This window comes from Marinobacter sp. 1_MG-2023 (assembly GCF_030549045.1).
Classification (GTDB): Bacteria; Pseudomonadota; Gammaproteobacteria; order Pseudomonadales; family Oleiphilaceae; genus Marinobacter.
The window spans coordinates 57,415-115,085 of sequence record NZ_JAUOST010000006.1; the positions used below are offsets into that span (position 1 = coordinate 57,415).

Genomic DNA, 57,671 nt, shown 5'->3' on the forward strand with positions numbered 1-57,671 from the left:
TCCTGAATACTCTCGAACCGCTCCTCCTCCCGTTGTTCAAGAATAGACTCAGCCTGCGCTGTCGTCAGCTCTTCATGTAACGACATCAACACTTCCGCTGTAGCAGTGTTTACGTTGATACCCAAACCTCTTACCGGCAAGGTGGCTACATGAGGCCGCAACGCCACATATATTTCCTCAGTCATGCCTTCAATCAACCGTAATTCAGACACGCTGACAAAGGGCTGATTGGCCGCGCGAAAGCCGGGTTCCGCCATCAGGTACTGGCCGTCTTCGGCACCGTAAGCACTGATCGTTTGATCATCGGGATCAACCCAGTCAACTAATGTGTCCACAGACACACCTGTAATTCCGAGAGCGATCAACAAGCGCTCAAGGCGGTCTTTGGTTATCGGATCTACCTGACCGGTAACAGCAACCAGATCATTGAGATTTATTCGTCCGCCCAGATCATCGATCTGCACTTCCGCTACGCCATTGTCATCCAGAGGTAGAATGGCAGCGTTCATGGCCCAGAACTCGTCAAGACTGTCGACCATCAGGCTGTCTTCTTTATCCTCTTCGAAATCCCGTACCAGAATCTGGCGCGCAAAGGCTTCTGCACCGAGGGCTATGCTTTGTCCCTGCTGTTGCGCCAGATAATGCCCGGCCTTGAACACCCTTATACTTTGCTGCTGGGTCATTCCTGAAGCCAGCATAACCACCAATGCCATTGCGAGCAGCACCATAATCAGCGCTACGCCCTGCTGAGAATGCGGTAACGAACGGTGGGAAGAGCCAACCATAACCCTAGCCTCCCTGCCCTGTTGTACCTTGAACAGCACCCTGTTCAGCCTCTGCTTCCTCTTCACTTTCGTTGCTGCCGACTTCATTCTGTTGGTCAACGAGCCCCTGAGCACCTGCCGGATCATAGTCTGGCAATACAAACGTCCGAACAAGCTCACCAAAGAGTTCGTGCTCCAGAGTGATCTCTATCCCACGAGGTAAGGGAATATCGGGTCGGCTGCCGGGGCTCAATGCCATCATGGCTTCGTCGGAAGGCCACTCTGTCTCCCAGGAGTTCTGTTCATTGAGAAACCGCAGATCAAAGGCTGTTATCTCTTCAAGCAGCAACAAGTCCTGACTGTTTTCCTCCTGGCCTTGATCCAGAGTTGGCCAATATCGGCGCCGCAGTTCGCTACCGGTGAATTCCCAGCCAACCCGCTGCAGGCTGCTGCGTCGGATTCCCAGCGGATTACGCCAGCCCTGCCGCGTCAGCATCAGTGAAAAATCATCCTCACGACTGGTCAAGGCAGGCTTGAAATCGCCGTAGAGATCCCGGGCCGGCCGGTTGACTATCTGAGTGATGTCACGCTCAAGAAGAAGCATTGCCCGCTGAAGGCCATCAAACTCCTCGGCCAGTTCATCAACACGGTCACGCGAGAGGATAACGCCGTTCAACACCTGCCACACACCTATACCAATAACCGCAGTGATGGTTATTGCAACCAGCACCTCAAGAAGTGTGAACCCCCGCTCGCGCCGGCCTCTCATTTTTCACCCATAAAAGCAGAAAGTGTATGCACCGGGTAGGGTTGCGAACGGTCACCCCGATAGCGGGCTACGTTAACTTCCACGCGCCGCATTTTAGGCTCTGCAGTGGCCAGCACCCTGGTAGTCACCTGCCAGCGGAAAGGGCCATAGTCTTCGTCTTTCGAATTCTCGGAGACCCCTGGGAGGTTTTCTTCCAACCGGATTTCGTTGATACGATTATCGGCAACCCAGCTCGCGAGGGTTTTATCACGAATTCGTTCATAGCTTGAGATGTACTGGCTGCCAACCTCCGAAGCGGCAGTCGCAATCAACCCGAACACCAGCAATGCGATCATCACCTCAATTAGCGTGAAGCCTCTCGCTGATTTCCCTAATGTTAAGGGCTGCTCTGGCTTCACCTGTTTTCCCCCACATCTCCAGGCTGCCGCCACTCGATTGGAGAGATTCCGTCTGAAGCAAGGATTTGCGTGTAGTCCGTATCGCTGCCAATTGTGAACTCCAGCTCAAAAGGTGTGGTTTCTCCACTCGAGAAAAAAACCACATCTGGCCGTAGCTTGTCTTCAGCAGAGGCAAGGCGGGGAGCATCACTTTCAATAAAAGGCGTCGTCACCAACCATTCGGGAAAGCTTCTTGCCCGGAATAGTTGCTCACCGGACCCTTTCCAATCGCCTGTTTCTTCCTGAAATGCCACGAAGCGATACCCGTTTTCCTCGAGCAGTAACCCTAGCTCCAGGTTGTTTACTACTGCCTGGTCCGATGCTGTCTGCATAAGCAGATACAGCTCCCGCACCTCATTCTGCAGCTCACGCTGTTGGGAGTTACCTCCCATGGTAAACACCGCCAAAGCCGCGAGCAGCCCCATCAGAACCAGGACAACCAGTATCTCGATCAGCGTGAACCCGCTACTGTTGTTTCCTGATTTTTCACTAACCACCAATTAACCGCCGATGTCCCAGAGGCTGATGTCAGCAGCGTCGCCTTCACCACCATCCTGACCATCAGCTCCCTTGGAGTAGAGATCGTAAGGGCCTTCTCTGCCCGGGCTCACGTACTGGAACTCGCTGCCCCAGGGGTCTTTCGGAACACTTTTCATGTAGCCGTCAGGGTTCCAGTTCTTTGGCTCGGGGCTGCCGCTGGGGCGTGACGCCAGAGCGTCAAGACCCTGCTGAGTAGAGGGATAATGGCTGTTATCCAACCGGTATAGATCCAACGCCTTGGAAATGTTGGTCAACTGGGTTTCCGCCACGGTTATTTTCGCCTGATCACTCCGGCCCATAATATTCGGCGCCACAACAGCCACCAGCAGGCCGAGAATAACCATCACAACCATGATTTCGATAAGGGTAAAACCCCGGTTTGACTTAGGCGTATTCAGTTTTTTCATCGTCATTGTGTCACTCGTTGTTGGCTTCAAAAGCTATTTTCACAAAATACTATTTACGATTACCGGCCAAAGATTTTAGCCCACCAGGTTGCTCATGTTGAGTATGGGAAGCATGATGGCCATCACGATAATCAGCACCACCACGCCCATTACCAGCAGCATCATGGGCTCAAAGAGCCCGACAATGGCAGCTATTTTTGATTGCAGCGTGTTCTCCTGCATATTTGCTGTACGTTCCAGCATGCTGTCCAGTTCCCCACTGGCCTCTCCGCTCGCGATCATGGTCAGCATCATCGGCGGAAAGTAACCCGACTGGTCCAGTGCCCGATGCAAAGAGCCACCCTCACTTACCTTCCGCGCTGCGTCTCTCAGCTCTTGACGCAGATAGTCATTGGAAAGCACCTCACCTGCAATTCTCATGGCATCGACCAGAGGAACACCACTGGTTGTCAGAATGCTCAGGGTGCTGGCGTAGCGCGCCGTATTGACGCCACGCACCATCCCGGCGAACACAGGTAGATGTAGCAGCCGTTTGTGGAAACGCATACGGAAAGCGGGCTTGGTAAGCGAAAAACGGAAGGCCAGGAAGCATCCAACCAGAAGAATAAACAGATAGAGGCCGTAACTGGAAAGAAACTCCGACATCGTCAGCATGGCTACGGTAAGCCCGGGCAGTTCCTGCCCCTGTTTTACGAAAACTTCAATAATATCAGGAACAACATAGGTCAGCAGAAAAACCACAATGCCGATCGCGACAAAACTCAGAATAATGGGGTAGATTGCTGCAAGCTGAATTTTCTGGCGTGATTCCTGTCGACTCTCTGTGTAATCCGCCAACCTGTTCAAAACCAGATCCAGGTGCCCTGCATGTTCACCTGCCGCTACGGTCGATCGGTAGAGCCGAGGAAATGCTTTGGGAAATTCACCGAGGCTATCCGCCAGCGTATAGCCTTCCATGACCTTCGCCCGGATAGCAATCAACATACTGCGCGTGCGTGGCTTGGCCGATTGTCTGGCGGTTGCCGAAAGCGCCTGCTCAATGGGAATACCCGATTGAATCAGTGTTGCCAGTTGGCGCGTTACCAGAGCAAGGTCGGAGGCAGAGAGAGAGCCCCGCCCGCTAAGGGGGTTGCTGCGGCTCTGCTTTTGAGACGCTGGCTCAACTTCAAGTGGCGTGAGGCCTCTCTCCCGAAGCTGCTGCCGCACGGCGCGAGGCGCATCTGCCTCTAACACACCTTGTTTCTGTTTGCCCCGCGCATCCAGAGCCTTGTATTCATAGGCAGCCATAGCTTACTGACCCCGGTGCGTTACGCGGAGCACCTCTTCCAGCGTAGTGACACCGTCCAGTATCTTCCGGACACCGTCTGAATGAATGCTGGGGCCCTTGAGCCGGGCAACTTTTTCCAGATCCAGCTCACCTGCACGCTTGTGAATCAACGCACTGATCTCCTCAGTTACTTCAACCACCTCGTAGATACCAATGCGCCCGCGGTAGCCAAGCTGATTGCAATGCTCACATCCTTTTGCCCGATACACAGTTGGCGGGTTGGTAAAATCCTGCTGCAGGAATTCGCAGTGCTCTTCCGTGGGCGTGTATGGCTCACGGCAATCCTTGCACAGCACCCTCACAAGACGCTGAGCCACAATACCCACAAGGCTTGATGAGATCAGGAAAGGTTCAATGCCCATATCCATAAGGCGTGTGATCGCACCTACCGCAGTATTGGTATGCAGAGTAGATAACACGAGATGGCCGGTGAGACTGGCCTGAACAGCGATTTCGGCAGTCTCCAGGTCCCGGATTTCACCAATCATCACCACATCAGGATCCTGACGCAGAATGGCCCGCAACCCCCGCGCAAACGTCATCTCGACCTTGGGATTCACCTGAGTCTGGCCAATGCCAGGCAGGTTGTACTCGATAGGATCCTCAACCGTAAGAATGTTTCGGCTCCGGTCGTTTATCTCTTGCAAGGCGGCATAAAGGGTTGTGGACTTACCCGAGCCGGTAGGCCCGGTGACCAGCAATATGCCATAGGGCCGATGTATGAGGCGACGCAGGATTTTAAGATCGTCGCTTGCCATACCCAGAGACTCGAGGCGTATTGCACCCGCCTGTTTGTCCAGCAAGCGCAATACAACCCGCTCGCCACCAGATGACGGCATGGTCGAGACCCGGATATCCACCTCGCGGCCGGCGACCCTCAGTGCAATCCTGCCATCCTGGGGCACCCGCTTTTCGGCAATATCCAGCTTTGCCATAACCTTGATTCGTGAAACCAGTAGAGGTGCCAGCGCTCGTTTAGGCTGCACGACTTCTCGCAACACACCATCAACTCGGAAGCGCACAATCAGCTGCTTCTCGTAGGTTTCGATGTGCACATCCGACGCACTGCTTTTTACCGCTTCCGTCAAAATCGCATTGATCAGACGGATGATGGGCGCATCGTCTTCCTGCTCCAGCAGATCCTCGGTTTCCGGAACCGAATCGGCAAGAGAGGCAAGATCCATATCATCGCCAATGCCTTCAACCATCTGCATGGCTTCTGCAGAATCGTTTTGATAGGCAGCGTTCAACGCCTGATCAAAATAGCCAGGATCGATCGTCGTAAACCGGGCACGCCCGCCGCTTATTCTGTTGGCTTCGGCCAGTGCAGAATGGGGAGCGCCGGGCCTGACCAGAATAACCGGGTTGCCGTCATCAGCGCGGGTCAGGATAACTCCATTGCGCTTGGCAAAGGTGAAAGGAAGACGACCCAGCGGAGCATCCTGCGGCTGAAGTTCGGTTTCTGTGGTCAAGGTTGTCCTCGTTCGTGTCAGGCAATCATGGGAAGGCTATCACAGGACATAGGCCCGCTGAATAACTCTGTACACTATACTGCCAATAAAAGGTTTCAGTCTGATAACCTGTGTACCTTTCGACGGCGTCCGGGCAGTTGGCGAACTTAAAATCAGGACTATCAATGCTTTCTATCAATCGAAGGGTTCCCCTCATTCTGGCTTTGACAGCCGGGCTTGCCATGGTGGCTCTCACCTCCTGGCAAGGCTACAGCTTTTGGCAGACCGAGAGCCGGCAAGCCGCTTCGGGCACTCAAAACGATGCGAAACCCCTCGTACAGAAGCCCAGCGTTCCTTCCGTGCCCCTCGCCTCTCTGGATTTTTTTGGCAGAGCTCAGGCCGCGGGAGCTGAGGAGCCCGAAGATACAGAGAACCTGCCAGAAACCAACCTGCGAATTTTCCTCAGGGGTGTTCTCGCAGCCGACGGTGACTTCCCGGGTAGTGCCCTGATTGAGGACGACAAAAGCAAAACCGAAGTTTTCCTCGTGGGCGATGAACTACCCAGCAACGCCAAACTCCATTCCGTTCACCCTAATCGTGTGATTCTCGACCGGTCCGGGAAACTGGAGAACCTGTATTTTCCCGAGTCTGATAATCAAACAGGAATGACCTTTTCGTCAGACGCCGACAACATCCAGGAAGATGCTCAACAGCAAGCCCGGGTTCCCGATATCACCGATCGATCAGCTCGGTCTATAACGCCGCCAGCAAACGAGCAGGAGCGCCGGGAAGAAATACGCAAACGCCTGGAGCAACTCCGGGAGCGCCTGCGCACCAATAATGGCTGACCTGAAGCCGCCGCACACGTAACCCTGTCGGTAAATGACACCCATGATGTCGCTATGGGACAGTGTAAGCACCGGATAAGCCTATAGACTAGCGCCCATTCAATTAAATAACGGGAGTGAACTTCGATGCGACGGTGGAATGGCTGGGGAGATGAGCAGTTTGATCTGGAGCTACCGACTGAGGGGCGGAGCTTTCTCGCAAATCGTATCGGTTCCGGTGCACCCCTGAGTGACGCCTCGCTTGAATCAGTCCTCCCTGGGGTTCCTGAGTCTCGTCTGCCGTCAGATGCCAGCGTTGATGCGCTGATCGACACCGGCGCGGAAGCGCGCGTACGCCATGCCCGTGGCCAGAGCCTTCCGGATTGGCTGGCCATGCGTAGTGGCGAGTTCGGGGTTTTCCCGGACGGTGTAGCCACTCCCGAAACCAGTCTCGATATACAGAAATTATTGCAGTATGCGAGAGCCCACAAGATTGATCTGATTCCATACGGTGGCGGCACCAGCGTTGCCGGGCATATAAACCCGCTTCCAGGTGACACTCCAGTACTTACGGTGGACATGGGTGGCATGAACCGCCTCATGGACATTGACCACGAAAGCCAGATAGCCACCTTCGGCGCGGGCACACCGGGGCCACTCGTAGAATCCCAGTTGCGAGCGCACGGCTATACTCTCGGACACTTTCCCCAATCTTTTGAACTGTCAACCATTGGGGGTTGGGTGGCTTCCCGCTCAAGCGGGCAACAGTCCCTGCGTTATGGTCGCATCGAGCAGCTGTTTGCCGGCGGCCGGGTTGAAACACTTAAAGGTACCCTTGACCTGCCTACCATACCGGCTTCAAGCGCTGGCCCGGATATTCGCGAAATGATTCTGGGCTCTGAAGGCCGTATTGGCTTTATTACCGAAGTAAAAGTCCGGATCAGCCGTTTACCAGAACAGGAAAGCTTTCACGTTGTATTCTTCCCTGATTGGGACAGGGCTCGCACGGCTTGCAGGAAACTTGTGCAAAACCGCACTCCGCTTTCTATGCTGCGACTCAGTAACGCCATTGAGACTGAAACCCAGCTTGCACTGGCAGGACACCCCCACCTTATCGGCATGCTGGAAAAAGTACTCTCCCTGCGCGGAGCCAATGAAGGCAAGTGCATGATGACCTTCGGGCTGACGGGCAGTGCACGACAATGCGCCAGTGCCAAACAGGAAGCAAAACGCATTTGTTCAGAATACAAAGGTGTTTATACCGGCACCCGGCTTGGCAAGAAATGGGCTGAAAAACGTTTCACCATGCCCTATCTCCGTGAGGCACTCTGGCAGATGGGCTACGCGGTAGATACCCTGGAAACAGCAACCGACTGGGATAACGTTGATAACCTGCTTGGCTTGATAGAAGACAACCTGCGCCACGGGCTTCAGGCTCGTGAACCTGACACCAACGAACGCACCCACGTGTTTACCCATCTTTCCCATTTTTACGCTCAGGGCTGCAGCATATACACCACCTATGTTTTCCGTGTTGCAGACACCTATGGGGAGACGCTTGCGCGTTGGAAACACCTGAAAAACACAACCTCAGAACTGATCGTGCGCAACCGGGGCACCATCAGCCACCAGCACGGCGTCGGCAAAGACCACGCACCCTACCTGCCTGTTGAAAAAGGAGAGCTGGGAATCCTGGCCATCCGCTCTCTGTGCCAGACCTTCGATCCGGACGGTATTCTCAACCCGAAAACCCTGGTGGAGTGAGAGAAATGAAGGGTCGGGACACACTGCTTGATGAGCTACGAAACAGCACTCATACGTTCGACGTTGTTGTGGTTGGCGGCGGCATTACCGGCGCCGGTATAGCCCGAGAGGCCGCTGGTAGCGGACTGAGAACGCTGTTGATTGAGCAAAAAGACTTTGCCTGGGGAACCTCCAGCCGATCCTCGAAAATGGTACACGGCGGCCTGCGTTACCTCGGCAGTGGGCAATACAGGCTGACCCGCGATGCAGTAACCGAACGCCAGCGCCTCATGGCAGAAGCACCCGGGCTAATAGAGCCATTGCGCTTTATGATGCCGCACTTTCAGCGTCAGTTTCCCGGGCCAAGGCTGTTTCAGATATTACTCAGGATTTACGACAGAATATCCCGCACCCATTCGCGCCAGTTCCTGACACCCGGCCAGACCATGCAATGGATACCCGGGCTGAACACCGTGAAACTAACTGGTGCCAGCGGCTTCACGGATGCTGTAACCGATGACGCCAGACTCGTACAACGAGTCATCACCGAGGCCCGGCAGGACGGAGCCTGGTGTCTTAATTACGTTAAAGCACAGCAAGTTCTTCGGAAGGACGGTCAGGTCAGCGGGCTTGAGCTGAAGGCCGAAGATGACGCCGCGATTTTCACGGTTAATACGCCGCTGATTATCAATGCCACCGGCGTTTGGGCTGACCAGCTTCAGCAACGCGGCGGCGATGAAAAGCCGATGACGATCCGGCCATTACGCGGCAGTCACCTGGTTCTCCCCTGGCACAGGCTCCCGGTTTCCTGCTCTGTTTCATTGTTCCACCCGGATGATAAACGTCCGGTCTTCGCATTCCCCTGGGCTGGCACAACCGTACTTGGAACCACAGACCTGGATCACACAGACAGTCTCGAAAAGGAGCCGCGAATTGCCGAGGAGGAAGTTGACTATCTATTGAGAGTCTCTAACAGCCTGTTTCCCGGAGCAGCTGTATCCCGAGGCGACATTCTTTCCACCTGGGCGGGCGTTCGCCCAGTCGTCACTGGCGCCCAAACTACCACCGGCCCCAAGGCTCCATCGAAAGAAAGCCGTGAACATGAGTTTCGTGAAGATAAGGGGTTGATCAGCATCGCAGGCGGAAAACTGACCACCTTCCGTCTGATAGCAAGGGAAGCACTTGCCAGAGGGCTTGGAGGCGCAGAACGCTTGCGACCGGAGAAGGATCCGGTTTTCAAACCAGCGACCGCCTCACGACGGCCCCAACACATAAGCCATCAAAACTGGCAGCGGCTCACGGGTTTTTACGGTTCGGATCTATACGCGGTTCTGCAGGCCGGGCCCACGGCACCCGTTAGCGATGATGCGGTTTCTGGCACCGTTCCGGGTGAATTGCTGTGGGCCGAAGTTGTCTGGGCCTGCAAACATGAAGATGTAAAACACCTCGATGACCTGATGCTACGCCGCACCCGGCTTGGGCTGATAGCCCCCGAAGGCGGTAAAGCACTGCTGCCAATAATCCGGCAACACTGTCAGAACATACTCAACTGGAGTGATGAACACTGGCAAACCGAAGAGACCCGGTACCTGGCCCTATGGAGCCAAGCCTATTCGCTTCCGGGCCGCGGGGAGCAGACACATGCCGGCTGACCCTCTCATCCTCGCCATTGATAACGGCACCCAGAGCATACGCGCCCTGCTTTTTGATACCCAGGGCAATCTGGTCGCCAAAGGCAGACAGGAGATTCAGCCATACTTCTCGGAACAACCGGGATGGGCCGAACAGCACCCGGAATATTTCTGGGATAACCTGGGCAAGGCTTGCGAACAGCTTTGGGAATCCACGAACGTCAAGCCAGACAGGGTTGTGGGCGTTACCCTAACAACCCAGCGCGGCACGGTGATCAACCTCGATGAAAAAGGGAAACCTCTGCGCCCGGCGATTATCTGGCTGGATCAACGACACGCCCACGTTGATGGGCCGATTAAAGGCCCCTGGGGTTGGGCCCTCAAACTGGCACGGCTTGAAGAGACGATCAACCGCTTTCGGGAGAACACCCAGGCCAACTGGATTGCCCAGAACCAGCCAGAGATCTGGGAGAAAACCCGACATTTTGTTTTGCTGTCTGGCTACCTGAATTACCGCTTAACCGGCGAATTCCGGGACTCCACCGGCAGCCAGGTGGGCTATTTGCCGTTTGATTACAAAAAGCACCGCTGGGCCGGCCCCCGGGATTTCAAATGGCAAACCATGCCGGTAAAACCAGCCATGCTGCCGGAACTGGTCAGCCCTGGCTCCACTCTGGGTCACCTTACCTCTCAGGCCGCCAGCCACCTGGGCCTTCGAGAAGGACTGCCGGTAATTGCTGCCGCCTCTGATAAAGCCTGTGAAATACTAGGCTCCGGCGGTTTGACGCCGGATGTAGGCTGCATGAGCTATGGTACGACCGCGACGATAAATGCCACCAACAAGCGCTATGTGGAACCGGTGCGCTTTATGCCACCCTATCCTTCCGCCCTGCCCGGGCACTACTCCACTGAAGTGATGATTTACCGGGGCTTCTGGATGGTGAGCTGGTTCAAGCGAGAGTTCGGCTTGCGGGAACGAGAAATCGCCAAAAAGCGGGGCATCGAGCCCGAAGACCTGTTTGATGAACTGGTCAAAGCCGTACCAGCCGGCTCCATGGGCCTGATGCTGCAGCCCTACTGGTCACCCGGCATACGCCAGCCCGGGCCGGAAGCAAAAGGCTCCATTATAGGTTTTGGCGATGTGCACACCCGCTCACACATCTATCGGGCAATTCTCGAAGGCCTGGCTTACGGACTCAGGGAAGGCAAAGAAAAAATCGAAAAGCGCAGCGGCATAAAAATCCGCAAGCTCAGGGTTGCCGGCGGCGGCTCCCAGAGCGACGCCGCCATGCAGTTAACCGCGGATGTATTCGGCTTGCCGGCCGAGCGCCCCCACACCTATGAAACCTCCGGGCTGGGAGCGGCGATTGATGCCGCCGTTGGCCTTGGCCTGCACCCGGATTTTGATACCGCTGTGGCGGCCATGACAAGGGTTGGCGACGTATTCCAGCCTGATCCAGAAGCCCAAGGTCTTTATGAGAGGCTCTATTCCGAAGTTTACTTACGTATGTACCCTCAGCTACAACCGCTGTATCAGAAGATTCGGGACATCACCGGTTATCCCAAGTAGGCGTATTTGCTGTGCCTGCCACTTTGTATAGCCATCACCAAGTGAGTACAGACAAAGCAACACGTTCCGCAATTACAATCTCGGCAGCGCGGTTCCCTCCGGAACCCGAATCTCGAATCCTGATTTCACAAGGACCGTCTGACCGGCGGATACTTCGCGATTCCAGGCCAGGACGCCCTTCTTGTCATCAACGTCCCGCTCCACTGGCTCACTGATTTCCAGTGGCTTAACGGTCAGAGTATCCTTCTGCGATACAGGTAGCCGGTCAAAAATCCGAACCTGTACGGGCTCCGAGTGATGGTTGGTGATCTCGAACCGGTTTTGTCGGCGCTGGACATTCTCGCTTTTCCATACGCCCTCCTCTCCTGTGCGTTCAAGTTCATTAACCACGGCAACGCGGATACCCTCATCCACACCGAAACCGAGCGTCAGCTCTTCGCCACTGGTAAGCTCCGGAAGCCTGCTTTCGCCCACACTCTGGCCATCCCGATAAAGGGTTACCCGCCCAGCTGGTATGGGTGCCTCAGACTGAAAAGTGCCCGTCGCATGCACATATCCGGTGGTGTTCTGGACAGGCGCTGTCCAGATTGCAACTTCAACCGGAACCCGGTGCTCCGCAACCGAAAGCCGCTGGCCGGCAGCCCCACTGGGAACATCAACCGGTTGTTGCAGCCGATAGCTTTGAGTAAACGTGCTTTGGCGCTCCACAACAGCCGAGCTCTCCATAAGTGAATCGGCCTGCATTTCAGCCATAGGCGCCAACGCCTTTGAGCGATAAACCTGGGGCGGCTCAGGATTCACAACCCAGGAATACAGAGGCGGCATAGCAATTCCCCTGCGAGCGTTGGCGGTTGCAAGTTGCAGCTCAACACCCTGCCAATCGGTTCCGGTTGCCTGCTGCACAACGGCCAAATGCTCCAGCATCACCTCGCCACCAGATTCGCCTGCCAGCCGGCTTTTCAGGCGCGCAGTGTATTCACTCCGCCAACTGGCTTCGGTCGTCTGAAACCTCAGTTTTACCTGCAGTTCGCCGGCCGTGGGAGCCTGATAGCGAAGCGAAACTTTTTTGGTTGCCTTGGCGCTCTGTTTAACCTGTGCAAGCTCCCTCGATAAACGGTCTCTGATGGCGATATCGTCGGCCAGTTTCACACGGATTCGCCGTATCTCCGCCAGCGCATTCTGTGTTGTATCTTTCAACGCAGCAGCCATGTCGTTCAGCTCTGAAGCAGACAGTTCGTGGGGAGACTCCGCAGCTTTGCTCATGAGGGTAACCTGCTGGTTCCACGCCCGGATCGAGTCTTCCTGTTCCTGAATTCTCAGGCTAACAGCCGCTAACTCATCACGGATACGTCGGGACTCCCCGGCAACGAATTCAGCCTGTTCCACGCGGCTAACCTGTACCTGCCGGATCTGTGATCCCGGCACGCCCTCAAGCACAACCTGCAAACTCTGATCCTGGAGACTGACTGGCAAACCCTCAACCTCAAAGGTTCCTGCACCAGAACTCACCTGTTCGCTTTCCTCCCAGGTAAGCTCCGCATGAGAAGGATACAAGGTTGCAACTGTGATCTCCGCCTGAGCCATCAAGGGTGTAGCTGCAACGGCAATCGCCAGCAGGCAGTATTTTTTCATTGGGAGGGTCCTTCTGGTTACGGCGGTATTGGTGCCAGCTGTTTTGGCATGACGCGTGTTATTCACCCGGCTCGGGCACATCGTGTTTGCTCGCGCTCTGATCCCGAACGATGTCTTCTGCCCGGCTGTGGTCCTCACCGTCTGGTCGAAGTGGTTCCTGGTCTTGCCCGCGAACCGGAGCCAGTTTTACTCGGGTGAGAAACGGGAAGTGGTCCGAGCCTATCGACGGCAAACGGGTAATGGAGACAAGCGTAAAGTGATCACTGTGGAACAGGTGGTCAAGTGGCCATCGTAATGGCCAATAATCTGCGTGAAACGTGCTGTAAAACCCTCGGCCTACCCTTGGATCAAGCAATCCGCTCACTTTACGGAACAGGCGAGTCGTCGGCGACCAGGCCACGTCATTCAGGTCACCGGTTACGATGACAGGCTCGTCACTGTCGGCAACACTGCGACCTACGATCACGAGTTCCGCATCCCGCTCTGTTGATTCGTCGTTTTCTGTAGGGCTGGGCGGCGCAGGATGCACAAAATGCACTCTCACACAGTCGCCCGACCGAAGCTCAACCAGAGCGTGCATGGAGGGCACCTTGTCCTCTATAAGAAAGCACACCTCAGACTCGTGCAACGGTAACCGCGAGAACACATGCATGCCATACAGGTTATCCAGCGGGCACTTGATGGTATAAGGCATTTCCTTTTCGAGAGCCGCAAGCTGGTCCTCCCACCACTGATCTGATTCCAGCGTGACAAGAATATCGGGCTGATGCTGCTCAACGAGTTTTAAAAGTGCCGGGGCGTTGCGGTTAGGGGTCAGTACATTCGAGGTAAGTATGGTCAAAGTCCGTTCAGGGTCTTCGGCCCGCGCATCTTTTACTTCTTTTTGCCAGATCACAGTGTACGGAAGGATCCACCAGAGCTGTGCCGCCAGTGAAAGCCCTGTGATGATCACCAGCCCCCAGTTTGCAGGCCGAGACAGGTCAAGGAGCAGCAACTGGACGACCAACAAAAGAGCTGCCAGAAAAGCCAGCTGAAGGCGCGGAAAATCGAAGCTCCGAACACTCCAATGTGGGTTGTGCCAAAGAGGCAGAGCGGTCGCTATAGCTATGGCAAAAGTACAGACGAGCAACGTAATGAACATCAGTGGCCTGGCGTGTCCCGATAAAAGGTAAAGTAATAAAATCACCGACTGGTGATCATGGCGATCAAAAACTGCAAAGCGCACAAATGGCAAACCCGCGCTTCACGTTTAAAAACCATAAGCTGGCGCCGGGTATAAGTCCAGCCATCGTGCTTTAACTGTCTTGCAGGCTCCGAAATGCATCTTTCACATGGAGTGCCAAGGCATCGTTCAGCTCATTGGAGCCTTTACGCACAAGGGCCAGCTGGTAGGAGCCTATCTCGGGTAAACCCTGGTTGACTATTTCCTTCAATGGCGGGCGCACAAGGCTCTTCGGGAAGGGTGCAACGGCGAGATCAGCCACCATAGCAGCTTCCTGACCAGAGCAATGTTCACAGGTGTAGGCAATCCGGTAAGGCTTTGCGGCGCTATCGAGGGCCCGCAATGTCATTCGCCGCCAGGAGCAACCTTCGTGCGCCACCGCTACCGGCAAGGGCGTGCGCAGAAACGCGGAGCCCTCCTCCAATCCCGCCCAGGCCAAAGGTTCTTCATAAACAACCTCGCCGCGAATATCCCTGATTTCATCCGCTACGGTAACCAGTGCCAGATCCAGCTCTCCAGCATCCAGCCGGGCGAGATTTTGTTTACTCGATCCCACAACCACATCCACCAACACTGCTGGATATGAGCGTGCAAACTGGGCGAGTACCTCAGGCAGGATGCGGGTACCAACATCGTCTGATGTTCCGATACCGACCTTGCCTTCCAGTGATGGTGAGAGAAAATACTGAACCGCCTCTTCATTCAACCGCAACAATCGACGGCTATAGTCCAGAAGCGCTTCGCCTTCCGCTGTCAGGCGTACCTGCCGCGGTTCGCGAATAAACAGGCATTTGCCAAGATTCTGTTCCAACTGCTTGATTTGCATGCTGAGTGCCGAGGGGGTTCGGTGCACCAACTTCGCGGCACCGGTGAAGGTACCGCACTCGCAAATCGCTACGAAGGACCTGAGTACCTCATTGTCGAGCAACGGTATTGCCACGTGATCACCCTGACTCCTAACTGGACGCGAATATGACTTAAGCATATTTGAACGCAGAGTTAAATTCTTTTCGTTTGATTGAATCTAATTGAAGCTCCATCCTTTCGGTAACAGTGCACTTGAGGGGCAGTTTCGCCCACTCGAATGCCACCAACTCAGGAAGGTCAGAATACGGGTGAAGACAATGCTGAGCATCAAAAGCAACGACCAGATAAACGGGCTGAATATTCTGCCCTGGATGAGGAGCTATACCCGGCGCCAGCAGTTTCGGCGGATGGCTATGTCACTTCTGGCAGAGAAAGACGATGTTCTCTCCGACTTGGGGTATGAGCGCAGGCACCTTTACGGTGCGATGAACCTGCCACTGCGAAATGATGCCGCAAGGTATCTTGAGCAGCATCGCCGGGTTTGATGCCAGCATCAGGCGTACAAACTCATTAACCCGCTCTTGCTTGTTCTCGAAAGAGAGCACGCCCCAGGCTCGCGAAATACTGCGAAAAAGCGGCATTGATATCCTGCCGGTGTTTGCCTGTTGGGTAGAGCCCGGCCCTGGCTTCCTCTGAGTGGCGTGTTCCACGCACCAGAAAGCTGTTGCCGGGCTCACTGTCTTCTACAAACGCTTCGAAAGCCCTGGCACAGAGCTCTTCAGGTTGCGCGTAATACAATACATTACGTTGCTGATCAGCCTGCTTTGAGCGCAGAAACAACGTACTGGGCTGGGTGCCATCTTCATTCAACATAATCGTTCGAAAACACCTGCCCAGTAGCTCAATAAGCGGATGCTCTTTCTGGTCCGCGCTATCCAGCCAGGCCGCGGATGCAAAGCCATGCTTGCCAGAGCTGCGAAACGCTTTGCTTCCCATATAGTGGTCGAACGCATGAAACCATTCATGGGCAAGGCTCCCTGCCCCCGCATTCTTCGCCAGAGCCAGTTGCCGGGTAGCGGGAATATAGTGCGCGGCGACGCCGGGCCTGCCGCCAATTCCGTACTGAAGTCCCAGGGAGCCTCGCAGGGAAACAAGTGCTTCCGGGCCCCGAAGAATGAGTAACAGATCGCTTAGCGCCCGATAGAAGCGGCCAGCTGCTCTGTCGCGCTCTTCCGGCGTTACCCAGTTCCCGACTTCGATGCTCCTGAAGTCGAACCGGCGTCGCACTGTTATAAAAGACACCGAAGCTTGTGCCATCATCACTTCCTCCGGATTTCCACGACAAAGGCAACCAAGCTGCTGGCAAGAGGCAAGCTACACGCCAACAACTGGTTATATATACAGTATATTGGGCATAGACGACTGCTGAGTCAACATTATTGGAAAAGACCAGCACCGAGGTACCCCTGCAGGATACTGCGTCGCCGGTGCGTCGCTGAGCCTAGCCTCCTGAGCCGGGCATCTTCATGCTGATGATCGCCTGCAGGATTTTGCCTACCGGGCCCTGACTGTCGAAGAGGGTCGTTTCCACCAGACCGACACCGGTATTCTGCATACGGCTGCGGGCATCCAGCCCCAGCCATTCGCCAACCGGGCTTCGGTGAAGGTAGAGGGTGACGTCGGCGTTGATGCAGCCAGTTTCACTATCCAGATTGAGTTGACCAACGCCGTTACCAAAATCGCAGAGCGTGGCCGCCATAACAGAAGGGCTCATCTGCACGCCCTGCACCAGCGGCATCGGTAGTTTCATCCAGGCTATCCCATGGCCCTTGCCATTTACACCGTCGATAACTACCGCCTTCGCCGTGCTGTGCAAACCCTCAGGACTATACTGATTCTGCCAGCCGGCGGCCTCAGAAATATTTTCCTCAACGGGCCCGGAAGGAGGATCAAATTCTGGTTCAGGAAAGCGACCGTATTCCGGCACCGAGACCGGGTTGTTCTCAAGGAATAGAGCGCTTGCCCGGGCCACTTCAGTATCACCCGCCAACAACGACGCCTCCATAATTTGCAGTCGTTTACCGCCACGCACCAGCCGGGTGGAGATCGCCAAGGGTGAATTGGGAGCCGGACGAAGCAAATCCACCGTAAGCCTTGTCAGGTTCAGATGCCCGCTATCCGATGCCTGCTCCACCGCATGGGCCATCAAGCCTACCACCGGCCCACCGTGCAGATGTTGGGGACTCCAGGGGCTACAGCACTCAGGCGTAGGTACATACAGTTCTTTATCACGCAGAAACAGTGCTTCACTCATGGGGTGCCCTCACCTCTTCGCCATGGATTCCAACATCCGGTTTACCGCATCCAGGTGCTCCGGCTCGTTGTGAGACATTCCCTGGAACACAGCGCAGAGGTCCAGAAAGTCCTTCAGTTCCATACGTTGAGCCATCTTCATCAGGCGTTTGGTCAGGCGGGTCGCCTTCGGGGGCTGGCTGGCAATACGTTTTGCCATAGTCATCACGGTGGGCATCAGCTCATCAGCCGGTACCACCTCCAGGACCAAGCCCAATTCTTTGGCTTCACTCGCCTCCACAATGCGGCCGGTAAGCGTTAGTTCAAATGCCCTCTGATAACCAATCAGGCGCTGCATGAGCCAGGCTCCACCGTCGCCCGGGATGATGCCCAGGTTCAGGAAGGTTTCACCAAATTTCGCTTTCTCAGAGGCAATCCGTATGTCGGCCATGTTAGCCAGATCAAAGCCGGCACCGATGGCTGGACCGTTCACTGCAGCAATAACGGGAACTTCCACGCCCTGTAAGGCCAACGGAATCTGCTGAATGCCTTTGCGGTAGCGGTCCGCGCACTCGGCCACATCGCCGGCGAAATCACCGCCCCGCTCCGCCATATCGCGAACGTTACCGCCTGCACTGAAGGCAGAACCGGCTCCGGTGATAACCAGTACAGACACATCGTCGCAATGATTGACCCAGTCGGCCGTGGTGACGATGTCGTCGATAAGGTGAGAGCCGGTCAGTGCATTACGCAGGTCATGGCGATTGAGGGTCAGCACCGCTACCCGGCCTTCGAGGGTTAACAGAGCATCGGTGAGATTCGGAAGGTTGCTCATCGGGAAATTCCTTAGAGGTTGGCAAACACCCGGTCACAGCCAGGCAAAATTTTGTGCCTAGGATAAACCACCGGCCGAGGATTATCTCGCCAAAGTGGCAAGCAGCAACCCAAAGAATGAATTGCCTGAGGCTAAACGAAAGTGAAGTCGTTCACGTCGCTTCCGCAGCGCTGGAGGCCGCCCACAAACAGAAGAGTATGTCGATTATTTGCGCTGTACGTGGATGCACTTGAAGATTAAGGGGGGGAGTAATGTGGGAAGCGCCCCACCGGGCGCCCCCATGAGGAAGATTTTACTCAGTCGCCTGCCCGGCTTCGTTACCCATCTCTTCTACGCCTTGCTTGACGTTATACCAAGCTGAAGAAGTGGCCTCTTTGGTGTTTTCCCAAGCATTCTCACTGACATCCTTGGTGTTTTCCCAAGCCTGCTGCAAACTCTGGCTTGTCTGGTTCCACCAGTCCTGATCATACTCAGGCAGTTCTTTAAGTTCATTCTGGGTCATTTCCACATGAACTTCATACTCAACGCTGCCAAAGTCGGCGTTGCCAGGGGCTGTCGCAACAGTAAAAGTGCCACGCTCTGCAATGACTTCTCTGCCCCCCAAGTCAAGTACTTCACCGGTTTCTATAACGAGTGAGTGCAGTGACATATCGTCACTCAACAGAATATCCTCGACCTCACCAATCTCTTCGCCGGTGCTATCGAAAACATCGGCATCATTTAGCTCATCCATAGTGTAAAGCCCTTCTGCGGCAACCGCCGAAAGACTCAATGCCACTCCACCTGCCAGCAGCGAGACGCCCATTGCACGAGTAGTAAACTTACGCATTGTCGTACTCCTTTATGAAGCTTTTCGTGTGGTCGGCCAAAGCGAAGACGCTTTAAAGGCGCAACGCTCGGTAGACGTGATCAGCAACCGAGGGCATCGCCCCGGTGAACTTCGTCACACCCCAACCTAACAAAGGCCCTCACGCTGACCAAATTACCCTCCAGTAATGGTGAGGTCTCCGCGTCATGGCAAGACATAAAGTGATAGGTTTCGAGGACTTCGAGACTAGTTCTTTGCGGAGATCTCGCGGCAATGTTCGTCAATGTCTGGTACAAGGACAGGCAGCCCCTGTGCCAAGTTCAACGCGATACGTTTCATTAAAGCTGTTTCAATCATCTCGTAATTGGCCGAGGCCCCTTCTTCGGTGTGAAGCCGCTCGCGAACCAGCATGATTTGAGCAAGAGCGCCCTGAACCTCTTCGTCCTCAGGATATTTCGCTTTCATAGCTTCTGGCGAAAGTCGCAGGAAATCTTTAGCCAACGCCTCGTGATCAGGTCCGTCAACTTCCATAGCGTTATCTCCTATCAGAGCGACTGTAGCTGCATCATCCAATACGGCTCCCCTTCTGCAATTCGGGCAGACGCGAAGGTCGGGTCCCAATATGTTAAATATAGTTAAATTCCTGTAAAGAACAAACGTCGGCCTATTGCTCTACTCGGGTATCAACATATAGCCGCTTGACAACAACCATCCCCAACACCGTTAAAGGTGCCGCGAGAACCAGGCCAAGAATCCCTGCAGTCAAACCCATAATAATCTGAGCTGACAGCAGCAACGCGGGAGGAAGCTTCACTGATCTGCGGTCTACAAGCGGCGTTATCATGTTGCTTTCCACCGCCTGTACAGCCAAGTAAAGCACCAATACAGGCAAGAACTGGCCATCCGGAAGCGCCACCAGTAACGCAGGGATCGCCGCCAGTATTGGCCCTAAGTTAGGGATCGACACCAGCAATGCTGCCAGCAGCGCAAGTGAGAGCACCATGGGCACCCCCAACAACCATAGCCCCATGCCTGTGGCCACACCGACCACAGTCATTGATAGAAGGCGTCCTAATAGCCACCAATATAGGCGCTGGCTAATTTCTGCAGTAAGCGTTGTAACTGTAGCGCGTTGGCGCGGCGGGATAAGAGAAAGCAATCCCGATCGATAGGTGCCTGGTTCGAAGGCAAAGAACAGAGCTATGAAAACAACAAAAAAAAGATCCAGGAAAATACTCAATGTGGACGAGAGGAATAACGAAACCTTGGAAAACCACTGGCCGAAGAGACTATCTGCTGCACCCTCCTGACTGAACCGCTCAATAATCTGAGTACCCATAGGCCACTTACGAAACTGCTCTTTTAATTCCGAAACGGAATCCGGCAAAATCTTAGCGAGCTGTTCAAACTGCTCGTTCACCCCGCTTGCAAACTGCATTCCCAACAAGGCCAACAAACCTGCTATCGAGAGAATCACAGCTGACAGAGACCACCCGCGCGACAGAAAGCTATGGCTGCATAACCAACCAGCCGGAACCAATAAAAAAGTGCCCAACAGAAGTCCGGCGAAAATCAGCAACAGAACCTGAAAACCATGCCAGAGCAGAATCAAAGCGCCCGCCATAACCGCACTAATGCTTACGGCGATCCAGACTTTTCGGGTGTAGCTGCTTATTGGTGTAGGGGCATTGCTGCCGGGCATGTCGAAACCTCTCGATTAGCCGTTTGAATTTACGTTTAAGAACCAGGCTACCGGACCAAGCGTCCCGAAAAACAAGAATGCCAACTTCCGGCTCAGTTCTGACTTATGGCCCTGAATATTGCCCGAAACCTTAAATTTTACAATTACATAACCTGTAACAGATTAGTCACTTCAGAGACATACTCGCACGCTACAGTTTTCAGTCTGTCACAACGTCTCAAAACCGTAGGAAAACAATCGAATGTCTCCCTTATGCCCGAAATTAGCGTTAGCTTTGGCTATTACCTCTTTAACTGGTTGTTTTAACGGATCAGGTTCGTCCTCAGACTCAAACGAATCACCTACTCCTGACTCATCTGAAAATGATGAGCCATCAGTGGTAGCAGAAAGCCGCTACTACGCTCTACCGTATTTGCAAAATCCCGCTCCAACAGAAATGACCGTGACCTGGTTTAGTGATTCCGACAAGCCAGGAACCCTGGCCGTTAATGGAATTGGTGAGTTTGCTTCAAATCCCGAGTTGGCAGACAGCCTTACCTATGGTGCCTCTGAGATCGAATACATACACGGTGATCAAAACTTTAGCAGTATTCATTCCTATGCTACTGAGGGGGCTGCTCCCGCCCCGAATTACAAGCATTCTGTCAGGGTTACCCAACTCACACCGGAAACCAGCTATCAATACTCTGTAGATCAACCGGGCGCTGACACATTTGCGTCGGAATTCAAAACAGCGCCTATGACTGGCAGTCGAGAGGCGGTTCGCTTCATTGCCATGTCAGACATGGAAACCGAACCTGAGTCGACACAGAAAACCGTACGCTGGACAGCGAATGCATTGGCAGTTGGCGGGGAGAAGCTAGGAACCGACCCTGATACCTATACCCGGCAATACCCTGTTGATCAAACAGAGGGATACAAAGCAAACCTTGGGTACGCTGCAACACGTAGCCCGGACTTTTGGGTCATTGCTGGTGATCTGGTCGAAAAGGGCGGGCGGCAGCTGGACTGGGACGAGTTCTGGCGCCACAGTGCTGGCGAATGGGGCACTCTGGCATCTACAACACCCATCTTCCCTACCCTCGGCAACCATGAAAACTACTGGCACCCGGAGGCTCCGGGATATAACGCCCAGGCATCCATGTTGTCCTATGACAAATGGAACACTTACTGGGATCTGCCGACTAATTACGCTACGGATGAGCGTTATGAGAAACGCTACTATCGCGCTGACTATGGCCCTGTGACCTTGATCTCACTCGATTCCTCCAACGGCAATGATGATGACCCAAGCCAAGACACTAACCTGATGATTAATGGAGTAGAGTCTCGCGTTCCCGACTTCAATCCAGGTAGCGAACAATGGAACTGGGCTATACGTGAACTTGCAGATGCACAAGCGCAAGGCCAGATAATCTTTGTTCAATTCCACCACACAGCATTTGGTACAGGTGTACACAGCTTGCCATCAGGAAGCGCAGGCATCGCCAACGGTGAAGACAGTCAATCGGGCGTTCCGATGCGGGCTTATAAAGAACTCTTCGAACGTTACGGCGTGACAGCCGTGCTATCCGGACATGATGAGTTACTGGAGTATGTTCGCATAAACGGAGTCCATTACTGGGATGTCGGCTTCGCAGGTGATGGCCTAAGAGGGCCTGGATACCCGCCGACCACTACATACGTCCCTTTTGATCAATTGCCGGCCGAGGCCCAGGAAACACACTGGAGCGTTCACGGCGACGTACCGGAGATGTGGAACGGAAACCAACTTATTGATGGCGGCAAGCACTATGGTTTTCTAGAGGTGGACGTTCGCCCCAGTGGCGACTATGGCTATGAAGTCGTCATGACGCCGCGGTATGTTTTCCCCATAACGGATGGGAATGGTGAGCCCACGGGTGAATTTGACCATCGCCAATATAACAAGGTGGTTCGGGTGCTAGTAGAGCGCTGAGGTTATCTTAGCGGGCGAACCTAGGTTCGCTCGCTAAATAATAGAACTCAGATCGAACGAAAGGGAGTTTCAGGGATTGGGCAAGGGGCGATTGCGGCATGGCATCATCCTGGTGGTTTGAGTTCGTTTATTTTTGAATCATTATCCAAGGTCTCATTGCACCTGTTCTACGGGTATCAACACCTCGTTCCGTCTCAGAAACCATGGAATGAACGGCGCGTTATAACGGGCCCATACCGGCGCTCCAGTTGCGATGTACCCCTTTTCACCAATCCACCTTTCCAGCCTGGACTTGTTCTTTTGGTAACCTGATTCACTCCAAAGACCGGAGTAGCGAATGGCTGCCATCGTCTGTTCCGGCACAGAACGTAAAGCGATCCGTTCATCGTTGGGTTTCGGTATGCTGTCCATCGTAAACGAACCGGGCATCATGAAACTCACTACCCATTGACCATCAACCTGGGTCTGCCCGACCGGCGCCGTCATGTCGATTTTCTGGCTCTCAGCCACCTGGCCAACAGGCGCAGTCATGGCGATTTCCGCTTGGGATTGGTTATTGCCGGAAATGTATTTAAACAAACGACCAAAAGCTTCACTGCCCGCGTCTTCAAATTCTGTGTCGACGACCGTCTCTGCAACAATCTGCGGCTCATACTGACGAACTTCCAGATTATCTTCCTTCAGGAGTACTGTGTATTCCGCCTCTTCTGTCGCCATGGTGGTTGCCGATAAGAACATTGAGCACAGTGCGATAACTAGCGCTGCCTGTCGTTTAAGCATGATGTTTCCTTTCATATTTGCCTTCAAGCCCGAAAAGCTCGGTATCGCCAATCTAATTTATACGCCCAACCATTCTGCCAGCTGAAGATTGGTTTTCAGCCTCAGCCGCTGTTGGAGGATCCCCTCAAAAACGCCTTCCACGGATCGTTTCTGCCCTAGCATTGGTAGCGAGGCCTCAGCCTCTGAGAAGAACTGCTCCTCACGCGACGTACCCACTATCGCTTGCTCCCACCAGTTCACTACTCGAGGGTGCGCCTTTTTGAGCAGCAAGTCCCCGGGAAGCTTTTCGGACTTCGAAGCATTTGCCGTATGAGTCGCTGGCATCAGATTCCAGAGATCGTTGTTGTTCCATCGTGACCATGGAAAACAGTGGTCGACGTCAAACCGCTTCGCTTTGAGACTTTTTGCTGTCCATACGCACTCGACTTTGCCGGTCTGCAGCTGCTGTTGAACCATTTGACGTACGGCAGACGTGTCGCGTCGGCCTTCAACCCACTGTAAGCCGCAATGATATACGTCCATGGAATAGCGCAGATCCCAGCTACCCATCAAATCAATCCATTCATTAACAATCGCAGGCTCAATCCAGCACGCATAACGACTGAATGTATCCCAGAGAAACGAAGGAACACGGAAGGTACCGAACCGGGAAAGCGTAGCTTTATCCAGACGCACGGATGCTTTCTTGATGGTTATTCTGGCCGAACCGCCTTCAAAGATCGGACGGTTACTGCCAGGCCAGGTCGTGAAATGTGCAGGATTCTTGAGAATGGTCGAGCAAGCATCCCGGATAGCGCGAAGGACTACCGGCGCAACATCCGCCGACAGCGACATACCCACTCTGAAATCCAGAGGCGTGAAACCCTGCAGCTTGAAGAAATCCTCTGTGGCGAAGCCATAGCCACGGCTGCCTGGCGCCTGCCTCAGTTGGTGTCGGAGAACCAGAGGGTGATAAAGCATAATCCAGAACAGCCCAACCGCCCCAAGCGGAATATCCACCCAGTCATCGGTACGCTTAAGCGCCAGGCCAGGCGCGCCGTCAGCAATCCGTACAAGGGTCCGCAGCAAACCCAATTTGTAGGTCGAGGATTTATTATCATTAACGATGATGTGGCGGACTGTCGGCAATGCGCCTGTGCCATCGTCTGCCAAACGAAAAGCCAGAGTCTCCCAGGAAACTTCGTTCCTCTGAAGTTCATCCTTCTTGCGCCCGACCGGCAACGGAAGCGGGACCAGTGCTCGGCGTTTGGCAAAACCCTCCAGCTCTTCCCTACTGACATCGTAAAAGAGTCGTTCGCCATCACCTGGCCCATGCCGAAGCGTAATCACCAGCATTCCACCGGGTGCCAGAAGCTCAGTCAGGATTCGAAATGCACGTTCACGATCGGTTGGTGGGATATGCATCCAGACCGCGGAAACCAGGATTAGATCGAAGCGATAGCTCAGCTTCCGGATCTTACCTAGATCGGGTAATTGATCGTCTACCCAATGAATGCTCTGATTGCGAGTAGCGCCCTGCCCCAACTCTCGCAAGCCAGCTGCGGGCTCTACCGCGACCACATCCCACCCCCGCGCTGCAAGGGCACTGGAATCGCGACCGCTGCCTGCGCCAACATCCAGAGCCAAGCCCGCCTTTTGGTCTAACTGAGGCAACCAGTCGCTGTGTACCTCGTCGAAGGTCAGGGACTGGTATTGAGCGAAGAAGGTTTGGGCGTTGCGGTTGTATGGGGCGATCGTCATTTGCGGCCCTTCACTCCCTGTATCATCAGATATTTGTTAGCTAGTCACTAATCGCTTGAGTTCTGTTATCAGGAATGAAGAGAGAACTTTCTTTACCTTTCAACCATTTCGATATGCTTTCGATTACTCTATTCAAGTTTTCTTCTTTTGCACCTTTGATTTCGCACTCCCAAACCAGGCATACGCGCCACCCCAGACTCTTCAGGTCAGACAATTTTCGCTGATCCCGGCGAATATTGCCCTCGATTTTGTTTCTCCAGAACTCAGGCCTTGTTTTGGGCCACTTGAATAATCGACATTGATGCCCATGCCAGAAACACCCGTTGACCAAGATCACTGCCCGAAATTTTGGAAGAACAATGTCGGGAGATCCCGGCAGATTCTTACGGTGTAACCGAAACCTGAAGCCGCCCGCATGGAGCGCCTTGCGGATCAAAACTTCCGGCTTAGTATTCTTGCCACGAATGCCAGACATCATTCTGGAACGCGTTTTTGGATCTACAACATCAACCATTTGAGAAATGCTTTCTGGAATTTAGGGCGCTACCTGGTATCCTACCCGCTTACATGACTTTGGCGAACTCTGCATGACTGACACTATCAAAGTAATTGATCTTTTTGCTGGTCCGGGAGGGCTTGGTGAGGGCTTTTCCGCTTTTGAAACTCCCGCAGGAGAGCACCCTTTCAAAATCGTAGCTTCGGTTGAGAAAGAAGCCAGTGCACATAAGACACTAACTCTACGGGCATTCTACCGCCAATTCCTTGGCCGTGAAGTCCCCGATAAATACTATGAATACCTTCGGGGCAAGTCTGAATGCAGCGCAGAGCATTTTTTCGCCAAAAAATATCCCAAAGAATGGGGGGCCGCTAGACAAGAAACACTTGGCGGCCCCAAAGCTTTAGGTAGCGAAGACCATGAAGAAATCTTTGATTCGATTGCAGAGCAGCTCAATGGGCATAAAGGGAAGAAGATCGTTATTGGCGGGCCTCCCTGCCAAGCCTACTCGCTAGTTGGCAGAGCTCGCAACAAAGGTATCAAGGGTTATGTTGCCGAAGAGGATCACCGACACTTCCTCTACAAAGAATATTTGAAAGTTCTCGATCTTGTGCAGCCAGATATTTTCGTCATGGAAAATGTTAAAGGAATTCTGACTGCCAAGGTCAATGGCGAGTCAATTTTCGAGAAAATACGGGAAGATCTGGTCTGCCCCGCTCGCGCACTTGAGAGCAGTCGCGAAGAAGTTGAATATGAATTACTGCCCCTTGCTCACCCACTTGAAGATCACAATCCATACGGCAACTACCAGAATAAAGATTTTGTGATCCGTGCTGAAGAGTTCGGTATTCCACAAGCTCGCCATAGAGTCATTCTTCTCGGCGTACGCAAAAATTTGTGTTCAAAAGATTTAAATGGCGAGCTGCTGGCTAATTGGAGGAAGAGCAGCAAAGTTACCGTCGGGCAAGTACTAGAAGATTTACCCCGACTTAGAAGCGGGCTTTCCCGCACTAAACCCAATACCTATGAGGCTTGGCAAAACAACTTTCAGCATGGTTTTTTGAAGAAGGTCTACCCAGCACTCAAACGCTTTCCACGCGCTCAAAAGAGGGCCAAGAAGGCATGCGAGTCAATTAACTCCAAACTTGACCAGGGTGGAAAGTTCGTCACTGTAGAAGGGAAGCGCAAGAACTACCTGCCGCGTGAACTCAGTGCTTGGTATGAAGATAGACAACTGCAAGGCTTCCTTAACCACGAAGCGAGGAATCACATGCCCGAAGATCTACACCGATACCTGTATGCAAGTTGTTATGCTGAAACCAATGAGGGCATCTCACCTCGCTCACGAGATTACCCTGAAGGCTTGGCTCCCAAACACAAAAACTGGAAGAGTGGTAACTTCACTGATCGCTTCAAAGTGCAGGCGAAAGATCGCGTCGCTAGCACTGTTACAAGTCATATTTCGAAGGATGGGCATTACTTCATTCACTACGACCCAGTTCAGTGCAGAAGTCTTACCGTTAGGGAGGCTGCAAGAATTCAGACCTTCCCAGATAACTATTTCTTTGAAGGGAACAGAACTGAGCAGTATGTTCAGGTTGGCAACGCTGTGCCGCCCCTACTTGCAAATCACATTGCCAAAGCTGTACACGGGATCATCTCGCAGCAGGACGATTAGTTCATACATCTGAACCACCGCTCATCATCATTATTGAAGGAGCGGTGGTTACTTGGAGACTATTTTTGTTAACTATTTTTGCGTGTCAGATCTTTGCACACTGAACTCGGGTTAAAACCCCACTCTCTTTGAAGAACGCATCCCCCTTGCCGGTCAGCGATTCTGCTCCGGAATCATCCATAATAACCCGACTTTCAGTAGAGCTTTTAACTCGCAATGCCAATTGGGCAGGCAAATTGGATCTAAGATTGGTGCTTATGACAGTCGCGTCAGGCTTCTGCGTAGCTATAATCACATGGATTCCTGCAGCACGCGCCTTTTGCGCAAGACGCTTTAGATGGCCCTCTATAATTTTTTTTGCGTCTGGCTCCGAGGTCAGGTCAGCATACTCATCCAAGACGATGATCCACCAAGGTGTCTTCTCTTTCTCGGGAGCTTGGGCATTGTAGTCCTCTAAGGAGCGAACTTTGACACCCCTGAACTTAGCATATCGTTCTTGCATTTCTTCTACAGCACGAGCGAGAATTTCTTTCGCATCTTCTTCATCCCAACCAACTTCACCATCCAAGTGTTCAGATTCGGAAAGGTGTTCCAACTCTGTTCCCTTAGGGTCAATGAGCTGTAACCGCACCTCTTCAGGCCCATAATGTTCTGTAATACCTAAAAGAATAGTGTTAAGGGCTTCGGACTTGCCGCTACCAGTGGTTCCGCCAATGAGTAGATGAGGTGAGTTAGACGACGTAAAGTTAATCTCAACAACATTTCCGAATCGATCTTCTCCGATAGGCACAGCCAACCCAGTCTTCGGTCGACTCCAGCGGGACCACAAACCTGAGGCTGAAACGAAATATCTATCCTCATCCAGTTTCGGGACATCGATCGTTACATACCCTTTGTCAATATCGAACCTTATGTCTTGCGCTGCATCAAGCTCCAGCGCTAGTTTAAGCGCATCATGCTGCCCATAAAGCTTACTTGGCGACACTCCTTTACCCGGTTTAACCCGGAATAGAATTGAGGCAGGCCCTTCAACAGCATGCTCAACACCCGACGCTGCTTTACTGACATTGATACCGTACTGGCCAAAAGTATCCAGGATCACTTGGTAGCGCCGGTGAAGCTCATCTTGACCAAGGTGAGAATGTGAACTTGTAGATGAATTTGACTCACTAATTTCGGTCTCAAGAACGTTATCAGCATGACCTTTTATATCTTTTTTATGCGAGTCAGTCTCAGGTATATTCTGCCGTTCAACTTTCCATGCTTCTTTAACATCTAGATCGTCACCAGTATCTTCAGCCGCACCTTGAACAATCTCGTTTGTTGGCTTAGCACCATCCGGCACCACATCCATGACTATAGATGAACTATCCAGCAAGGCGCTCCCTCCTGTCTGGGCTATTTGTACTCTAGGGTCAGCATCATAGCTTTCAACACTAAGCTCCCGATGGTGTGAGTACTCACAAATAGAGTACAAACCAGTAATTTTTAATGATACGAAATCTCCTTCACGAAAACGTCGTCTTATTTCACCTGACACCCTAGATCGGCGTGTTGTCGAGCCAGACTTTTCAGCAGATTGGATATGCACCGCATCTTCACTAATCGTGTCTATTGCAGACAGAATAGTCTCCCGCCAGAGCTCACCATCCATCGAATCCAATTCCCCAGTCGATGGAAATACTGAATCGAACATATTGAGCGTTTTTCGAACCTGCTCCGCTCCATGCGCATCATAACCTGACCGCCTTAATTTACTTTCCAGCACCAATAGATCAACAGAAAGGCCATCATCTCCCAAGTTTAGAGACAGTCTTACCATGTCTGCTCGCATAGAATTTGCTGAGCCAAACCATTCCGGATGTTCGTCAAGAGAGATCCACGCTACGAGCCCATCACTAACACTAATCGGCGCCAAAGAATCTGCTACTTTTCTGGCAATACTTAAACCAAGTATCTCTTCAGTGACCCTTGATATCCCTAGTGCATCCAGAGTAAGCCTTGGCGAAATTTGTCGTGCTTCACTATAAATCTGCTGAGCTAGCTGTTGCGCATGCTGATCAGCCAGTTCAGAACGCCCAATCAGAGAAGCAATGCGGCTAAGCTTTCGCGTAAGCCGATCAATTACAAACTTCTTACCAGCATTCGACGAAACAATCATGGTGAACAGGCCTCCCGGCCCAACACCATCTCTCAGAGAGAGCACCTCAGGCCTAGTTTCTAAGCGTTCGATCTGCTTCCGAGTAATGTGCCTTTCAACCGTTATCACCCAATGAGAGCGCTCGTGGAGAACTCCGAAGAAACGCGCGGTATTATGAAAGTTTATACGGATATCGATAAAGTCTGTTGCTTCAGGACGATCAGATGCCACTGGATTCCTTCTTTCATGTCTCACTGCCAGCGTTGACCAATTGGATAAAGCAATATCGCTCGTCTTAGGACGAAGAGACACCCAAAGAGCAGAGGAATCTGCGCCAGATGCAATATATGTTGGATCATCCAATAAAGGGTTAAACTTTCCAAAAGCCGTAGACTCATCTTCTGTCTTCGCATCTGTGCTTACATTGTCATCCAAAAACTGAGGAACAATTGCGATATCACAAACAAGATCACCGAGAGCTGCGTCCGCATTGTCTCTAACTCTTTCTAAGTCATGCAGGTTCAATTGCACTGGAGGGAAAAGCACACCATCGCCAGCAAGTCGATTATCTGTATCAACCATTTCAAACTGGCGTGCAGCCTCATCCCAGCATTTCCTCGGCGCAACGAACTCAATCGTCATAGCGAGATTCTTGAATTCAGCTTTGCGAACGCCCTGTACGATATCTGCAGGGAGCGCGCTAGCTCCGCCAGTCACCACAAGTACGGCTAGTCCGTCCGACTTATAAGGATGAGCGTGAAGATACAGCGTTATCTGTCGGACAATTTCTGCAACTAGACTGGAATGAATTCTATCTCCCGATGTTGTTCCACCAGATGTTACCGTCCGATGAAAGCTTTCCGTCCAACCTTGCTCGCCCGCTGCAAACAATATATGTCCATCGACGGCAGTGTGTATTGAAGGTTGCTGATGGGGAGACAGGCCTTGAATCCAATCGAGATACAGGTTCTCATTTTGAGAATTAAGCTTAAGTGAGCCTTCGATTGCATCTGCTGCAAGCTGTGAGCACTTTAAAAGGTAGGCAGCAATCCACCTTAGTTTCAGGGGATGTGACTGGAGCATCAGCACTTGATCACCATCAAAGTTCAATACGCAGTCAGCATTCATGAACTCGATCATGCCATCGGGGACATCCCCATCTGGCACAAATGTCGTTCGAGCGTCGGAAAGAAGCGGAGCCCACTCATCAAAAAAATTATTCATTAGCTCAGGCAACAATCCTTCTTTTGCCACTTCATTTCTAAATCTTGATCGTAGATCAATCAACTGGGCAATAATCGGATGCCCTAAAGCCTCTTCTCGGATTGGCTTTGCCGCGCCGCCGTCAAAGGGCCGGCGGCGACTGACCACCTCTGAGATCCACTCTGCGCCAGTTTTATTCGGTTGTGCAAAATGCTCCAGATTCAAATCGCATCGATCTTCACCACAGACAGAAATCCAGAACAAAGCAAGATAAGGGAGATCCTCGGGGAACCATTCAATTGCAGTTTCACTATCAATCTCAATACCGTCTTTCGAATTCACAAGCACGAACTCGAGCGGTAAAGGCAGCCACACGACTCCATCATCGTCGTCTGCCGCACTTCCTTCAGTGTCATCTGCACTAGGGCCAAAGTCTTGTTTCAGTGGCGGCACGTCATACTGTGCGACCATACGCGGATCCAGCTCCAATGATACGGATCCTAATCCATCCTTGAGTGTGCGACCCACTTCTTCCAACGCCCCGCCATAAAGAAAAGCAAATAGTCCTGCTGTGGGCAGAGGGCGTGAAAATTCCGGCAAGCCGAACCGCATCGTAATTTTGAACTCACTACCATTCAGGTCATGCCTCGCCCAAAAATTCGATGCAACCTGCGAAAGCTTGATTAATGGATTCCGAATTCGTTCAAGTGAAGGGGATGCAAGTTTATCAACCATCCGGAGCGTTTGCTTAGACAGAAGATCTCTTAAAGGAAGTTTTCCTGAATCTTCAGGATCGCATTCAAGGAGTTTTCTCGCATCATCAGCCGAGCGGTTGTTCAAGCCGTTCTCTAGACTCAACTCATCAAATTCGGCTCGACGATCAGGTGCGTTTGCGTCAATTTCTTCCGCGATCCGTTGCCCCAACGGTAATCCTTTAACATCCCTGGTGAATACCTGCTCAAAAATTCTGTATGGTATGCGCGCTCGCTTATCTCGCGATGGAGCCTGGCAGTAACCATAACAAGCCAATCTCCAGAACTCTTGTAGTTCAGGGTCGTACTTCTCACCATTTACGTCTGTAAACTTTGTGCGAAGACAATCTTGGGCAGTTTTCTCTCTGTCGAGATCAGCAGAAGCTGAAGCTGCTAGTTCAGCCCTCAAAAGATTCAATGACAGACGTCTCGAGATTCGTCCTGCCATTTCACGCCAATGTTCATCGGGAAACATGTCTAGCAGCTTGAGAGACCGCCCAACAAGCTCGTCCGTTTCGTTGGGAGAATATGTAGAGCCACTTTCATAAATTTCCTTTGCTGCGGCTAGGACAAAACCTGCAAACTTTCTTACAGGGACTGTCATACCGGCCCTAGCCAGCTCCTTCAGAACTTCGACCAAACGATCTCTAATGAGTACATTTCCGTCAGGATCATGCATATCAACATATTGAAATGCCTGTCTGACCATTTCGTCTGGGACAATGAAGCCATCGTCATCGAATGTGCCATCAAGAAAATTAACATCTCTCAAAGTAAAGATGTTCTTAAGTCCCTGCTCATCGCTTTCAACTTTTGTTTCAATATAAACGAGGCCATGTTCATTATTGTTTCGGTAGTACGTTATCGAAAGCTCAGGGTTGGCTCTAAACTCTTCGGGGAAAGCTTCATGTGAATCACTCGCTACCAGCAGCCTGACCTTTCCAAGCTTCCGTTCAGCGCTGCGCAGCTGCCACACCTTCAGAAATTCCAAGGCCTCACTTCTAGTAAGATTTTTTAATCTAAAGGAGTTACGGTCAGCACCACTTTCTGAAGTGAAACTTCGAGCGACAATCTCGAAGGCTGTACCTGCAATAACGTTATCGATTCCTGTCATTTAAAATTCCATTCAAACGTCGTTTCTTGGGCTAACCATTCTTGTGGCATCAGAATACTGAGTAACTAATCCCGCTGCGATCATTTGATCCGCCAGCTGAGCTTCATTTTCCTCAAAAATACTTGCATCGATGGAGCTTACCAGACCCGCTGCTTCTGCAGCTCCACGACCGATCGCTATACCCAGCCGCTCAAAAAGCACTTCGGTCACAAAACGCTCGTATGGTAGTTCTTTTCCCGAGGGGATCGTCGCCAATACAATCATTTCCAGGGCATCTACTGACAATGTGAAATGTTTGCGGCCGCGCCATGCATTCAAGAATCCATTGGCTGCAGCTGTAGCCCAGAAAAAACTCCTAATGTTATTTCGCCGCGCATTAGGTAGTTTGGACTCTACGTCACCGACCGACTGAACTATATTGTCCAAAACTTCCTGTAAGCAGCGCTGAGACGCCCTCCGTAATTGAGGGCTATTAGCACCACAGTCACAAATTAACGGGGTGTCACCCAACCCAAGCCGACTTCTGGACCGCCTGTTCTGCATCAGCACTAACCAAAGTCCAGTCCACCCCATTATCGCTCTAACCTTCGCTACGGAGGTGGCTTCGCGCTGTTCTAGGATATTAAGTACGCCATCCCGATAGATATCCTCAAATCTGTCCAGATTCGAACGTGTGAGCTTTTCAATCTCATCTTCACTTGGACGAACATCCTGTTTACTTTGCTCGTTGATAAATCCCGCTAGAATCTCTAACGGGCTTTCAGCCGTTGCCGAGTATAGCTTTTGGAACCCCTCTTTCATTCGCTGGTTTCGTTCGTAGTTCTCATCAGTCCTTAGAATTTTGAATGCCAAGGCACCACCTCCCCGAAGGTAGAGGCGCTCGAGCCTAATAGTCTTATTCCGCTCGCGAGCATCCCAATGAATCAACGAGGGCGTATAAGGAAAGAAATGCGCTCTAGACCATTTCGGGTCTTTCGATCCACTCGGTATATCCAGTTGTAGACAACGAAGGAGCTCTCTAAGAGTGCCTTCAGCAGCCTCATCGTCCAAAAGAACAGTGTGTCTTCTTGGGTCATTTATGAAGCTTTCATCCCACACAAGCCGACGACCAAAATCATGAGACCGCCTTACTATATTTACTGCATTTCCCCGGGGCAAAATGTCATCCACGCCGCCACAGTAAACAAAATTCAAAAGCTCAAGACCGGGATAATGACCTGCTGTATCAAAATCAAGAACGCCCCCGTACAACTCCCGTGAAACCTCAGGCCCCTTCAAAACTCTCCCTTTAGATCCATCGTCTAGCATAATTCATCCTGCTCCTTACTTATGCACCAGCACCCACAAGGATCGTGCTGCCATCGATAGAGATGGTTTGTGAGCGGCCATCACGAATCAGATTGATTTGATCCGAACTAACTCGCCCAGACTGAGCAATGCGTCCAAGAAAGCTCGCTACACGTCTGATGTCATGCTCATAAAATTTTGTAGGCACATGGCCTGCGGCAGCTCGCAAAATACAATCGAAAGTCATCAAGTCCAGTAGCAAATCATGAGGCCTAGCTTGCAGATCAATAATGCGCAAAACGACATGGCGATCTATCCAATCCACACTTTGCTTTACATGATATTTCTGGTCATCATTTGCGGCCCATTTATCAGAAAGTCTCAGAAGTTCAACATTTGCAGGCTTGATCCTTGCAGCGAGGATCGCAGTACCAGACATTGACCGGCCAAAAGCCGGATCAACAAGGTGAAGTGTTGGTGTCTGTTCTGAGAATTGGAGACCTTGGATATGATGCAATCCTGAGATGACTCTTTTCTTTAGCAATGACTGTTGAGCGTTGTCTAGACTTCCGTGGACAATTGACAGGTAATCCATGCCATATGGAAAGCCAAGGTTAGCCATGTCCAGCATCTGGCAAACGATACCGTCAACATATGCCCTACGCCTAAGTGCCCTAACCACCCTCATAACATTCTGAGCTTCAGATGATCGTTGCCGCTTGTTTCGAGGGTCGCCGATAATTTCATCAATGCCATCTGCCGCATCGATCAACCGGTCATCAAAAGTGGAGGGGTCTGGGAACTGAAGATCCAACTGATGGTGAGCAAATATTCCCTGTTGATTTACAATGCGCTCGTCAATCTCCCGGATTGCACGGCGCCCAGGATCAAGCTTTGGCATTTGCTGCATAAGGGGTAACCGCTTTAGCTGCTCCTTAGACAGGGTGTCTGGAGCCTCAAAAGCCAAGTTATAAAAAGCATACGCTTGCTGCCAACCTTTGTCCCGGCGCTTCAACCTTCTATGGACGTCACTGCATTTAAGCCCCCCGGTTAACAGATAAGCGAATGCCATCAGCATATCCCTGATTGTTATCACGTAGCCTATCCGCTCAAGCGTTGCAAAAAGAAGGCGCAACTTTGCCTTTCTGGTTGCCGCCGCTTCAGAGTCTGCGCGCTCCGACAACATCTCTCTATTACGATAAATTGGACAGTCGTCACGAGCATCACAGTCCGCACAACTCCGCCACCTGGTTCCAGAAGTCCAGTCCCGAAGGGCCATGTCTCCCAGAGACTTACCTGCCTCACCTGCAGCAGTCGACTGGTGATTAAGGTTAACAATATGTATCCGCCCATCTCGACTTGCTCTTCCGTCCTCGAAGCATGACAGGAAAGTTTCGAGCAACTCTTGGCAGTACGCACCAGCACTATCCGACGCCAGAACCGCACGTAGACGCCCCTCGTTAGCACAAATAATGGTTACTGCATTAGTTGTATTCGACTGTTCAACTAGATTTGCTGCAATTTCAGGCGAAAATTCTGAAAAGTCCTTGAATATCCGCAATGCGCTAACCGCTCTTACTTCGCCTTTTGACACTATAACTTGGCGACCATCGCACGACTCATTAATCAGTTTACGAGCTTCGCTCTCATCATAGCCAAGCAGGTCTTGAATAGCCCTCCGGCAAAGATGCGTTTTCCCATGCCCAGCATCGCCAGTCAGAACAATGAGTCGGGCTCCGGATTGCGCAGCACCCATGACGTATTTAAAGGCTACCGTATCGAGATTCAGTGAATCTCGTGCAACTTGGTATTCTTCGTAGATCTGATCATGAGACGGATCGAACGGTAAATACCGTGCCATCCGGTCTACGTGAGGGTTCTTGTTTTCTGACACGAAACTACTCCGACAAAAAAGTTTCAATATCGGGAGTCAGCTCCTATGCTGACTTTCGCCCCCGTCTTTTTTGCGCGTTCCTTCGCACTTATCAACTTGGCTTTTCAAGAAATCAATAATCAATGTTGCCATCTGACTAGAAATCGATTTGACCCTTCTGATACGTAATCCAGACTTTCTTTTCGCATATGTAAGCCAGCAGGCCAAACATACGCACTCTGGCTTTGCTGAGCACTGGCCCCTCGCACTTACCAATCACCTCACCATTGCGAGCTAACAGATAGGCTGCGTCTTTTTTTATGATAAAACCAATACTGCTTGATCCCACCCCAGATTCCAAGGTCTCCTCGGGTTTTGTAGACATGTTCACGGAACATGCACGGGGCCCAACCCGATTTCGGTCGAGGCTCATGCGCCAAAACCCTTCGGGAAGTTCAGGTACTGCTGGTGTTCACAGACAGCGAGCCCAAGCAGGGGCTGGCTTTGGCGTTTGAACCCGGTAACAACCCAGAGGTTTGGCTGAAAGGCCGCTTTCACTTCTGCTAGCCGCTTGTTAACGCGGATCATGCGTTGATCGGCCTGTCAAGTGCGCGTTCACAAGACCCTCCTCATTGATATACTAATTATGCGACGAGCCTGCGACGTTCAATGTCGCCTTGATCTTATAGGATCGCAGTTACCGTACCGTCGCTGGGAAACTCCATGAAAGAGTCCGTTTTGAAAACAACACCCTCTGCAGAAAGCCAAGTCGTTTTCGATCTCAGCGTAATTCTCAACTACCAGATTCAGTTAGTGGTCCAGACCTGGTACTCCACCAAACCGCTGCTCTGGTTCAGCCAGAATGACGACGGCATCGTGGCCGAGGGTCGCTTTCTGGAAGCTCCAGGCCTGCCGCTGTTCACGCTAGAAGATGAAATGGGAAGGCGGGTTTCGGACGGCATACCCGAAGACATACTGGCTGTAACCCGCTTAATGCCGGCGATGGACTTTGAACTTGCACAAGCCTGTGCGGCGTCGGAAGCTGCTCGTGAGCTGGCAGAAAGCTCTCCCCTTCTGTTCATTCTTCTGGTGAACCACGCATGCAGCCAGCCGCTCTCTATTGACGAGTTTGGGCAATTGTTAGCGTTAAAGCGCACGGCCATTCTTGAGCGGGCCGGCCTGCCTGCCAGCAAATCCCTGGTTCGTCTGGTAAACAGGATGGAACTCTCTCCGCTACTCCCCTGGGAGCTTGAGGATGTCACCCGATCATTGGCTCAGCCTGAATTTCTGCAACTACTCAGGCACCACCAGAACCTTCACCTGAATCATCTGCGCTTTCTGCTCCGCCAAGGACAGCCTCTTTGGCCAGGCATGCTGAATCTCGTCGATAAACACTCGTCAGCTTTGGACATTACCTGGCTGTGCCGAATGATTCGCGACACGCTGAACATGGCAGCGGGCAATATGCACAGGTTGAACCGGGTGAGTTCGAGGCAGGAATTGCAAGAGGCTCATGATCAATTAGTTGAACGCTTTAACAGCATGGGCTCCGAAGCCAAGCGCAAAGCCCATGCTGCTGCTCTTGCGCAGGAACATGGGGTTTATCCCGAACCACCTCTACCCGCCATTGACGGCATCGAGCCCCTGGAATCCTGGCTGGAGTTATTGGATGAGGGCTCATTCATGCACCACTGCGTGGGCAGCTACGATAGGTTCGTTGCGCTTGGTGAGGTGTTTATTTACCGCATGATGGAGCCAGAACGGCTGACTATTTCAGTGGAACGTCGGAATAACACCTGGGTGATTGGCGAAGTGCGGGGAATCCGAAACGCCAACCCTTCGCACGCGGCATTGGATTTTGTTCGGCGCTGGGTTGAGCGCTAATGGCCGTTAACAATTTCAACACATAACCGCTCATACCATGGTCAGAGCTCCACAGTAAAGCTGAAATGATTTATGTTAGGGGTTAACTATTTTATGATGGTGGATCAACACGGCTGTCCACCTGCCAAGAGACAACTTATTAATGATTCGTTCAAGAACGTTTACGCCAACCCATGTGGTTTTATCAGCTGCTGCGTTATCACTGATTCTGGTGGCCGGTTTCTGGTCGACACAGAGTGAGTCATCCACAAGTATCCAGTTACCGAGTAACGAAGCGCTAATCCATTTCGCAGATCTCGCGCAGCAGCCAGGCTCCCAGACCACAGGTCAGCCATTACCATCAGGCGCCGCAGGTCCCGCCGGGGCAACCAACATCATCGAGCACAGGGTCCAGCCCGGCGATAGCCTCAGCAGCATTTTCAGCCAAGCCGAAGCCTCGCAAGCCGACCTGAACCGTATTTTGAAGGCTGATGTGGAATATCTGGCGCTGGAAACCCTCAGGCCGGGGACAGAACTCAAATTGAAATTCAATGAACAGGGCGAATTCCAGCAGTTGGCACTGGATCTTGATCCGGCCCGTTCTATTACTTACACCAGAGTGGATAGCGATACGTTCGAATACCAGGAATCCGTGCAAAACACACACTGGGTATCGGAGGTCTTGAAGGGTTCCATTCACGGCAGTTTTTACCAGTCAGCCAGGAATGCCGGGCTCTCCGCCACACAGATTGCATCAGTCCAGCAACTGCTTGAGCACCAGATCAATTTCAGGCGGGAACTGAGGGCTGGGGATACCTTTGCGGTCATCGTCGGCCATGAAACGACGGCCACAGAAACCACTGGTAAAACCCGCATTGAAGCTGTGTCGCTTGAAAGGCGCAACCGTACTCACACGGCGTTCCTGTTCGACGACGGCAACTATTACGATCAGAACGGAAAAAGTGTCTTGCCCGCATTCAGGCGTCTGCCTACGGCCAAATCCTTTCGGGTGAGCTCGCACTTCAACCCGAACCGGCTTCATCCCATTACCGGCCGCATCTCGCCCCACAACGGGGTTGATCTGGCCACACCTGTCGGTACTCCAATCATGAGCACCGGCGACGGTGTTGTCGAGCGAGTGGGCAATCACCCCTATGCCGGCAAATATGTCGACATCAATCATGGCAATGCCTACAAAACCCGTTACCTGCACCTGGATAAAGTCTTTGTGCGAAAGGGACAGCAGGTCCGGCGTGGCGAGAAAGTCGCACATTCCGGTAATACGGGCCGCAGCACCGGCGCTCATCTTCACTTCGAACTGCACATCAACCACAAACCGGTAAACCCGTTGAAAGCCGACATCCCTACCGCTTCAGATGTCCCGAAAACGGCGTTCAAACAGTTCGAAAAACTCGCCGAATACAGACTCGCGGTGATGACTGACGCCGCCAGCCGGTCGAACCTGATTCTGGCAGGCATAGACACCCAATTCGATTAACTTCCGGTTTTTGGGTGCATTTCTGTAGCCGTTTGGCTTTGTGCAATGTCAGCAACTAATGCCCCTGGAGCCATTTGAATATCCGGGAACGAACCTCCGGGAAGTAGGCCCCTCCTACCGTCCAATGGCAGCAATTCTCTATTTCCACTAACGAAGCTTGCTTGCCGAAACGTTGCGCGATGCTGCGCTGGATTTTGATGGGGGTAATTCGGTCTGCAGTTCCACCTACGATCAGCACCGGGCACTCAATGCTCTGGGTGTTCACGTGTGTGGCAGACCGACTCCCGAGCAACGACCCTATGCTGATCTGGAACGTGGCCATGCCAGATTCGTATGTACAGCTTTCGTAGATGTCTTTCTGTACAGAAGAGGTTTGGGCATTGGCTATGCCGTATTCCACATTAGCCAGAGCGACTTCAGTGACACTGTGCCACAAAGGGAAACGCAACAGGTTGCGGCCCAGCGTACGGATAGCCGACCAACTCAGGCCGTTTATGCCGGCCGGGGGCGCGGATGATAGAAGAATCAGCCGGTCACAGGGTACCTGGGCGGCCACCAACTGCGCCAGGAGAGCACCCATTGAATGCCCTACCAGAATTGGCGGAGAGTCCAGGCGTTTCACCTGCTCTACAATAAATGCTACATAGTCCTGCACGCGCGTTCTGGCCAGTTTCGCCCGGCTTGCCTCTGTATGCTCCGCTTTTGGAAAATGGTATGGGAGGCATAAGGACTCCGCCGTATAGCCCTGATCCACAAAGGCCTCTTTCACATCCCTCAGAGTGTCCTGATTGCTCCACATTCCGTGAATCAGTATCACCGCCGGCTTACCATTGCTCTCCTTGTCCATAACCCTTCTCTTTTGTTGTTATAGTTTGGCTTCAGGCCGTAGTGGCTTGCTGAAGCAGACCTGACTCCTCGGGTGAAGCTGAGGGCGCAGTTTCAAACTGCAAAATTCCATCATCCACAGGGTCTTGAACCAGCATTTTTTTATCCTTGCCATAATGCATGGTTATTCTCCAGGGATCGGCCTTACCCTGCCGGGGCATTTTATCTATTGCCCGTACGATATAACCAGGTGCAAACCCATCCAGCACACTGGCATCGGTCGCATTATTCCTTGTGTCTACAGCTGTTGTGACTGACACTCCCGTTTGGTTCATGTGGGCGAACAATCGACACAGATAGCGCCCGCCAATATCGCACTTGAGTGTCCAGGGCGCGTTGGTGTACCCGAAAATCCAACCGTAGTTAGGCACGTCCTGAATAAGAATGCCTTTGTAGGCCATTTTCTTTGGCAGGTTCACTTCCTCACTGTCGATACTGAGCGTCGATCCGCCCATCAACTGAACCTCCAACCCGGTCGCAGCAATAACAATATCGGCTTCGATATGCTGGCCGGATTTCAGCACAATGCCCGTTTCATCAAAGCGATCGACATGGTCGGTTACTATCTCCGCTTTTCCTGAACGCAAACTTGCAAAAAAGTCGCCATCCGGCGCAGCACACAAGCGCTGATCCCAAGGCATGTACTCAGGTGTAAGGTGTCGTTTATCAACGTTTGGGGCATGTTTGTACATATGCGACAAAAACATCTTGCGCATTGCATTGGGCCAACGCTGGCAGGCCAGATAAAGTGCACGCTGGAATAGAATGTTGCGCCGACGGGCCAACTTGAAGACCCAGGCTTTTGGCAACAGGTTGTTCAACACCATCGATATCTTGTCGGTGTTCGGCAATGACATGATGTAGCTGGGTGAGCGCTGCAACATAGTGACTTTTGCCGCTTTATCCGCCATGGCCGGCACCAGTGTTATGGCCGTCGCGCCACTGCCGATAACCACCACTTTTTTACCGCTGTAATCGAAATCTTCAGGCAATCTCTGCGGGTGAACGATATCCCCGGTATAGATTTCTTCATCAGGAAAAGCTGGGCGGTAACCCTGATCGAAGTTGTAGTACCCGGCACAGTTCACCAGAAAGTTGCAGGTGCACACCTCTTCCTCGCCAGACGCCTCCCGCATAGAGGAGAGAGTCCACTTTTGTTCTTTGGTCGACCAGTCAGAGTTCATGAGCTTCAAGCCAAACCTGATCTTCTCGTACAAACCGAACTCTTCGGCAGTTTCCCGCACATACTCACGAATATCGCCGCCCTGGGCTAAAACGTTATCGGAATACCAGGGTTTGAAGTTAAACCCGAAGCTGGCCATATCGGAGTCCGACCGTATACCGGGATAACGGAAAAGGTCCCAGGTGCCACCCACATTTTCCCGACGCTCCAGAATCGCCAGAGACTTTCCGGGGTGTTCCCGGGCAATGTGACAGGCCGTGCCTATGCCGGAGAGCCCCGCACCGATAATGATGATGTCGTAGTGTTGGATCGTCATCTGAGTGTCCTTTTTGTTATTAGTCAACTGACGTTAGTTCTGATTCTCGCAAACGCTGCCTTGACAATATTGACAAAACGAGACATTTTTTTGATAAATCACGACACATATCTCTTAAAGCACCACCGCGGTGGTACTGCATTAGCGAGCTGAATCACTGCAAAAAAACAGGCGGAGACCTGGATGGCCAATTTGATTAGAGCGACAAACCTGAGGGGCTTCGAGCGGCTTATAGAGCAAAGAGGCGGAGACCCCCTCCCCTTGCTGGAAAAATACGATATTCCCCCGGCGCAACATCGGGATGACAGCAGCTTTCTGCCTTTTCGAAACCTGGCAGATCTTCTCGACGACACGGCAAAAACCCTGAACTTTCCCGAGCTCGGCCTAAAGCTGGCTGAGTCCCAGGGTTTGGACATTCTGGGTCCAATCAGCGTTATTGCCCGCAACTCAGGCAACGTAGGTGCGGCCATTAATAATATTAGCCGCTACCTTCATCTACACAGTCCAGCCCTCAGCATCAGCGCTACTCACAACAGCTCATCAGATGAAGAAAGTATAGATTTCGAATTTAGAATTGATCACGAAAATACCGGGGGCTATCACCAGCAAAGCTATGAGCTAAGCCTGTCCAACTCGATGCAAGTGATGAAACTGCTGTGCGGCGATCGTTTCAAGCCTTTTAGCGTGCACTTTATTCACGCTCAGGTTGCTGAAACGTCTATTTATCAGGACGTATTCGGTTGCCAGGTTCTCTTTAATCAGAGCTGGTGTGGCATGCGGTGGCCTGCTCAAACCTTTCACCACCCTCTCTCAAAAGCAGACCACCAGACTTTTGGACTCGCAGAACAGTATCTTTCGTCCCAGCGACCGCCAAATGCATTGAGCTTCTCTGAAGACGTTACCCAACTTATCACCACCCTGCTGCCCACAGGCCAATGCAGGAGTGACGTTGTTGCAGGCCATTTTCACATGGACAAACGCACTTTGCAGCGTCACTTGGCCAAAGAAGATACCTCCTTTGGAAAGCTGCTTAATGCAGAAAAATTAAAACTGGCACATATGTATTTGAAAGAGCCCAACATGAAACTCAGCCAAATTGCCGGGTTGCTCGGCTATTCAGAGCAATCAGCTTTTAACCGGGCGTGCCGTGACTGGTTTGGGGTGTCGCCGCTTCGATATCGCAAACAGGCTGGGTAAAAAGGGAGAAATAATGGAGGCGCGGGTCGGAATCGAACCGGCGTACGCGGAGTTGCAGTCCGCTGCATGACCACTCTGCCACCGCGCCTAAAAAGATCGAAGGAATCGAATCTTTGTGCTCTCAGGTTGGCATTGAGAGACTTGGAAGAAATTGGAGCGGGAAACGAGATTCGAACTCGCGACCTCAACCTTGGCAAGGTTGCGCTCTACCAACTGAGCTATTCCCGCTTAAGCTACCGAAGCAATGCCCCGACAACGGATGCGTATTCTACGGATTACGGTTCTTTCGTCAATACCTTTTTTTAAGTTTCTGTTTTACCGCGATTTGTTGGTTAAAGTTTGTACGGTTTATGGCGTTTTTGATCAAACTTCCACCAGGCTTTGGAAAAGCTATAGTCAGTATATATCACTACGATATAACGATATTCTTTGATGGTATTCAGTGCAAAATATATATTCATATACACAGATGTAGAACGATCACACCACCGGGATATTTCACGATGAAAAATGTACACGATTTGGTTGAGGCCGCAAAAGCCCATGTCCGAGAGATACCTTTGGAGAAATCCGAACAGGCCATCGAACAGGCAGACGTTTTGATTGATGTACGTGAAGCGGATGAATTTCACGCCGGCCATATTCCAGGCGCCTTGAATATCCCCAGAGGCATACTGGAATTCAAGCTGACCAATGATCCCGCCTTCGAAAACAGAGGGCTGAATATGGTGATCTACTGCAAGAACAGCGGTCGTTCCGCCCTATCTGCCAAAGCCATGAAGGAGATGGGCTATATGCATGTGCAGTCCATTGCTGGAGGGATTGAAGCATGGCAAGAGGCAGGTAAGCGTGTGATCAAACCGGAGCTACCAGACTTCGATTAAGCCGCCCTCAAGCGTGCGACTTATTGGGAATCAACTTCAACCAGCCTGACCCTGTAATTTCAGTGCTTCGAGGTCCCTGGGTTCAACGCCCAGGTCTCGCCATTTTTCCGGATGACAGGTAAACAGCAGTATCTGGTGTCGGGTGGCTGCGTCGAACAGAATGCGCTTCATACCATCCAGGCGCTCGGCATCGCTGTGAACAAGGGTGTCATCAAGAATGATCAGCGTTGGGCGGCCCGCTTCCTGTAACAGGTCCGCATAGGCCAGGCGGCTGATCAGCCCCATTTGTTCCCGGGCGCCATAGCTCAGTTCAGCCATTTGGCCCAACTCGCTGCCCCGGCTGAATTTTCCGGGCATCAAATTTTCGTCCACTTCCAGGCTCGCCTCCGGGAAGAGTACGCTCAGGTAGTGGTCCAGATGTTTCTGCAACGGGGCCTGCAAACGGCGCGTCAGAGCCTGGCGCTTATCTTTAAGCAAGTTCAGCAGCAGATCCAGTGCCTTCGCCCTTCGATCCAGTTCAAGATATCGGCGGTTAACATGCTCCAGTTCCGCGGCTTGTTCGTTGTGCTGTTCCTCCAGCCCTTCAGCGCCCCAGGCCTCAAGCCTTGCCCGGATTTCACTCAGTTCCAGAGCACGGTTTTGCTGGGCTTTTTCCTGATGTTCAGCCGTGGCCCGGTAACGCTCAATGTCCTGCTTCAGAAGCTCGGGGCGAGCCTCGCGAATTTGGGCGTCGCGCTCCTTCAAAGAAGACTCGAGTTCAGCTTTCTGTTTTTCGGCAGCGGCTATATCGCGGTTCAACTCATCCATTTGCTTCTGGCGCTCAGGGCTGTTCAGCTCTTCCTGCATCCGCTGCCACTCGCGGCAAGCGGTTTCGCTGACATAGCGGGCTTTAAGCAATTGCGCTTCCTGGTTTCTCTGCCTGGCCTCAGCATCTGTTAGTCGCTCTTCTGCCTGTTTCAGTTGCGATTCCACAAGGCTCAGAGGCTTATCATCGCTTTCAATGGCGGCAGCTGCTGGCAAGGCTTCGAGTTCAGCGGTGCGGGTGAGGAGCTCTGATTCCACCTCAGCTTTCGCCGAATTCAGCTGTTCAACGCCTTGCGGGGCGAGGGACTTCAGCAGATCATCAAAGCGCTGTATTTGTGCTTCAGCTTCCTGCAGGCGCCCTTGCTTCATTTCAGCAGCCTCAACAGAATCAACCGACATGGCGCTGAGTTGTTGCGATACTGATTGCTTGAGCCGTTCCTGCTGGCGACGCAGGCTTTCGAGGTCCTCACCTCCAGGTTGAATGCCCAGGCTGCCCAAGCCAGGGATTTCCAGAACACCCGGCTCCAGCAGAAGCTTCTCGCCCTGCCCCGCAATGTTCTGTCCATCCAGAGTCAGTTCTTTTCCAGAATCCAGGTGCCAGGTCACGCGGGTGGCAACGGTCTGGATCCGGATATTGGTGTCATCCAGTTCACGTTGATTCTGTTTTAGTTGGCGCAACACGTTGACATCAATAAGGTTTTTCTTTTTCTGTTTTCGAGCGCCATCCAGTGAAGCCTGGATACTATTGGCCTGTTCCTGGTTTTGCTTGAGCTTGGCCAGCTCCGTTTCAAGCTTGGCACATTCCTTCTGCAGGCGTTGCCGCTTATCTCTGAGATGAGCATGCTGCACGGCTTCGGAGGCTATATGATAGTGTTTACGGGCACTCTCAACCGCTTTTACCAATTCAGGGCTTGCAAGCTCTTCCTGTTCAAGCTGTTTTGTCGCTTTCTGGTAGCTCTGATGGCGCAACTCAAGTTGCTCATTCTGACTTCGCCAGTGAGCCTGACTTTGCTGCAACAAGGTCAGGTTTTGCTGCAACTGTTTGAGGGTATCCATTCCTCGGGTTTGTTGTTCCTGCAGCGCCTCGACCTCGCGATATTTTACTTCTGCGCGCTGCATACCTCGGCGGGCTTCCTCCCAGGGGCGGTCCCGGCTGGCCTGTTCATGCTCGTTTGCCAGAATGCCCAGGCGGTCTACCTGAACCTTGTACTGATCAATCCGTTCCTGCAGATCACCGACTTCCTGCTGTAAGGTTTCACGGGTATTGGCCAGGGCGAGATAGTCGCCTCTGGGTTTTCCCGTGGCTGTGAGCAGTTCCTGGCGTTGCTGTTCTACTGCCTGGATAACCTCATCGCCTCCGCTACTGGCGACTTCACCCACCAGATTATTCAAAGCGGATTTCAGATGGCCGCCAGCATGCAGAACGGCCTTTTCGATGTCCTGTCCCGTACCCTGCTCCACCCAGAGCAAGCCAGGAATGCCCCAGTGTTCCTCTTTGCTGGCGCCTTTTTTCGGGAACTGGTAACCCAGGAGTTCAGCAAGCTTCTCTTCGGCTTCTTCGCCACTGAACGCGGTGCTGTCTACAAGCAGGTCACAACGATGCCGTTTGAGAAAACGCTTATCCAATTGCCAGCGCTGCCCGTTGTGCTCAAACAAGATCTCAACGGTGGGCGCTGCTGACGAGTCACCCCAGGGCGCCAGGTCTTCTGCCGATTTCGACCGATAACGCTCAAAAAACGCGGCTCGGATGGCACGCACCAGAGTGCTCTTGCCGGATTCATTTGGGCCGTGTATCAGGTTAATGCCGGGCTGCAAATCACCAAGCTCGAGGCCCTTCGAGAACTGGCGGAACTGCTCGACCCGCAGGCTCTGAAGCTTCACTTGGCCACCTCCGGTTCTTTGTGCGTTAGAAGGCTTGCCAGAATGGCCAACGCATCGCGGGCTTCCTCGGGGTTAGCTGCTGTATGCTGGCTTTCCCGTAACTCCTGCACCACCTCTCCGAGGTAGCCGTCCGCATGCAGTGCGGCAATATCCTCTTCTGTGGGCTCCAGTTGTATGCCGGTACGGTCACAGGTAACGCTGCGGTAGCGTGCCTCGGCAACGGATAGAGCTTCGCTCAGTTTTTGATCTCCGGCCAATGTCAGAGTGCCGTTTAGTTTGAGATCCAGAACAGACGCCTCTGGCAAATGGCTGATGCGGTTCAGTAACTCATCCAGATCGGAAGGTACAGACAAGGTTTCCCGCCACTGGTGCCATTGATAGCGGGCTGTTTCATATCGCGTCACCTCGGGCTTAGCGCCTGGTTCTTCAATATCAACAATCAATACGTAGCCGGCGTCGTTATTACGAAACCGCTCCGGCTCAGGCGTGCCGCTGTACCAGGTACGTGGGTTGGTCTCCCGCACACCATGCCAGTCACCCAGCGCGAGGTAGTCCAGTTTTGCGGTTTCTGTTCGGTCGGGGGCGATGGGATTTGTGGCGTCGATATCCTCGGGCAGCACGCCTTGCACGCTGCCGTGGGCCAGGCCGATACGCAGCAACCCGGGGGGCGTTTCTGTATTGTCGAAAGGCTGAGTCAGGTCGCCGTAGGTGTGGCGCTGGGTCAGGGGTGCTGCCAACACGGCGATGCCCTGCTCCGCTAATTGCGTAACGCCGGGCTCCAGCGCCAGGTGAACATTAGCTGGCACTGCTCCGAGGCGCTTGGCACGAGTCCAGACGCTTTCTACGAGGGCCGCATCGTGGTTGCCTGGAAGCATCACCCAGGGGCCTGCAAAACTACGGGTAGCATTAAACACTCGCCGAATGGTTCGGTCGGAGACCGTCTGGGCATCAAACACATCACCGGCTACCAGCACCGCATCGCATTGATGCCCGGTCGCCAGCGCGGCCAGTCGTTCGATGGCCTGGTAGCGAGCCTCTACCAGTGCTGCACCGTCTTCGGCATCGAACCGGCTGTAGGTTCGGCCCATTTGCCAGTCCGCTGTGTGTAATAACTTTGGCACCTGCGTTCTCCTTGCTTCTTACCATTGCCTATCGCCAGCATGGTACACTTTATTCAACTCAACGGGGTGCCGGGCAAATGCCGGGCTGAGACCATACCCGCGGAACCTGATCCGGATTATGCCGGCGAAGGGATTGAGCACTCATCGGCTTCGGTGGGGCCCGCGGCACGCTTGCCTCTTTTGGCTACCCCTGATCTGCTGCGGAGGTTACATCAATATGCTCAACCGAGCGTTTACACTGTTCCTGTTTACCTTGTTCTCTGTGCCTGCCAGCGCCGAGAAGGCATCAACTCTCACCATCTATACCCACCCTTCATTTGCCGCAGAATGGGGCCCGGGGCCAGCGGTCAAGGCAGCGTTTGAGCAGTCCTGCGATTGCCAGATCAACTACGTAGTACTGGACTCCGGTGGCGACATTCTTCAGCGCCTGCGCCTTGAGGGAGAAAGCACCGAAGCTGACCTGGTACTGGGCCTGGACACCGGCACTATGGAAACAACGCGGCAGACCGGTTTGCTAGCCAATCATGATACGGATCTGTCTGCCTTGAGCCTACCGATCGACTGGCAGGACCCTGTGTTTGTGCCTTATGACTGGGGCTACTTCGCGTTTGTTTACGATACCGAACAATTGCCCGAGCCGCCGAAAAGCCTGGAAGCACTGATTTCAGCCCCGGATGATCTCAAAATTATCATCCAGGACCCTAGAACCAGCACACCCGGCCTCGGCCTCTTGCTCTGGATGCGCCATGTATATGGCGATCAGGCTTCAGAAAAATGGCAGCAGTTGAAAGGCAAGATTCTCACTACAACGAAAAGCTGGAGTGATGGCTATTTTTCGCTGTTCATGAATGGTGAGGCACCCATGATTCTGTCTTACAGCACCTCTCCTGCGTACCACATGGCCGTGGATAAAACCGACCGCTACCAGGCCGCAGAGTTCGAAGAAGGCCACTACTTGCAAGTGGAAGTAGCCGCCCTGGTGAAATCATCCGATCAAAAAGAACTTGGTCAGGCCTTTCTTCATTTTATGCTGAGTGAAGACTTTCAGCGCCACATTCCTCTGAAAAACGTTATGTATCCGGCCACGGACCTGGGCGACGAATTGCCTGCCGTGTTCGATAAGCTGATTCAGCCGTCAGATGCCCTCTACTTTGACCCGAAAACAGTGACCGATAACCGCCGTACCTGGCTGAATGAATGGCTGGATGCCATGACGCGCTAACAGCAGAAAATGAGCCCTGTCATTCAACACCAAAGGCGTTCGTTACCCGCCTACCCTGCACCTTTGAGCCACTCGCGCTGGAAGCTCTGGCCCGGGCTGACCATCGCTGCGGCGTTGATAGTGCTCTCGCTGGCAGGGCTGGGCGCGCTGGTGTGGGAGGCCGAACTGCCGGGCCTCAGTGAGTTCTGGAGTAACCGTTACCTTCGCACTGTAGTTACCTTTACCATCTGGCAGGCCTTCCTCTCTGTCGTCCTCAGCCTGCTTGTGGCCTTCCCGGTTGCCAGAATTCTGGCACGGCAACCCGCCTTCCCCGGCCGCGCCTTTTTGCTGCGTTTGATGGAACTGAGCCTCGTGCTCCCTTCAATTGTATTGGTATCCGGTATTATCAGTGTTTACGGACGCCAGGGCTGGTTTACCGGCCTGGCTAACGAATGGCTAGGCACTTCCTGGAACCTCTACGGTATCAACGGCATTGTGCTGGCTCACGTTTTCTTCAACGCGCCTCTGGCCGCAAGAATCCTGCTGCAGGCCATTGAGAGTGCGCCGGCATCGCAGCGACGTGTGGCGGCCCAGCTGGGTCTTGGCCGGTGGTGGTACTGGCGCGCCGTTGAATGGCCGGCCGTCAAACCGGTTCTGCCCGGCCTGGCGGCTCTGGTTTTCACTCTTTGCTTTACCAGTTTTGCCATCGTAATGACCCTGGGGGGCGGCCCGGCAGCCACAACTATTGAGGTCGCCATCTACCAATCATTGCGCTTCGAATTCGATGCCGGCCAGGCCGCGCTTCTTGCCATGGTTCAGCTGGTTATTTGTGGCTTTTTCTGGTGGCTGGCGGCCCGCCACGGGCTTACGGCTTCGCTACTCCCAGACAGACGGGTGGCATCGCATCGCAGCAAAGCCGGCAGCTCAATCTGGGCGCGCCTTGGGGACGGAACCGCTCTGGCTGTGTTTGTGCTGTTTCTGGTTACTCCACTGATGGCCATTTTGCTGCGAGGATTGCCGGGGATGGGCTCGGCGTTTTTTCCGGACGGTACTTTCTCGGTAAATCCGGCCCTGCTTGATGCCACTCTGAGAAGCCTTGGCATCGCGATTCCCGCCGGGCTCATGTCGGTGATCGCCGCGCTACTGATTCTGGCTTCCGGAACAAGCCAATCCAGGCCGACGATTACCCGGCTTTCGGACGTGGCAGCCTATCTGCCGTTGATGGTTCCTCCGTTGGTTCTCGGCACCGGGCTGTTTCTGCTGTTTCGACCAAGCCTTGGCAACTCCAGCGAAGGGCTCGCTCTGGTTACGCTGATCAACGCGATGATGGCCCTGCCCTTTGTGTTGCAGATGCTAAGAGGCCCGATGGGAAGCCTGGACTCAGCCAGCCGCATGCAGGCGGATCAGCTAGGCGTGCTGGGCTGGTATCGCTGGCGCTGGCTACATTGGCCGCGCATGCGACGGCCGCTGGCATTGGCTATGGCGTACGGCACAGGTTTATCGCTAGGCGACTTCGGGGTTATCGCTCTCTTTGGTAGTCCGGGCCAACCCACCCTGCCGGTTCTGTTGTACCAGCAACTGGGCAGCTACCGGATTGACGCCGCTGCAGCAACGGGGTTGTGGCTTGTTTTGCTTCTGCTGATGCTGTTCAGCCTATTCAACCGGCTCGGCTCGCCCTTGTTCAATTCTGGCCTGGCGCCCAAATCATCCCGCACAGTTCCGGAGCCTGAACATGCTTGAGGTACAAAACCTGGTTTTCGCCTATCCTGGCCAGGAGACGCCCTGGAACTTCCAGTTCTCCGCTGAGCCTGGGCACTGCATCGCCATACATGGCGCCAGCGGATCCGGAAAATCCACTCTGATGAACCTGCTTGCCGGTTTTCTTGAGCCCCAGTCCGGCGATATTCTCTGGCAGGGTAAAAGTCTTCGCCACGCAGCACCCTGGCAGCGACCGATGACCAGCGTATTCCAGGAGCACAACCTGTTTGAACACCTGAGCGTGACGGCTAATATCGGCCTGGGCATTCACCCGGGGCTGAAGCTTGCGCCGGAAGACACGCAGGCCATCGAGCGTGGGCTGGACAGTGTTGGCCTGAGTGGCTTCGGCCAACGTTTGCCCAGCGACCTGTCCGGTGGCCAGCGGCAGCGTGTTGCGTTACTGCGCGCGATACTGCGTAAACAGCCGCTAATGCTTCTGGATGAGCCTCTTACAGGGTTGGACAGAGAAGCACGCGACCTTCTTCGGCAACTGTTACTGCAGCAGAAAGCCCAGGGCGCACTCATCGTACTTGCCAGCCACGATGAGGAAGACCGTCGTATACTGGCAGACAGCGTCTGCACCCTCTAAGCTAGTGAGCTAACAAACCAACTTTCGGATTTCTGTCACCCGTGCCAATAAGTGCCAGCTCCCCAGAAAATGGAAATACCTTCCAGGCAAAAAGTCAGCATGGATGGCTGACCAATGAAAATGGCACCTTGGCTATCCACGGGGACTGGACCCTCAACGATTATCAAACGCTCAAACAGCGTGTGGCGGAATATTCAGGCCAGCAGTGGAATACCGCGACGATTGATATCAAAAGCCTTGGACGGGTTGATACAGCAGGTGCATCACTTCTTGCCAAGCTACTGGGGCCAGAGCTACTTGCCGCCCTGACCGCACAGGAAACCAGCCTGCCCAGTGAACAGAGCGCTTTGCTTCACGCTGTGGCTGATGCGTTAATGCAGAAGCCCTCACCCGAGCCTGAAAAGCTCACACCAGTGTCGCAATTCCTTACAGAAACCGGCAAGACGGTTGAAGCCATCTGGCACCTGATCTATCTGCTGTCGGGGTTCGTTGGTCAGATTATCGCCACTTTGTCCGTTGTGCTGCCAAGGCCCAAACGCTGGCGTGTCACCGCCTTCGTAGCAGCCATTCAGAACACCGGTCTTAACGCTCTACCCATCGTTGCCCTACTCACCTTTCTGGTCGGTGCCGTGGTCGCATTCCTTGGTGCCACGGTTCTTGAAGGTTTCGGTGCCACCATTTACACCGTTAATCTGGTCGCCTTCTCGTTTTTACGCGAATTCGGTGTTCTACTCGCCGCGATTCTGCTGGCCGGCCGCACCGCCAGTGCATTCACGGCACAAATCGGTGCTATGAAGGTGAACGAAGAGCTGGATGCCATCCGCACTCTGGGGCTGGACCCGGTTGAGCTGCTGGTGATCCCCAGGGTTCTGGCGATGATGGTCAGCCTACCCATTCTGACCTTCGTGGGAATGCTCTCCGGTTTGGTCGGTGGGGCTATGGTCTGTGCAATTTCCCTGGATATTTCCCCGGCCCAATTTATGGCGATTATGGAGCGGGACATTGCTCTTCAGCACTTCCTTGTCGGTATGTCGAAAGCGCCGATTTTTGCCTTCCTGATCTCGGCTATAGGCTGTCTCGAAGGTTTCAAGGTCGGCGGCAGTGCACAATCCGTTGGCGTACATACAACATCCAGCGTGGTTCAATCCATCTTTATCGTTATTCTCCTGGATGCTGTTGCTGCACTTTTCTTCATGGAAATGGGTTGGTAAATCATGGCTGACTCCAGGTTTGACACACCCCGCAAGCAGGCTGACCCCGTTATTGAGGTTCGGGATCTGGACAACCGCTTCGGCAGCCATGTTGTTCACAAAGATCTCGATCTGGATCTTGTCAGAGGCGAAATTCTGGGCGTTGTTGGCGGTTCGGGAACCGGAAAATCGGTACTTCTCAGAAGCATTGTGGGGCTGCATAAGCCTTCAGCTGGCCAAATACGAGTATTCGGTAAAGATCTCGACAAGCTAAGCGACTCAGAGCGCTCAGAAACGGAGCAACGGTTTGGCGCTCTGTTCCAGAGAGGTGCGTTATTCACCTCTTTAAATCTTATACAAAACATAGCCTTGCCATTGATCGAGCATTGCGACCTGTCCCGTTCCGATGCGCAAGAGCTTGCCCGAATGAAGCTTGCACTGACTGGATTACCGGCGGATTCCGCTCTCAAGTACCCGTCTGAACTTTCTGGTGGTATGGTCAAACGTGCAGCGCTGGCACGTGCTCTGGCGATGGACCCTGAGATCCTTTTCCTGGATGAACCCACCGCTGGCCTGGACCCGATTGGCGCTGCCGCCTTTGACAGGCTGATCGTTACCCTCCGGGATGCATTAGGGCTGACGGTATTTCTGGTTACCCATGATCTGGACACACTTTATACAACCTGCGACCGGGTTGCCGTTCTGTCTCAGAAAAAGGTTCTGGTGGCAGACAATATTGAAAAGGTTGCGGCAACAGACGACTCGTGGATTCAGGAATATTTTCAGGGCCCCCGCGGGCGGGCCGCCAGTTATGCATTCCAGGCTCATGAATCGAGCCGGATAACGGAGTAAGAGTCTATGGAACCGAAAGCACATCATCTGATCATCGGGCTTTTCACGCTGATTGCGGTGGTGGCAGCGCTGTCTTTTGCCTTATGGTTGGCCAAATCGTCTGCAGACCGTGAATGGGCCTACTATGAAATTGTGTTTGACCACGCAGTAGGTGGCCTCGCAGAAGGCAACCCGGTTCTTTACAGCGGCGTTAAAGTTGGCGATGTGCTTGACCTCAAACTGGACCAGACCAAACCCGGCCAGGTAAGGGTTCTGGTCCGTGTGGAGCAGACTGTTCCCGTGCGGGCGAACACCCGTGCAGGGCTGGTGCTGGCCAATATTACCGGCAGCATGAGTGTTCAGTTCAGCGGTGGCAGCAAAGATAGCCCCGTGCTGGAGGGCAGCAGAGAGGACCCGGCATTGATCATCGCTGAGCCTTCAGCGTTCAACAGCCTCCTCACAAACGGCGAAGTTCTGCTGACCAAAGCGGACAAGTTGCTCACCAGCGCAAACAGGCTTCTATCAGAAGAAAATACCGAAAACCTGACAGCCATACTCCGCAATGCGAGAGAGGCAAGCGACTCACTGCTGAGCAGCCGGGACCAGCTAGCAGCCTTGCTGGAACGCATGGACAATGCCAGTCAACGGGCTGCCGAAGCTGCATCCAGGGTTACGGCCGTCTCGGATAACGCCAACACCTTGCTGCAAAACGAAGGAAAGGCTGTATTGATCACTATGAACGCAGCCATGACCGGAATTGAGGAAACGGCCAACCGTATTGATCAATTAACCCTGGATAATGAGGGCGCCCTGGATTCCGGGCTTCAGGGTATGGGTGAACTGGCTCCGGCTCTGCGAGAGCTGCGCAACACTCTCCGAAACCTGAATCGCTTTACCCACCGACTGGAAGAAGACCCAAGGGGCACTATCTGGGGCGGCCCAACCATCAAGGAGGTATCCCCGTGAATCAAACAGCTACAAAGGTTTTCAGATTTGCGGGTGCCGTCCTGGTATTTTCCGGGATGATGACTGCCTGTACGGTTTTCCCCAGACCGGAACCGCCACGGGTAATGGACTTCCCAGCCCCGAAGAGCCTGCAAAAGAGTGATATCAGCCGGCCTGAAAGCCTTCGCATTGATACACCTTTTGCGTCTGAGCCTTTCAACAGCACCCGGATTCTCTCCAAGCCTGAACCATGGGAATTCCAGGTATATAGAGGCGTACGCTGGCGGGATACGGTGCCGGTAGTACTTCGAGACATGCTAACGGGGGCTTTCAGGGCGAACGCAGGTTTCCGGGATGTCGCCACAGATACCAGCCCCGGCAATACCGATCTCACTCTGGCAACCGAAATTACGGGCTTCCACTCAGTTAGCTATGGCGAGAGCACACGGGTAACCATTGCGGTTCATGGTCAGCTGATCAACAACCGTTCAAGAGCGATTTTGTGCTCCGACAGCTTCATTGTTTCAGCACCAGCAGAAGACAGGGGTGTAGAAGCGGTTGTACAGGCGTTCGGAAGCGCCGGAGAAGATCTGGCGGGCCAGGTTATCGAATGGGCAAACGCCTGTGAAACGCGCCCTGATCAGTCCTCCTGAGGGAAGAGGTCTGGCCAGGCCGCTTTGATGTAAAGCCCCATGGACCAGAGAGTCAGAACGGCGGCAACGTACAAGAGAACAACAGAAAGCTGAGAGAGAAGCAGGCCCGGAGGAAAGGCCAGCAGACCCACGATAGAAGCCATCTGCGCCGTGGTTTTAACCTTGCCAATGTACGACACCGCAACGCTCGCACGGCTGCCAATTTCCGCCATCCACTCCCGCAATGCAGAGATCACAATCTCCCGACCAATGATTACCGTTGCCGGTATGGTGAGCAGGATTGCGGAATACTCCTGAATTAATAACGCCAGAGCTACCGCCACCATCAACTTATCTGCAACCGGGTCGAGAAAGGCACCGAAAGGCGTGCTCTGGTCAAGTTTGCGCGCAAGGTAACCGTCCAGCCAGTCAGTGGCTGCTGCTATCCCGAAAATCGCCGCACTTGCCATGTAGCTCCACTGCACGGGGAGATAGAACACCACCACAAAGACCGGAATCATAACGATGCGGGAGAGTGTGAGCAGATTCGGTAAATTCATAGGGCTTTTACTCATCGTGCAGTGCTGCGTATATGTTTTCAGCCAACGATTTACTGATGCCCTGTACCTTGGTCATCTCATCAACGCTGGCTTTGCGTAGGTCTTGTATGCCGCCGAAATACCGAATGAGCTCCCGGCGACGTTTGGGGCCAACCCCCTCAATGCCTTCCAGCGTGGACTGACGGCGTTTTTTGTCACGCCCTTTTCGATGTCCGGTAATGGCAAAGCGGTGGGACTCGTCCCTGATATGCTGGATCAGGTGCAACGCCGGCGAATCAGCCGGCACCCGAAATACGTTTGCCGTCATGGCATCAATTAACTGCTCCATGCCTGCACGGCGGGTTACTCCCTTGGCGACGCCGATTAGCGGAATATCCGAAATTCCAAGTTCATCAAACACTTCCCGGGCAATGTTCAACTGGCCCTTACCACCGTCGATAAAAACAAGGTCTGGCCGTTTACCCTCACCCGCAACCATTCGACGGTAGCGACGGGTTAACACCTGCCGCATGGCGCCGTAATCGTCGCCGGCAGTGACACCTTCAATGTTATATAAGCGGTAATCACTTTTCAGCGGCCCATTCTCATCGAAAACGACACAGGATGCGACGGTATTCTCCCCATGACTGTGGCTGATATCGAAACACTCCATCCGTGAAGGGGTTTCCGCAAGCTCCAGCATGTCCCGCAGAGCGAGCAACCGACGATAGACCGTTTCTTTGCTGGCAATATGTGTAAGCAGAGTTTGCCGGGCGTTGGTCATCGCCAGCTCCAGCCACCGGCGGCGTTCGCCTCTTACGTTACCACGTATACGGGTTTCACGGTTCGCCGCATCAGAAAGCGCCTGCGCAAGAAGTTCCTGCCCTTCCACATCAACAGGTACCAAGACGTCTTTCGGGATCTCCCGGCGAGTGTTGCCGCCAAAATAGTATTGCCCGAGAAAGGAGCTAAGCAGCTCACCTTCAGATTGCTCAAGCGAATAACGGGGAAAGTAGTCCTTGGTTCCCAAAACCCTGCCGCCCCGCACAATAATCACCACAATACACACCACACCGGCATCCTGTGCGATGGCAATAACATCAGCGTCTCCGCCCTCACCGTCTACCGATTGCTGTTCCTGTACGTGGCGCAAATGGTTGACCTGATCCCGGTAGGCTGCGGCTTTTTCGAATTCCAGGTTTTTAGCGGCTGTTTCCATGGCGTTCATCAGATCACGAATGATCGCCGGGTTTTTGCCTTCGAGAAACATGGTGGCGTGCCGGATATCCTCCCTGTAGTCCTCGGGCGAAATATACTCCACGCAAGGCGCTGTGCATCGATTGATCTGATACTGAAGGCATGGGCGGGTTCTATTTCTGAAATAGCTTTCACTACAAGACCTTATGCGGAAAACCTTTTGCAATACATTAAGACTTTCCTTAACAGCTCCAGAGCTTGGAAAGGGTCCATACCAGGTACCTCCCCCTTTTTTCGTGCGCCCACGCCGGAAGGTTAATGAGGGATAATCGGTGTGGGAAGAAACGTAGATGTAAGGATAGGATTTATCATCCCGGAGCAGGATGTTATAGGGCGGACGCAATGACTTGATCAGGTTCTGCTCAAGCAGAAGCGCTTCCGTCTCGCTCCCGGTAATCGTCACTTCAATGGAGGCAATTTTGGCAACCAGTGCTTCGGTTTTTGGCGCCAACCCGGTTTTTCGAAAGTAGCTGCTGACCCTTTTTTTCAGGTTACCCGCTTTCCCTACGTACAGCACAGAGCCACCGATGTCATACATGCGGTAGACACCGGGCCGTTCTGTCAGCTGCTTCAGGAAGTGCTTACTGTCGAACTCCCCGTTAGTTTCACTCGGGGAATCAGATCTTGTGGGCATCGAGCAACCCAAGACGAACGGCCATTAAAGCCAACTCAACATCACTGGAAATTTCCAGTTTTTCGAATATGCGGTAACGATAGCTGTTGACGGTTTTCGGGCTCAGGCAGAGTTTGTCTGAAATATCCTGAACTTTCTGACAGTCCACAACCATCATGGCGATCTGCATTTCACGCTCGGACAGGCGATCAAACATCGATAACTCGCCTTCCTCGTCCTTATCACCACCCAACTGCTTGAGTGCCATCTTCTGGGCAATTTCCGGGCTGATGTAGCGCTGGCCAGAGTGGGCCATGCGAATTGCGCGAATCATTTCGCGGATATCAGCGCCTTTGGTGACATACGCGGAAGCGCCGCTCTGCATTACGCGAGCTGGATAGGGGTCGTCTGCGCAGGCAGTTACGACGATCACGCGAATGGTATCGTCTATTCTCAGAATGCGTCGCGTAGCTTCCAGACCACCAATACCCGGCATGCGGATATCCATCAATACGACATCCGGGCGGTCTTTGCGCACGAATTCTATAGCGTCTTCACCTGATGAAGACTGGCCGATAACATCAAAATCGGGATTATCCGCGAGCATCCGGGTTATCCCGGAACAAACCAGCTCATGGTCATCTACAACCAGTACCCTGATCAAATCTCACCTCGCATACTGCTTTCGGAAATCAGCGCG

At 53.0% G+C, this 57,671-nt stretch carries 48 protein-coding genes, 2 tRNA genes and 1 riboswitch (1 of these 51 running past the window's edge); of the genes, 18 read left to right on the forward strand and 32 right to left on the reverse strand.

Annotation, left to right across the window (positions count from 1 at the left end):
* From gspK to gspE, 7 genes are all read right to left on the reverse strand, one after another.
* Positions 1–785, reverse strand: partial view of a type II secretion system minor pseudopilin GspK gene (gspK, locus tag Q4606_RS14485; protein ID WP_303607967.1) — the 5' portion only. It extends 226 nt beyond the left edge of the window; the window shows 785 of its 1,011 coding nt (coding positions 1–785); the start codon lies at positions 783–785; the stop codon falls past the left edge of the window.
* 4 nt (positions 786–789) lie between these two features.
* Positions 790–1,533, reverse strand: a complete 744-nt coding sequence (gene gspJ / locus Q4606_RS14490; protein WP_303607968.1) for a type II secretion system minor pseudopilin GspJ — start codon at positions 1,531–1,533, stop codon at positions 790–792.
* On the reverse strand, positions 1,530–1,931 hold the full coding sequence (gspI, locus tag Q4606_RS14495) for a type II secretion system minor pseudopilin GspI (RefSeq protein ID WP_303607969.1): 402 nt from the start codon (positions 1,929–1,931) through the stop codon (positions 1,530–1,532). Before gspI ends, gspJ begins: the two co-directional genes overlap by 4 nt.
* On the reverse strand, positions 1,928–2,470 hold the full coding sequence (gene gspH, locus Q4606_RS14500) for a type II secretion system minor pseudopilin GspH (protein WP_303607970.1): 543 nt from the start codon (positions 2,468–2,470) through the stop codon (positions 1,928–1,930). The genes gspI and gspH overlap by 4 nt, the downstream gene beginning before the upstream one ends.
* Positions 2,471–2,923: a type II secretion system major pseudopilin GspG gene (gspG, locus tag Q4606_RS14505; RefSeq protein ID WP_303595855.1), complete on the reverse strand. Its 453-nt coding sequence runs from the start codon at positions 2,921–2,923 to the stop codon at positions 2,471–2,473.
* A 69-nt stretch (positions 2,924–2,992) separates the two neighbouring features.
* Positions 2,993–4,204 (reverse strand): type II secretion system inner membrane protein GspF, encoded by a 1,212-nt coding sequence (gene gspF / locus Q4606_RS14510; protein WP_303595854.1) that lies wholly within the window; start codon positions 4,202–4,204, stop codon positions 2,993–2,995.
* Between the two features lie 3 nt (positions 4,205–4,207).
* Positions 4,208–5,716: a type II secretion system ATPase GspE gene (gene gspE, locus Q4606_RS14515; RefSeq protein ID WP_303607971.1), complete on the reverse strand. Its 1,509-nt coding sequence runs from the start codon at positions 5,714–5,716 to the stop codon at positions 4,208–4,210.
* Positions 5,717–5,880: 164 nt separating this feature from the next.
* On the opposite strand from gspE, the gene Q4606_RS14520 reads away from it, so the two are divergent.
* From Q4606_RS14520 to Q4606_RS14535, 4 genes are all read left to right on the forward strand, one after another.
* Positions 5,881–6,543, forward strand: a complete 663-nt coding sequence (locus Q4606_RS14520) for a type II secretion system protein N (RefSeq protein WP_303607972.1) — start codon at positions 5,881–5,883, stop codon at positions 6,541–6,543.
* Between the two features lie 126 nt (positions 6,544–6,669).
* A complete protein-coding gene (locus tag Q4606_RS14525; RefSeq protein WP_303607973.1) occupies positions 6,670–8,286 on the forward strand; it encodes an FAD-binding oxidoreductase in 1,617 nt (538 codons plus the stop codon).
* A 5-nt stretch (positions 8,287–8,291) separates the two neighbouring features.
* On the forward strand, positions 8,292–9,917 hold the full coding sequence (locus Q4606_RS14530; RefSeq protein ID WP_303607974.1) for a glycerol-3-phosphate dehydrogenase/oxidase: 1,626 nt from the start codon (positions 8,292–8,294) through the stop codon (positions 9,915–9,917).
* Positions 9,907–11,466: an FGGY-family carbohydrate kinase gene (locus tag Q4606_RS14535; RefSeq protein ID WP_303607975.1), complete on the forward strand. Its 1,560-nt coding sequence runs from the start codon at positions 9,907–9,909 to the stop codon at positions 11,464–11,466. The genes Q4606_RS14530 and Q4606_RS14535 overlap by 11 nt, the downstream gene beginning before the upstream one ends.
* 72 nt (positions 11,467–11,538) lie before the next feature.
* Here Q4606_RS14535 and Q4606_RS14540 read toward each other — a convergent pair whose 3' ends face one another.
* The 3 genes from Q4606_RS14540 to Q4606_RS14550 all read right to left on the reverse strand — a co-directional run bounded on the left by Q4606_RS14540 (position 11,539) and on the right by Q4606_RS14550 (position 15,260).
* Positions 11,539–13,098, reverse strand: a complete 1,560-nt coding sequence (locus tag Q4606_RS14540) for a DUF4139 domain-containing protein (protein WP_303607976.1) — start codon at positions 13,096–13,098, stop codon at positions 11,539–11,541.
* Between the two features lie 58 nt (positions 13,099–13,156).
* Positions 13,157–14,239 carry an endonuclease/exonuclease/phosphatase family protein gene (locus tag Q4606_RS14545; RefSeq protein ID WP_303607977.1) on the reverse strand — a complete coding sequence of 361 codons (1,083 nt, stop codon included), beginning with the start codon at positions 14,237–14,239 and terminating at the stop codon, positions 13,157–13,159.
* A 154-nt stretch (positions 14,240–14,393) separates the two neighbouring features.
* The gene (locus Q4606_RS14550; protein ID WP_303607978.1) at positions 14,394–15,260 is read right to left on the reverse strand and encodes a LysR substrate-binding domain-containing protein; all 867 of its coding nucleotides are present in this window, start codon (positions 15,258–15,260) and stop codon (positions 14,394–14,396) included.
* Positions 15,261–15,444: 184 nt separating this feature from the next.
* On the opposite strand from Q4606_RS14550, the gene Q4606_RS14555 reads away from it, so the two are divergent.
* On the forward strand, positions 15,445–15,672 hold the full coding sequence (locus Q4606_RS14555; protein ID WP_303595845.1) for a hypothetical protein: 228 nt from the start codon (positions 15,445–15,447) through the stop codon (positions 15,670–15,672).
* Positions 15,673–15,697: 25 nt separating this feature from the next.
* Here the strand turns inward: Q4606_RS14555 and Q4606_RS14560 are convergent, their stop codons facing one another.
* The 6 genes from Q4606_RS14560 to Q4606_RS14585 all read right to left on the reverse strand — a co-directional run bounded on the left by Q4606_RS14560 (position 15,698) and on the right by Q4606_RS14585 (position 20,764).
* A complete protein-coding gene (locus Q4606_RS14560; protein WP_303595844.1) occupies positions 15,698–16,447 on the reverse strand; it encodes a CLCA_X family protein in 750 nt (249 codons plus the stop codon).
* A gap of 181 nt (positions 16,448–16,628) precedes the next feature.
* On the reverse strand, positions 16,629–17,441 hold the full coding sequence (locus Q4606_RS14565) for a thioesterase family protein (RefSeq protein WP_303595843.1): 813 nt from the start codon (positions 17,439–17,441) through the stop codon (positions 16,629–16,631).
* 9 nt (positions 17,442–17,450) lie between these two features.
* Positions 17,451–18,254 (reverse strand): enoyl-CoA hydratase-related protein, encoded by an 804-nt coding sequence (locus Q4606_RS14570; RefSeq protein WP_303607979.1) that lies wholly within the window; start codon positions 18,252–18,254, stop codon positions 17,451–17,453.
* A gap of 292 nt (positions 18,255–18,546) precedes the next feature.
* Positions 18,547–19,083: a PRC-barrel domain-containing protein gene (locus tag Q4606_RS14575; RefSeq protein WP_303607980.1), complete on the reverse strand. Its 537-nt coding sequence runs from the start codon at positions 19,081–19,083 to the stop codon at positions 18,547–18,549.
* Positions 19,084–19,308: 225 nt separating this feature from the next.
* Complete coding sequence (locus Q4606_RS14580) at positions 19,309–19,593, reverse strand: hypothetical protein (RefSeq protein ID WP_303607981.1); 285 nt, start codon at positions 19,591–19,593, stop codon at positions 19,309–19,311.
* A gap of 133 nt (positions 19,594–19,726) precedes the next feature.
* Positions 19,727–20,764 carry an AI-2E family transporter gene (locus Q4606_RS14585; RefSeq protein ID WP_303607982.1) on the reverse strand — a complete coding sequence of 346 codons (1,038 nt, stop codon included), beginning with the start codon at positions 20,762–20,764 and terminating at the stop codon, positions 19,727–19,729.
* Between the two features lie 241 nt (positions 20,765–21,005).
* On the opposite strand from Q4606_RS14585, the gene Q4606_RS14590 reads away from it, so the two are divergent.
* Positions 21,006–22,721, forward strand: coding sequence for an FN3 domain-containing metallophosphoesterase family protein (locus tag Q4606_RS14590; protein WP_303607983.1), 1,716 nt, complete (start codon positions 21,006–21,008; stop codon positions 22,719–22,721).
* A 153-nt stretch (positions 22,722–22,874) separates the two neighbouring features.
* Here Q4606_RS14590 and Q4606_RS14595 read toward each other — a convergent pair whose 3' ends face one another.
* From Q4606_RS14595 to Q4606_RS14605, 3 genes are read right to left on the reverse strand one after another with little or no spacing between them, the layout of a single operon-like run.
* On the reverse strand, positions 22,875–23,501 hold the full coding sequence (locus tag Q4606_RS14595) for a heme-binding protein (protein WP_303607984.1): 627 nt from the start codon (positions 23,499–23,501) through the stop codon (positions 22,875–22,877).
* A 57-nt stretch (positions 23,502–23,558) separates the two neighbouring features.
* On the reverse strand, positions 23,559–25,241 hold the full coding sequence (locus Q4606_RS14600) for a class I SAM-dependent methyltransferase (RefSeq protein ID WP_303607985.1): 1,683 nt from the start codon (positions 25,239–25,241) through the stop codon (positions 23,559–23,561).
* A 40-nt stretch (positions 25,242–25,281) separates the two neighbouring features.
* Positions 25,282–25,755: a very short patch repair endonuclease gene (locus tag Q4606_RS14605; RefSeq protein ID WP_303607986.1), complete on the reverse strand. Its 474-nt coding sequence runs from the start codon at positions 25,753–25,755 to the stop codon at positions 25,282–25,284.
* Positions 25,756–25,828: 73 nt separating this feature from the next.
* Between Q4606_RS14605 and Q4606_RS14610 the strand changes: the two genes are divergently transcribed.
* Complete coding sequence (locus tag Q4606_RS14610; RefSeq protein WP_303607987.1) at positions 25,829–27,415, forward strand: DNA cytosine methyltransferase; 1,587 nt, start codon at positions 25,829–25,831, stop codon at positions 27,413–27,415.
* An 85-nt stretch (positions 27,416–27,500) separates the two neighbouring features.
* Here Q4606_RS14610 and Q4606_RS14615 read toward each other — a convergent pair whose 3' ends face one another.
* The 4 genes from Q4606_RS14615 to Q4606_RS14630 form a co-directional block, all read right to left on the reverse strand.
* Complete coding sequence (locus Q4606_RS14615) at positions 27,501–32,624, reverse strand: FtsK/SpoIIIE domain-containing protein (RefSeq protein WP_303607988.1); 5,124 nt, start codon at positions 32,622–32,624, stop codon at positions 27,501–27,503.
* A gap of 12 nt (positions 32,625–32,636) precedes the next feature.
* Positions 32,637–33,932 carry a hypothetical protein gene (locus Q4606_RS14620; protein WP_303607989.1) on the reverse strand — a complete coding sequence of 432 codons (1,296 nt, stop codon included), beginning with the start codon at positions 33,930–33,932 and terminating at the stop codon, positions 32,637–32,639.
* 19 nt (positions 33,933–33,951) lie between these two features.
* Entirely contained in the window at positions 33,952–35,805 is a 1,854-nt protein-coding gene (locus Q4606_RS14625) for a hypothetical protein (RefSeq protein ID WP_303607990.1), read from the reverse strand.
* A 408-nt stretch (positions 35,806–36,213) separates the two neighbouring features.
* Positions 36,214–36,372 carry a hypothetical protein gene (locus Q4606_RS14630; RefSeq protein WP_303607991.1) on the reverse strand — a complete coding sequence of 53 codons (159 nt, stop codon included), beginning with the start codon at positions 36,370–36,372 and terminating at the stop codon, positions 36,214–36,216.
* A 135-nt stretch (positions 36,373–36,507) separates the two neighbouring features.
* Here Q4606_RS14630 and Q4606_RS14635 point away from each other — a divergent pair, with 135 nt between their 5' ends.
* The gene (locus Q4606_RS14635) at positions 36,508–37,668 is read left to right on the forward strand and encodes a PcfJ domain-containing protein (RefSeq protein WP_303607992.1); all 1,161 of its coding nucleotides are present in this window, start codon (positions 36,508–36,510) and stop codon (positions 37,666–37,668) included.
* Positions 37,669–37,810: 142 nt separating this feature from the next.
* Entirely contained in the window at positions 37,811–39,145 is a 1,335-nt protein-coding gene (locus Q4606_RS14640) for a peptidoglycan DD-metalloendopeptidase family protein (RefSeq protein ID WP_303607993.1), read from the forward strand.
* A 55-nt stretch (positions 39,146–39,200) separates the two neighbouring features.
* Here the strand turns inward: Q4606_RS14640 and Q4606_RS14645 are convergent, their stop codons facing one another.
* Both Q4606_RS14645 and Q4606_RS14650 read right to left on the reverse strand, forming a co-directional pair.
* Positions 39,201–39,992, reverse strand: coding sequence for an alpha/beta hydrolase (locus Q4606_RS14645; RefSeq protein WP_303607994.1), 792 nt, complete (start codon positions 39,990–39,992; stop codon positions 39,201–39,203).
* Between the two features lie 31 nt (positions 39,993–40,023).
* Complete coding sequence (locus tag Q4606_RS14650; protein WP_303607995.1) at positions 40,024–41,556, reverse strand: NAD(P)/FAD-dependent oxidoreductase; 1,533 nt, start codon at positions 41,554–41,556, stop codon at positions 40,024–40,026.
* Positions 41,557–41,712: 156 nt separating this feature from the next.
* On the opposite strand from Q4606_RS14650, the gene Q4606_RS14655 reads away from it, so the two are divergent.
* Positions 41,713–42,726 carry an AraC family transcriptional regulator gene (locus tag Q4606_RS14655; protein ID WP_303607996.1) on the forward strand — a complete coding sequence of 338 codons (1,014 nt, stop codon included), beginning with the start codon at positions 41,713–41,715 and terminating at the stop codon, positions 42,724–42,726.
* 14 nt (positions 42,727–42,740) lie between these two features.
* Here Q4606_RS14655 and Q4606_RS14660 read toward each other — a convergent pair.
* Together Q4606_RS14660 and Q4606_RS14665 are read right to left on the reverse strand one after the other, a co-directional pair.
* Positions 42,741–42,814 (reverse strand) — tRNA-Cys (locus tag Q4606_RS14660).
* Between the two features lie 64 nt (positions 42,815–42,878).
* Positions 42,879–42,954 (reverse strand) — tRNA-Gly (locus Q4606_RS14665).
* 275 nt (positions 42,955–43,229) lie between these two features.
* On the opposite strand from Q4606_RS14665, the gene Q4606_RS14670 reads away from it, so the two are divergent.
* The gene (locus Q4606_RS14670; RefSeq protein WP_303607997.1) at positions 43,230–43,610 is read left to right on the forward strand and encodes a rhodanese-like domain-containing protein; all 381 of its coding nucleotides are present in this window, start codon (positions 43,230–43,232) and stop codon (positions 43,608–43,610) included.
* A gap of 36 nt (positions 43,611–43,646) precedes the next feature.
* Here the strand turns inward: Q4606_RS14670 and Q4606_RS14675 are convergent, their stop codons facing one another.
* Positions 43,647–46,295, reverse strand: coding sequence for an AAA family ATPase (locus Q4606_RS14675; protein ID WP_303607998.1), 2,649 nt, complete (start codon positions 46,293–46,295; stop codon positions 43,647–43,649).
* Complete coding sequence (locus Q4606_RS14680; RefSeq protein WP_303607999.1) at positions 46,292–47,416, reverse strand: DNA repair exonuclease; 1,125 nt, start codon at positions 47,414–47,416, stop codon at positions 46,292–46,294. Before Q4606_RS14680 ends, Q4606_RS14675 begins: the two co-directional genes overlap by 4 nt.
* 52 nt (positions 47,417–47,468) lie before the next feature.
* Positions 47,469–47,566: riboswitch (TPP riboswitch) on the forward strand.
* Between the two features lie 67 nt (positions 47,567–47,633).
* On the opposite strand from Q4606_RS14680, the gene thiB reads away from it, so the two are divergent.
* The 7 genes from thiB to Q4606_RS14715 all read left to right on the forward strand — a co-directional run bounded on the left by thiB (position 47,634) and on the right by Q4606_RS14715 (position 54,583).
* Positions 47,634–48,638 carry a thiamine ABC transporter substrate binding subunit gene (gene thiB / locus Q4606_RS14685; RefSeq protein ID WP_303608000.1) on the forward strand — a complete coding sequence of 335 codons (1,005 nt, stop codon included), beginning with the start codon at positions 47,634–47,636 and terminating at the stop codon, positions 48,636–48,638.
* A gap of 9 nt (positions 48,639–48,647) precedes the next feature.
* Positions 48,648–50,357 carry a thiamine/thiamine pyrophosphate ABC transporter permease gene (gene thiP, locus Q4606_RS14690; protein WP_303595825.1) on the forward strand — a complete coding sequence of 570 codons (1,710 nt, stop codon included), beginning with the start codon at positions 48,648–48,650 and terminating at the stop codon, positions 50,355–50,357.
* Positions 50,350–50,964 carry an ATP-binding cassette domain-containing protein gene (locus Q4606_RS14695; RefSeq protein WP_303595824.1) on the forward strand — a complete coding sequence of 205 codons (615 nt, stop codon included), beginning with the start codon at positions 50,350–50,352 and terminating at the stop codon, positions 50,962–50,964. The genes thiP and Q4606_RS14695 overlap by 8 nt, the downstream gene beginning before the upstream one ends.
* A gap of 107 nt (positions 50,965–51,071) precedes the next feature.
* A complete protein-coding gene (locus tag Q4606_RS14700; RefSeq protein ID WP_303608070.1) occupies positions 51,072–52,175 on the forward strand; it encodes an ABC transporter permease in 1,104 nt (367 codons plus the stop codon).
* 3 nt (positions 52,176–52,178) lie between these two features.
* Complete coding sequence (locus tag Q4606_RS14705) at positions 52,179–53,006, forward strand: ABC transporter ATP-binding protein (RefSeq protein ID WP_303608001.1); 828 nt, start codon at positions 52,179–52,181, stop codon at positions 53,004–53,006.
* Between the two features lie 6 nt (positions 53,007–53,012).
* On the forward strand, positions 53,013–53,951 hold the full coding sequence (locus tag Q4606_RS14710) for an MlaD family protein (protein ID WP_303608002.1): 939 nt from the start codon (positions 53,013–53,015) through the stop codon (positions 53,949–53,951).
* Positions 53,948–54,583 (forward strand): ABC-type transport auxiliary lipoprotein family protein, encoded by a 636-nt coding sequence (locus Q4606_RS14715; RefSeq protein WP_303595821.1) that lies wholly within the window; start codon positions 53,948–53,950, stop codon positions 54,581–54,583. The genes Q4606_RS14710 and Q4606_RS14715 overlap by 4 nt, the downstream gene beginning before the upstream one ends.
* Here the strand turns inward: Q4606_RS14715 and pgsA are convergent.
* The 3 genes from pgsA to uvrY are packed head-to-tail and all read right to left on the reverse strand — an operon-like array spanning position 54,571 to position 57,635.
* Entirely contained in the window at positions 54,571–55,122 is a 552-nt protein-coding gene (gene pgsA / locus Q4606_RS14720) for a CDP-diacylglycerol--glycerol-3-phosphate 3-phosphatidyltransferase (RefSeq protein WP_303595820.1), read from the reverse strand. The genes Q4606_RS14715 and pgsA overlap by 13 nt on opposite strands.
* A gap of 7 nt (positions 55,123–55,129) precedes the next feature.
* Positions 55,130–56,992 (reverse strand): excinuclease ABC subunit UvrC, encoded by a 1,863-nt coding sequence (gene uvrC, locus Q4606_RS14725; RefSeq protein ID WP_303608003.1) that lies wholly within the window; start codon positions 56,990–56,992, stop codon positions 55,130–55,132.
* Complete coding sequence (gene uvrY / locus Q4606_RS14730; RefSeq protein WP_303595818.1) at positions 56,976–57,635, reverse strand: UvrY/SirA/GacA family response regulator transcription factor; 660 nt, start codon at positions 57,633–57,635, stop codon at positions 56,976–56,978. The genes uvrC and uvrY overlap by 17 nt, the downstream gene beginning before the upstream one ends.
* Positions 57,636–57,671 lie beyond the last annotated feature (36 nt).

What these genes read in the sequence shown, in the direction of transcription:
- gspJ (WP_303607968.1), bottom strand. Translation starts at nt 1,533, where the DNA reads ATGAGAGGCCGGCGCGAGCGGGGGTTCACACTTCTTGAGGTGCTGGTT.
- gspG (WP_303595855.1), bottom strand. Translation starts at nt 2,923, where the DNA reads ATGACGATGAAAAAACTGAATACGCCTAAGTCAAACCGGGGTTTTACC.
- gspF (WP_303595854.1), bottom strand. Translation starts at nt 4,204, where the DNA reads ATGGCTGCCTATGAATACAAGGCTCTGGATGCGCGGGGCAAACAGAAA.
- Q4606_RS14520 (WP_303607972.1), top strand. Translation starts at nt 5,881, where the DNA reads ATGCTTTCTATCAATCGAAGGGTTCCCCTCATTCTGGCTTTGACAGCC.
- Q4606_RS14525 (WP_303607973.1), top strand. Translation starts at nt 6,670, where the DNA reads ATGCGACGGTGGAATGGCTGGGGAGATGAGCAGTTTGATCTGGAGCTA.
- Q4606_RS14530 (WP_303607974.1), top strand. Translation starts at nt 8,292, where the DNA reads ATGAAGGGTCGGGACACACTGCTTGATGAGCTACGAAACAGCACTCAT.
- Q4606_RS14535 (WP_303607975.1), top strand. Translation starts at nt 9,907, where the DNA reads ATGCCGGCTGACCCTCTCATCCTCGCCATTGATAACGGCACCCAGAGC.
- Q4606_RS14540 (WP_303607976.1), bottom strand. Translation starts at nt 13,098, where the DNA reads ATGAAAAAATACTGCCTGCTGGCGATTGCCGTTGCAGCTACACCCTTG.
- Q4606_RS14545 (WP_303607977.1), bottom strand. Translation starts at nt 14,239, where the DNA reads ATGTTCATTACGTTGCTCGTCTGTACTTTTGCCATAGCTATAGCGACC.
- Q4606_RS14555 (WP_303595845.1), top strand. Translation starts at nt 15,445, where the DNA reads ATGCTGAGCATCAAAAGCAACGACCAGATAAACGGGCTGAATATTCTG.
- Q4606_RS14560 (WP_303595844.1), bottom strand. Translation starts at nt 16,447, where the DNA reads ATGATGGCACAAGCTTCGGTGTCTTTTATAACAGTGCGACGCCGGTTC.
- Q4606_RS14565 (WP_303595843.1), bottom strand. Translation starts at nt 17,441, where the DNA reads ATGAGTGAAGCACTGTTTCTGCGTGATAAAGAACTGTATGTACCTACG.
- Q4606_RS14570 (WP_303607979.1), bottom strand. Translation starts at nt 18,254, where the DNA reads ATGAGCAACCTTCCGAATCTCACCGATGCTCTGTTAACCCTCGAAGGC.
- Q4606_RS14575 (WP_303607980.1), bottom strand. Translation starts at nt 19,083, where the DNA reads ATGCGTAAGTTTACTACTCGTGCAATGGGCGTCTCGCTGCTGGCAGGT.
- Q4606_RS14580 (WP_303607981.1), bottom strand. Translation starts at nt 19,593, where the DNA reads ATGGAAGTTGACGGACCTGATCACGAGGCGTTGGCTAAAGATTTCCTG.
- Q4606_RS14585 (WP_303607982.1), bottom strand. Translation starts at nt 20,764, where the DNA reads ATGCCCGGCAGCAATGCCCCTACACCAATAAGCAGCTACACCCGAAAA.
- Q4606_RS14590 (WP_303607983.1), top strand. Translation starts at nt 21,006, where the DNA reads ATGTCTCCCTTATGCCCGAAATTAGCGTTAGCTTTGGCTATTACCTCT.
- Q4606_RS14595 (WP_303607984.1), bottom strand. Translation starts at nt 23,501, where the DNA reads ATGCTTAAACGACAGGCAGCGCTAGTTATCGCACTGTGCTCAATGTTC.
- Q4606_RS14600 (WP_303607985.1), bottom strand. Translation starts at nt 25,241, where the DNA reads ATGACGATCGCCCCATACAACCGCAACGCCCAAACCTTCTTCGCTCAA.
- Q4606_RS14605 (WP_303607986.1), bottom strand. Translation starts at nt 25,755, where the DNA reads ATGGTTGATGTTGTAGATCCAAAAACGCGTTCCAGAATGATGTCTGGC.
- Q4606_RS14610 (WP_303607987.1), top strand. Translation starts at nt 25,829, where the DNA reads ATGACTGACACTATCAAAGTAATTGATCTTTTTGCTGGTCCGGGAGGG.
- Q4606_RS14615 (WP_303607988.1), bottom strand. Translation starts at nt 32,624, where the DNA reads ATGACAGGAATCGATAACGTTATTGCAGGTACAGCCTTCGAGATTGTC.
- Q4606_RS14620 (WP_303607989.1), bottom strand. Translation starts at nt 33,932, where the DNA reads ATGCTAGACGATGGATCTAAAGGGAGAGTTTTGAAGGGGCCTGAGGTT.
- Q4606_RS14630 (WP_303607991.1), bottom strand. Translation starts at nt 36,372, where the DNA reads ATGATCCGCGTTAACAAGCGGCTAGCAGAAGTGAAAGCGGCCTTTCAG.
- Q4606_RS14635 (WP_303607992.1), top strand. Translation starts at nt 36,508, where the DNA reads ATGAAAGAGTCCGTTTTGAAAACAACACCCTCTGCAGAAAGCCAAGTC.
- Q4606_RS14640 (WP_303607993.1), top strand. Translation starts at nt 37,811, where the DNA reads ATGATTCGTTCAAGAACGTTTACGCCAACCCATGTGGTTTTATCAGCT.
- Q4606_RS14645 (WP_303607994.1), bottom strand. Translation starts at nt 39,992, where the DNA reads ATGGACAAGGAGAGCAATGGTAAGCCGGCGGTGATACTGATTCACGGA.
- Q4606_RS14655 (WP_303607996.1), top strand. Translation starts at nt 41,713, where the DNA reads ATGGCCAATTTGATTAGAGCGACAAACCTGAGGGGCTTCGAGCGGCTT.
- Q4606_RS14670 (WP_303607997.1), top strand. Translation starts at nt 43,230, where the DNA reads ATGAAAAATGTACACGATTTGGTTGAGGCCGCAAAAGCCCATGTCCGA.
- thiB (WP_303608000.1), top strand. Translation starts at nt 47,634, where the DNA reads ATGCTCAACCGAGCGTTTACACTGTTCCTGTTTACCTTGTTCTCTGTG.
- thiP (WP_303595825.1), top strand. Translation starts at nt 48,648, where the DNA reads ATGAGCCCTGTCATTCAACACCAAAGGCGTTCGTTACCCGCCTACCCT.
- Q4606_RS14695 (WP_303595824.1), top strand. Translation starts at nt 50,350, where the DNA reads ATGCTTGAGGTACAAAACCTGGTTTTCGCCTATCCTGGCCAGGAGACG.
- Q4606_RS14705 (WP_303608001.1), top strand. Translation starts at nt 52,179, where the DNA reads ATGGCTGACTCCAGGTTTGACACACCCCGCAAGCAGGCTGACCCCGTT.
- Q4606_RS14710 (WP_303608002.1), top strand. Translation starts at nt 53,013, where the DNA reads ATGGAACCGAAAGCACATCATCTGATCATCGGGCTTTTCACGCTGATT.
- pgsA (WP_303595820.1), bottom strand. Translation starts at nt 55,122, where the DNA reads ATGAATTTACCGAATCTGCTCACACTCTCCCGCATCGTTATGATTCCG.
- uvrC (WP_303608003.1), bottom strand. Translation starts at nt 56,992, where the DNA reads ATGCCCACAAGATCTGATTCCCCGAGTGAAACTAACGGGGAGTTCGAC.